At 54.2% G+C, this 57,218-nt stretch carries 57 protein-coding genes, 1 pseudogene and 1 riboswitch (2 of these 59 running past the window's edge); of the genes and pseudogenes, 14 read left to right on the top strand and 44 right to left on the bottom strand.

Going from position 1 to position 57,218, the window contains the following annotated elements:
• On the bottom strand, positions 1-235 hold the 5' end (the start) of the coding sequence (locus DYE26_RS05290) for a LacI family DNA-binding transcriptional regulator (protein ID WP_227872745.1). It extends 1,781 nt beyond the left edge of the window; the window shows 235 of its 2,016 coding nt (coding positions 1-235); it begins with the start codon at positions 233-235; its stop codon lies beyond the left edge, outside the window.
• A 213-nt stretch (positions 236-448) separates the two neighbouring features.
• Here DYE26_RS05290 and DYE26_RS05285 point away from each other — a divergent pair, with 213 nt between their 5' ends.
• From DYE26_RS05285 to DYE26_RS05280, 3 genes are read left to right on the top strand one after another with little or no spacing between them, the layout of a single operon-like run.
• Entirely contained in the window at positions 449-1,594 is a 1,146-nt protein-coding gene (locus DYE26_RS05285; RefSeq protein ID WP_164815243.1) for a DUF4179 domain-containing protein, read from the top strand.
• Between the two features lie 18 nt (positions 1,595-1,612).
• Positions 1,613-1,756, top strand: a complete 144-nt coding sequence (locus DYE26_RS33300; RefSeq protein ID WP_155619414.1) for a hypothetical protein — start codon at positions 1,613-1,615, stop codon at positions 1,754-1,756.
• A complete protein-coding gene (locus DYE26_RS05280) occupies positions 1,713-2,585 on the top strand; it encodes a DUF5643 domain-containing protein (RefSeq protein ID WP_127463434.1) in 873 nt (290 codons plus the stop codon). The genes DYE26_RS33300 and DYE26_RS05280 overlap by 44 nt, the downstream gene beginning before the upstream one ends.
• Before the next feature lie 418 nt (positions 2,586-3,003).
• Here DYE26_RS05280 and DYE26_RS05275 read toward each other — a convergent pair whose 3' ends face one another.
• The 4 genes from DYE26_RS05275 to DYE26_RS33295 all read right to left on the bottom strand — a co-directional run bounded on the left by DYE26_RS05275 (position 3,004) and on the right by DYE26_RS33295 (position 8,357).
• Positions 3,004-5,202, bottom strand: coding sequence for a DEAD/DEAH box helicase (locus DYE26_RS05275; RefSeq protein ID WP_036622806.1), 2,199 nt, complete (start codon positions 5,200-5,202; stop codon positions 3,004-3,006).
• On the bottom strand, positions 5,199-6,518 hold the full coding sequence (locus DYE26_RS05270; protein ID WP_036622804.1) for an ATP-binding protein: 1,320 nt from the start codon (positions 6,516-6,518) through the stop codon (positions 5,199-5,201). The genes DYE26_RS05275 and DYE26_RS05270 overlap by 4 nt, the downstream gene beginning before the upstream one ends.
• Positions 6,515-8,053 carry a TerB N-terminal domain-containing protein gene (locus DYE26_RS05265; RefSeq protein WP_036622802.1) on the bottom strand — a complete coding sequence of 513 codons (1,539 nt, stop codon included), beginning with the start codon at positions 8,051-8,053 and terminating at the stop codon, positions 6,515-6,517. Before DYE26_RS05265 ends, DYE26_RS05270 begins: the two co-directional genes overlap by 4 nt.
• 133 nt (positions 8,054-8,186) lie before the next feature.
• A complete protein-coding gene (locus DYE26_RS33295; protein ID WP_155619415.1) occupies positions 8,187-8,357 on the bottom strand; it encodes a hypothetical protein in 171 nt (56 codons plus the stop codon).
• Between the two features lie 190 nt (positions 8,358-8,547).
• On the opposite strand from DYE26_RS33295, the gene DYE26_RS05260 reads away from it, so the two are divergent.
• Positions 8,548-9,738 carry a M14 family metallopeptidase gene (locus DYE26_RS05260; RefSeq protein WP_036622800.1) on the top strand — a complete coding sequence of 397 codons (1,191 nt, stop codon included), beginning with the start codon at positions 8,548-8,550 and terminating at the stop codon, positions 9,736-9,738.
• 136 nt (positions 9,739-9,874) lie between these two features.
• Here DYE26_RS05260 and DYE26_RS05255 read toward each other — a convergent pair whose 3' ends face one another.
• The 6 genes from DYE26_RS05255 to bioB all read right to left on the bottom strand — a co-directional run bounded on the left by DYE26_RS05255 (position 9,875) and on the right by bioB (position 16,511).
• Positions 9,875-10,792, bottom strand: a complete 918-nt coding sequence (locus DYE26_RS05255; RefSeq protein ID WP_036622798.1) for an NAD(P)/FAD-dependent oxidoreductase — start codon at positions 10,790-10,792, stop codon at positions 9,875-9,877.
• A gap of 167 nt (positions 10,793-10,959) precedes the next feature.
• Entirely contained in the window at positions 10,960-12,897 is a 1,938-nt protein-coding gene (locus DYE26_RS05250; protein ID WP_036622796.1) for an FtsX-like permease family protein, read from the bottom strand.
• A complete protein-coding gene (locus DYE26_RS05245) occupies positions 12,894-13,649 on the bottom strand; it encodes an ABC transporter ATP-binding protein (RefSeq protein WP_036622794.1) in 756 nt (251 codons plus the stop codon). Before DYE26_RS05245 ends, DYE26_RS05250 begins: the two co-directional genes overlap by 4 nt.
• A 99-nt stretch (positions 13,650-13,748) precedes the next feature.
• Positions 13,749-14,753, bottom strand: a complete 1,005-nt coding sequence (locus tag DYE26_RS05240; RefSeq protein WP_036622792.1) for a sensor histidine kinase — start codon at positions 14,751-14,753, stop codon at positions 13,749-13,751.
• The gene (locus DYE26_RS05235; RefSeq protein ID WP_036622790.1) at positions 14,750-15,442 is read right to left on the bottom strand and encodes a response regulator transcription factor; all 693 of its coding nucleotides are present in this window, start codon (positions 15,440-15,442) and stop codon (positions 14,750-14,752) included. The genes DYE26_RS05240 and DYE26_RS05235 overlap by 4 nt, the downstream gene beginning before the upstream one ends.
• Positions 15,443-15,521: 79 nt before the next feature.
• Positions 15,522-16,511, bottom strand: a complete 990-nt coding sequence (gene bioB, locus DYE26_RS05230; protein ID WP_036622788.1) for a biotin synthase BioB — start codon at positions 16,509-16,511, stop codon at positions 15,522-15,524.
• 302 nt (positions 16,512-16,813) lie between these two features.
• Between bioB and DYE26_RS05225 the strand changes: the two genes are divergently transcribed.
• From DYE26_RS05225 to DYE26_RS05215, 3 genes are all read left to right on the top strand, one after another.
• Positions 16,814-17,719 carry a TetR/AcrR family transcriptional regulator gene (locus DYE26_RS05225; RefSeq protein ID WP_051985424.1) on the top strand — a complete coding sequence of 302 codons (906 nt, stop codon included), beginning with the start codon at positions 16,814-16,816 and terminating at the stop codon, positions 17,717-17,719.
• The gene (locus tag DYE26_RS05220; RefSeq protein ID WP_036622786.1) at positions 17,706-18,566 is read left to right on the top strand and encodes a YitT family protein; all 861 of its coding nucleotides are present in this window, start codon (positions 17,706-17,708) and stop codon (positions 18,564-18,566) included. Before DYE26_RS05225 ends, DYE26_RS05220 begins: the two co-directional genes overlap by 14 nt.
• Positions 18,567-18,710: 144 nt before the next feature.
• Positions 18,711-19,613: an aldo/keto reductase gene (locus DYE26_RS05215; RefSeq protein ID WP_036622784.1), complete on the top strand. Its 903-nt coding sequence runs from the start codon at positions 18,711-18,713 to the stop codon at positions 19,611-19,613.
• Between the two features lie 527 nt (positions 19,614-20,140).
• Here DYE26_RS05215 and DYE26_RS05210 read toward each other — a convergent pair.
• Both DYE26_RS05210 and DYE26_RS05205 read right to left on the bottom strand, forming a co-directional pair.
• On the bottom strand, positions 20,141-21,103 hold the full coding sequence (locus tag DYE26_RS05210; RefSeq protein ID WP_036622782.1) for a hypothetical protein: 963 nt from the start codon (positions 21,101-21,103) through the stop codon (positions 20,141-20,143).
• A complete protein-coding gene (locus DYE26_RS05205) occupies positions 21,067-21,690 on the bottom strand; it encodes an RNA polymerase sigma factor (protein ID WP_227872744.1) in 624 nt (207 codons plus the stop codon). Before DYE26_RS05205 ends, DYE26_RS05210 begins: the two co-directional genes overlap by 37 nt.
• 127 nt (positions 21,691-21,817) lie before the next feature.
• Here DYE26_RS05205 and DYE26_RS05200 point away from each other — a divergent pair, with 127 nt between their 5' ends.
• The gene (locus tag DYE26_RS05200) at positions 21,818-22,324 is read left to right on the top strand and encodes a DUF3231 family protein (protein WP_036622780.1); all 507 of its coding nucleotides are present in this window, start codon (positions 21,818-21,820) and stop codon (positions 22,322-22,324) included.
• Between the two features lie 74 nt (positions 22,325-22,398).
• Here the strand turns inward: DYE26_RS05200 and DYE26_RS05195 are convergent, their stop codons facing one another.
• Positions 22,399-23,094, bottom strand: coding sequence for a 2-phosphosulfolactate phosphatase (locus DYE26_RS05195; protein WP_036628105.1), 696 nt, complete (start codon positions 23,092-23,094; stop codon positions 22,399-22,401).
• 154 nt (positions 23,095-23,248) lie between these two features.
• Between DYE26_RS05195 and DYE26_RS05190 the strand changes: the two genes are divergently transcribed.
• Positions 23,249-24,553: an MFS transporter gene (locus DYE26_RS05190; RefSeq protein ID WP_036622778.1), complete on the top strand. Its 1,305-nt coding sequence runs from the start codon at positions 23,249-23,251 to the stop codon at positions 24,551-24,553.
• A gap of 109 nt (positions 24,554-24,662) precedes the next feature.
• Entirely contained in the window at positions 24,663-25,526 is an 864-nt protein-coding gene (gene comA, locus DYE26_RS05185) for a phosphosulfolactate synthase (protein ID WP_036622776.1), read from the top strand.
• A gap of 77 nt (positions 25,527-25,603) precedes the next feature.
• On the opposite strand, the gene DYE26_RS05180 is transcribed toward comA, so the two are convergent.
• The 12 genes from DYE26_RS05180 to DYE26_RS05125 all read right to left on the bottom strand — a co-directional run bounded on the left by DYE26_RS05180 (position 25,604) and on the right by DYE26_RS05125 (position 38,324).
• On the bottom strand, positions 25,604-26,782 hold the full coding sequence (locus DYE26_RS05180) for a nitrate/nitrite transporter (RefSeq protein ID WP_036628104.1): 1,179 nt from the start codon (positions 26,780-26,782) through the stop codon (positions 25,604-25,606).
• Positions 26,783-26,968: 186 nt separating this feature from the next.
• Positions 26,969-27,616, bottom strand: coding sequence for a response regulator transcription factor (locus tag DYE26_RS05175; protein WP_036622774.1), 648 nt, complete (start codon positions 27,614-27,616; stop codon positions 26,969-26,971).
• Between the two features lie 47 nt (positions 27,617-27,663).
• A complete protein-coding gene (locus DYE26_RS05170) occupies positions 27,664-28,689 on the bottom strand; it encodes a sensor histidine kinase (protein ID WP_051985864.1) in 1,026 nt (341 codons plus the stop codon).
• A 41-nt stretch (positions 28,690-28,730) separates the two neighbouring features.
• On the bottom strand, positions 28,731-29,192 hold the full coding sequence (locus tag DYE26_RS05165; RefSeq protein ID WP_036622770.1) for a GAF domain-containing protein: 462 nt from the start codon (positions 29,190-29,192) through the stop codon (positions 28,731-28,733).
• 36 nt (positions 29,193-29,228) lie between these two features.
• Positions 29,229-29,915 (bottom strand): respiratory nitrate reductase subunit gamma, encoded by a 687-nt coding sequence (gene narI, locus DYE26_RS05160; protein ID WP_036622768.1) that lies wholly within the window; start codon positions 29,913-29,915, stop codon positions 29,229-29,231.
• Positions 29,902-30,477: a nitrate reductase molybdenum cofactor assembly chaperone gene (gene narJ / locus DYE26_RS05155; RefSeq protein ID WP_036622766.1), complete on the bottom strand. Its 576-nt coding sequence runs from the start codon at positions 30,475-30,477 to the stop codon at positions 29,902-29,904. Before narJ ends, narI begins: the two co-directional genes overlap by 14 nt.
• The gene (gene narH, locus DYE26_RS05150) at positions 30,470-32,014 is read right to left on the bottom strand and encodes a nitrate reductase subunit beta (protein ID WP_036622764.1); all 1,545 of its coding nucleotides are present in this window, start codon (positions 32,012-32,014) and stop codon (positions 30,470-30,472) included. The genes narJ and narH overlap by 8 nt, the downstream gene beginning before the upstream one ends.
• Complete coding sequence (locus DYE26_RS05145) at positions 32,004-35,687, bottom strand: nitrate reductase subunit alpha (protein WP_036622762.1); 3,684 nt, start codon at positions 35,685-35,687, stop codon at positions 32,004-32,006. The genes narH and DYE26_RS05145 overlap by 11 nt, the downstream gene beginning before the upstream one ends.
• Positions 35,688-36,223: 536 nt before the next feature.
• Positions 36,224-36,625: an NUDIX hydrolase gene (locus DYE26_RS05140; protein ID WP_036622760.1), complete on the bottom strand. Its 402-nt coding sequence runs from the start codon at positions 36,623-36,625 to the stop codon at positions 36,224-36,226.
• 42 nt (positions 36,626-36,667) lie between these two features.
• Positions 36,668-37,159, bottom strand: a complete 492-nt coding sequence (locus DYE26_RS05135; RefSeq protein ID WP_036622758.1) for a DMT family transporter — start codon at positions 37,157-37,159, stop codon at positions 36,668-36,670.
• Positions 37,160-37,172: 13 nt separating this feature from the next.
• Entirely contained in the window at positions 37,173-37,871 is a 699-nt protein-coding gene (locus DYE26_RS05130) for a Crp/Fnr family transcriptional regulator (RefSeq protein ID WP_036622756.1), read from the bottom strand.
• A 27-nt stretch (positions 37,872-37,898) separates the two neighbouring features.
• Complete coding sequence (locus DYE26_RS05125; RefSeq protein WP_036622754.1) at positions 37,899-38,324, bottom strand: DMT family transporter; 426 nt, start codon at positions 38,322-38,324, stop codon at positions 37,899-37,901.
• 174 nt (positions 38,325-38,498) lie between these two features.
• Between DYE26_RS05125 and DYE26_RS05120 the strand changes: the two genes are divergently transcribed.
• Positions 38,499-39,059, top strand: a complete 561-nt coding sequence (locus DYE26_RS05120; RefSeq protein WP_036622752.1) for a GNAT family N-acetyltransferase — start codon at positions 38,499-38,501, stop codon at positions 39,057-39,059.
• 28 nt (positions 39,060-39,087) lie between these two features.
• On the opposite strand, the gene DYE26_RS05115 is transcribed toward DYE26_RS05120, so the two are convergent.
• On the bottom strand, positions 39,088-39,621 hold the full coding sequence (locus tag DYE26_RS05115; protein WP_036622750.1) for a GNAT family N-acetyltransferase: 534 nt from the start codon (positions 39,619-39,621) through the stop codon (positions 39,088-39,090).
• A gap of 68 nt (positions 39,622-39,689) precedes the next feature.
• The gene (locus DYE26_RS05110) at positions 39,690-40,115 is read right to left on the bottom strand and encodes a MarR family winged helix-turn-helix transcriptional regulator (RefSeq protein WP_036622748.1); all 426 of its coding nucleotides are present in this window, start codon (positions 40,113-40,115) and stop codon (positions 39,690-39,692) included.
• A gap of 158 nt (positions 40,116-40,273) precedes the next feature.
• Between DYE26_RS05110 and DYE26_RS05105 the strand changes: the two genes are divergently transcribed.
• Together DYE26_RS05105 and DYE26_RS05100 are read left to right on the top strand one after the other, a co-directional pair.
• The gene (locus DYE26_RS05105; RefSeq protein ID WP_082207764.1) at positions 40,274-41,752 is read left to right on the top strand and encodes an MFS transporter; all 1,479 of its coding nucleotides are present in this window, start codon (positions 40,274-40,276) and stop codon (positions 41,750-41,752) included.
• A 223-nt stretch (positions 41,753-41,975) separates the two neighbouring features.
• Positions 41,976-42,398, top strand: coding sequence for a hypothetical protein (locus tag DYE26_RS05100; RefSeq protein WP_051985421.1), 423 nt, complete (start codon positions 41,976-41,978; stop codon positions 42,396-42,398).
• A gap of 83 nt (positions 42,399-42,481) precedes the next feature.
• Here the strand turns inward: DYE26_RS05100 and DYE26_RS05095 are convergent, their stop codons facing one another.
• The 12 genes and pseudogenes from DYE26_RS05095 to DYE26_RS05045 form a co-directional block, all read right to left on the bottom strand.
• Positions 42,482-42,769, bottom strand: a complete 288-nt coding sequence (locus DYE26_RS05095) for a hypothetical protein (RefSeq protein ID WP_036622746.1) — start codon at positions 42,767-42,769, stop codon at positions 42,482-42,484.
• A gap of 55 nt (positions 42,770-42,824) precedes the next feature.
• A complete protein-coding gene (locus tag DYE26_RS05090; protein ID WP_036622743.1) occupies positions 42,825-43,514 on the bottom strand; it encodes a nucleotidyltransferase family protein in 690 nt (229 codons plus the stop codon).
• Entirely contained in the window at positions 43,507-44,748 is a 1,242-nt protein-coding gene (locus DYE26_RS05085; RefSeq protein WP_036622741.1) for an XdhC family protein, read from the bottom strand. Before DYE26_RS05085 ends, DYE26_RS05090 begins: the two co-directional genes overlap by 8 nt.
• A gap of 587 nt (positions 44,749-45,335) precedes the next feature.
• Positions 45,336-46,121 (bottom strand): LamB/YcsF family protein, encoded by a 786-nt coding sequence (locus DYE26_RS05080; RefSeq protein ID WP_036622739.1) that lies wholly within the window; start codon positions 46,119-46,121, stop codon positions 45,336-45,338.
• A 43-nt stretch (positions 46,122-46,164) separates the two neighbouring features.
• Entirely contained in the window at positions 46,165-47,175 is a 1,011-nt protein-coding gene (locus DYE26_RS05075; RefSeq protein WP_036622737.1) for a 5-oxoprolinase subunit C family protein, read from the bottom strand.
• Positions 47,172-47,936 carry a 5-oxoprolinase subunit PxpB gene (pxpB, locus tag DYE26_RS05070; protein ID WP_227872779.1) on the bottom strand — a complete coding sequence of 255 codons (765 nt, stop codon included), beginning with the start codon at positions 47,934-47,936 and terminating at the stop codon, positions 47,172-47,174. Before pxpB ends, DYE26_RS05075 begins: the two co-directional genes overlap by 4 nt.
• A 477-nt stretch (positions 47,937-48,413) precedes the next feature.
• Complete coding sequence (locus tag DYE26_RS05065) at positions 48,414-49,133, bottom strand: YebC/PmpR family DNA-binding transcriptional regulator (protein WP_036622735.1); 720 nt, start codon at positions 49,131-49,133, stop codon at positions 48,414-48,416.
• A gap of 153 nt (positions 49,134-49,286) precedes the next feature.
• Entirely contained in the window at positions 49,287-49,514 is a 228-nt protein-coding gene (locus DYE26_RS05060; RefSeq protein ID WP_082207763.1) for a hypothetical protein, read from the bottom strand.
• 154 nt (positions 49,515-49,668) lie between these two features.
• Positions 49,669-51,225 (bottom strand): ABC-F family ATP-binding cassette domain-containing protein, encoded by a 1,557-nt coding sequence (locus DYE26_RS05055; protein WP_036622733.1) that lies wholly within the window; start codon positions 51,223-51,225, stop codon positions 49,669-49,671.
• Between the two features lie 147 nt (positions 51,226-51,372).
• Positions 51,373-52,353 (bottom strand): aldo/keto reductase, encoded by a 981-nt coding sequence (locus DYE26_RS33820; protein WP_036628095.1) that lies wholly within the window; start codon positions 52,351-52,353, stop codon positions 51,373-51,375.
• Between the two features lie 168 nt (positions 52,354-52,521).
• Positions 52,522-53,013 (bottom strand): annotated as a pseudogene (locus tag DYE26_RS34035) (AraC family ligand binding domain-containing protein); the annotation flags it as partial.
• Between the two features lie 125 nt (positions 53,014-53,138).
• Complete coding sequence (locus DYE26_RS05045; protein ID WP_036622731.1) at positions 53,139-53,702, bottom strand: spore coat protein; 564 nt, start codon at positions 53,700-53,702, stop codon at positions 53,139-53,141.
• A 176-nt stretch (positions 53,703-53,878) separates the two neighbouring features.
• Here DYE26_RS05045 and DYE26_RS05040 point away from each other — a divergent pair, with 176 nt between their 5' ends.
• On the top strand, positions 53,879-54,364 hold the full coding sequence (locus tag DYE26_RS05040) for a spore coat protein (protein ID WP_036622729.1): 486 nt from the start codon (positions 53,879-53,881) through the stop codon (positions 54,362-54,364).
• A 44-nt stretch (positions 54,365-54,408) separates the two neighbouring features.
• Here the strand turns inward: DYE26_RS05040 and DYE26_RS33285 are convergent, their stop codons facing one another.
• From DYE26_RS33285 to DYE26_RS05025, 4 genes are all read right to left on the bottom strand, one after another.
• A complete protein-coding gene (locus DYE26_RS33285; protein WP_155619422.1) occupies positions 54,409-54,579 on the bottom strand; it encodes a hypothetical protein in 171 nt (56 codons plus the stop codon).
• A 118-nt stretch (positions 54,580-54,697) separates the two neighbouring features.
• Complete coding sequence (locus DYE26_RS05035) at positions 54,698-55,588, bottom strand: phytanoyl-CoA dioxygenase family protein (protein ID WP_036622727.1); 891 nt, start codon at positions 55,586-55,588, stop codon at positions 54,698-54,700.
• Between the two features lie 141 nt (positions 55,589-55,729).
• Positions 55,730-55,872: riboswitch (cyclic di-AMP (ydaO/yuaA leader) on the bottom strand.
• 77 nt (positions 55,873-55,949) lie between these two features.
• Positions 55,950-56,216, bottom strand: a complete 267-nt coding sequence (locus tag DYE26_RS05030) for a hypothetical protein (RefSeq protein ID WP_036622724.1) — start codon at positions 56,214-56,216, stop codon at positions 55,950-55,952.
• Between the two features lie 798 nt (positions 56,217-57,014).
• Positions 57,015-57,218: the end of an acetate--CoA ligase gene (locus DYE26_RS05025; protein WP_051985863.1), read on the bottom strand. Its footprint extends 1,356 nt past the window's final position; the window shows 204 of its 1,560 coding nt (coding positions 1,357-1,560); its start codon lies off the right edge, out of view; it ends in the stop codon at positions 57,015-57,017.

The raw sequence follows: 57,218 nt of genomic DNA, 5'->3' as shown, positions 1-57,218 counted from the left end.
AAAGCGTTCCCGACAAACCCGGCAAAAGCAAGGCGATTTCCGATTTTTTGCCGATTCTGAACTGATTGCCGGCAACCGCTATTTTTTTGTCGTAGCCCAGCTTCTTGATGACGTCTTCCACTTTTTCCGCCAGCTCGGGACTGACGTATCTCGTTTTATTAATGACATGGGAAACCGTGGCTATCGACACCCCGGCTTCTTTGGCTATTTCTTTTATCGTTGCCAATGTACACACCCCATCGCAAAATTTACGTAAATTAATAAAAAAATTGTAGCATTATCTATTTTTCCAGTCAATCGAATCGGGAAAAGCGATTTTTTACAACCATTTTTGCTTTTTAAAATGAATTTACGCATAATTCAGTAGGAAGATTGCCAAGGATGTTTTCTGACAACCATAAATTTTTGTATGTTACCTTTCGGACAGTTGGCCGGTCTAATAAACGAAATGAAAGAGAAAAGAGGTGAAACGATTTGGAATTTAGTGAGGAATGCATACTGCTGGCAAAAGCCGGAAAGCACGCGTTTAAGATTGGACAATACCTATCAAATGATCATGGACCAAGATTTGAATCATTCAATAGATAATAAAGGAGCATTTACAAAAATGAAAATGGTCAAAAAACTTGGACTTACCGCGGCAGCAACTTTTGTATTGGGAGGAGCCGTAATCGGCTCGGGTTTTGTTTCTCCGGCAATGGCGGCCGCTTTGGAAAATTTGCCGCTGATCGGCAGTGTATTTAAGACCGCAGAAGGAGCCCTGGGGGCCGCAGTCGATAAAGGCATGGTAACCTTCCCTAATGTAAGTGTGACTCACGATGGCATCACCCTGAAAGTGGTGGAAGCCTATTATGATGGGAATCGTTTGAGTGTGGGTATGGTCCGAGAAGGAGCGGAACTGGACGGTGTCATGATGCCTTGGCGCGACCTGGAGCAAAGTGAGAAAGTCAAGGGTTATATTGATTGGCGATCCAGTTTATTGGATGTCACCGTTAACGGTAAACTCGTGAAGGGGTTATATGGCGATAGCGGGGAAATTCCCGGGCAACAGGACACCTTCACTTATAACATAAGAAAAGGCTTGGAAGAAGCGGCGCTTCCGGATCGGTTTGAATTGTCGTTAGCGGTAAAAGTTACCCAAGTAGAAGAACCTTTCGTGCTTAAAATCCCAATCACAAAGGTTCAACCGATCCTCTCCGTCAATCCGGAAAAAACAATGAGCAAAGGCGATTTCAGTTACACGGTTAAACGGGTCAATCTGACTGCCGGTTCCACCAGAGTGGTCATTGACAGCAACGGTACAGTACCGGTAACCGAGAATCAGACAGGCGAGTATGCGGCCAGCAAAATGTATTACGATATTGTGGATGAACAAGGAAATCCAATTCAACAGTCGTGGGTTCCGTCCCCTTCTGAAGCGCCAAAAAATCACTATCATGAGGACGAACTGTATAGCGCGTTCAGTACGGCACCCAAATCCATTACGATCAAACCGTATACCTATACGGTCAAAAAATCGGATTGGACTGCGGTTGACGAACAAACAAAAACGTACCATAAAGATTTGGAAATGACGATCCCGCTCAATCCGTAAATCAGGAGGAATACAATCATGATCAGCAAAATTTTCAACAAGAAAATCGCCCTGAGCCTGCTTATCGCTTCGTTTTTAACCGCAAGCGGGCCAGCCCTATCCGGGGTGGCTGCGGCTGATGCGGCCAAAACAAGAGTCTGCTGCTGCCCAAAGTCTTTTTGAATGGGCTAAGAGAGATTCGGGTTTGCAGAAAGCGGCCAAGCAAGGGATAACAAAGGTGCCAAATCAAAAAGTGACGAAAGATGGCGTCACCTTGAAGTTGACGGACTATCTTTTTGATGGAGCAAGAGTTTCCTTTGCTTTGCAAAGGGAAGGCGATGATTTTGAAACAACGCTGGACGATATAACAAATGCCGAGAAAAAAGGGGTTCTTCTATACGTTGATATTTATATCGACGGCAAAAAGATGGATCTACAGTCGTATGGAAGATCGGAGTTGCAAGACAACAGTTTGTTGATCTCCTTCAACGACCTGTCCGTTAAGGGCCCGCGAACCCTGTATCTGCCCAAGCAGTTCGAGCTTACGGTCAAAGCTCATACTTCAGGCGTGAAGGATCCTTTTACCTTTAAATTACCCGTTAAAAAACAAGCGCCACAAAACACGGTTTTAAGCAAAGCGGTGGTTAAGAAAGCGGGAAATTTCAGCTATACCGTAAAACGGGTAGAATTAACCCCTTATTCAAGCCGGTTAGAGCTGGCTGCACAAGGCGCTCATAAGCAAGTAAAGGATTTAAAAAATTTAGGATTTGATCTCGCGGATAGTAAAGGGAATACCTTATCTCCTATCCTGCAAGCTAATGACGGCGTCGTCAAAAAGCAGCGCTACTTCGACATGACATATACATCCTTTGCGGCTGTTCCAAGTTCTATTGTCGTAAAACCGTATACCTTTAAAACGGACAGCAAAGGAAAATTGGTTCAAAACAGCGACGGGTCGCCTATTAAAGTATATCTGGAAGATTTGGAACTTAACCTTCCCCTGAATAAATAACCTTCACACTAAAGCTAAAAATGGGCCGTCCTCCTTATTGGGGGAACGGCCCATTTGCTTTTGGCACTAGCGTTGCATTAACTTTTGCTCAAAATTCCCCCTAAAAGCTGACCGAAATCTAACGCTTGTAGCAGCGGCTATTTTCCGAAAAAAGACCTTTTCGAAATTCTAACGGTTGCCAGCGCCGTTATTAGCCTGAATCCAAGCAAAAATTACCGGTGTTCGGCGAAATAAGCTCCATGGCAACCGTTACAGTTTGAAATCAACGTTTTTCGAACAAATAGCGCTTGTGGCATCCGTTAGAAAATTTGTGTGGCTAGAAAATGCAGCTTGTCAGATCAGATTTGATGCAACGCTAGTGCTAATTTGGTCAATCTTCTTTCCAATCAGAACATCCTTTTCAGGCGCAGGAACCCCGCTATACTTCCTCTTCCGGCATATCGGCGAGCCCTGTCCGCAGTCCCTGCAAATCAAGACCGTCGGCGGCAAACGCCTGGCGGATGAGCTCCGGAGCGACAAATTCGTCGTATTTCCCCAGGTAAGGCGCTTCCTCCGGCGCCAGCAGGTCCTCTTCACGACAGTCCCGGCAAGCTCTTGCGATTTCCCCGATTAACGTTTGCGCATCGCTTTTGCCCGAAACGATCATGTAATAGGGCTCCATCGGGACCACGGACCGTAAAGCGAGACGTTCGGACAAATGGTGCTTGAGCAGCCGTTCCAAGGTGCGAAACGCCTTGCTGCCCACCCATGGCAGCACGAACAAGGAGTCTCCGCCGGCCGGCAGGACGGCTTGCCGGGCCAGCCCGGTCTCCCTCGCCAGCCGCCGCGCCCGCTCCAAGCGGTTCACCGCTTGCGGGGACAAATACGGATAAATGGCCGAGCCGGCGAGCACTTCGCGCATCTTTTTCACGACCTGCGTGTGAATGTCACCGCCTGCCCCAAGCCATAACGTATCCACTTTGCCGATCGCCGGTTTTACGTAAACCGCCTTATGCTTCGCGTCCACCTCCGTCACCTTCCACAGCTTCCCGGCCAGGGTAAAGCAATATCCGGGCGGCGGAACGGTCGTAATCGAGCCAATCTCCTCGGAGCCGTTATACACCGCATGTTCTTCGTCATCCTGAAAGACGGCGTAAAAGCGGAAGTTGTTTACGATCTTCTCCCCGGTCAGGCCGATGATCAGCGACTTTTCTTCCGTCCACTGCAGATGATCGGTTTGCAGGAGATAATTCAGGAACATTTTATACTGCTCCGGGCTCACCTGGCGAAACGACGGAAGCGTCAGCACCGCTTGCGCCAGCTCGCCCGGATCCGCTTCCCCCATGCTTTTCAACATGCTCATCGTTTGATGGTACATCGTGCCGATCGGCAGCTTGCGGATCTCCAGCGGCTCGATCCACTTGTCGCCGACGTACAGCTCGATCACCGCGATCGCGCGCAGCAGCGTCCACGGCATGCGCGCCGGCAGCGGGGCATCCTCGTCCTCTTCCTCATGGACGACGAACAGCATCTCCGACGCCGCATCACCGCGCCGGCCGGACCGTCCCAGCCGCTGCACGAAGCTGGACGAGCTGTACGGAGCGCCAAGCTGCACGACCCGCTCAAGCTCCCCGAGGTCGATCCCCAGCTCCAGCGTCAGCGTCGCCGCGGACACCGCCGGTCCCGGGCCGTTTTTCAGCGCACTCTCCGCCTCTTCCCGCAGCATCGCCGAAATGCTCCCGTGGTGAACGTAAAACACGTCCGGCTCATGGCGTTTCGCCGCGACCCGGCGCATTTCCAGCGTCGTGAGCTCGGCGTCGGACCGGCTGTTGGTGAAAATCAGCGCCTTCTTCAAATGCGTGCTGTCGTAAATGTACTCGTAATATGCCTTGCGGGCGTTCTGCAGCTGCTCGGCCTGCTGTTCGTCACGGGCGTCGGGAAACGAAAAATGCTCAACCCGCAGCCGCAGCTTGCGCCCTCCCGCCGAGGATACGACCTCGACCTGCTCGCTGCTTCCCGCTCCTAACCATGCCTTGGCCGATTCGTAATCGCTCAGCGTCGCCGACAGCCCGATCCGCCTCGGCTTGGCGCCGGCCATCCGTTCGATCCGGGCGATTTGGCTCAGCACCTGGATGCCCCGGTCCACCCCCATAAAGGCGTGCACCTCGTCGATGATGATGTAACGCAAGTCTTTAAACAACGCGGGAATCGCGTTGGGGCGGTTCATCAGCAGCCCCTCAAGCGATTCGGGCGTAATTTGCAGTATCCCGGAAGGATTCCGGACCAGCTTCGTTTTTTCGGCTTGCGGCACGTCGCCGTGCCAATGCCAAACCGGAATGCGCGATTCGCGCAGCAGATCCTTGAGCCTGGCGAACTGATCGTTGATCAGCGCCTTCAGCGGGCCGATGTACAAAATGCCGACAGAGCTGGCCGGCCTGTTGTGCAGCTCGGTCAGTGCGGGAAACAACGCGGCTTCGGTTTTCCCCGACGCGGTGCCCGAAGCGATCAGCAAATGGCGGCTTGTCCCAAAGCAGATGCGGCAGGCCTCCACTTGCACGGCCCTTAGCGTCTCCCATTTCCGCTTATAAATAAACTCCTGGATAAACGGGGCCAGCTGATAAAAAGGATTGTCGCTCATAGTTCAAACTCCGCCAGAAAGCCGTCGACCTCGTCCGGATCCGCTTCGGCCGGCTTCACTTGATGCTCGCCGACAAGCCGCTCGAAGGATGCCTCCGGATTTTGCCGCAGCGTATGCAGCAAATCCATAAAATCGCGGATCACTTCGCGCGGGGTGAGCAGCTCATCGGCGCCCAGGCGGCCGACGGCGGCCTCCATAAAATACACGATCTCCTGCTGCGCGACCGACGGCGCATAGCCAAAATGCTGGGCATGGATGTTTACCAGCTTTTGCAGGAGGAGCAGGATTTCTTCGGGCGACAGCATCTCCAGCCTCAGGATCGGCCCGGAATAATTCACGAAGCCTTTCCCGGCGTAACGTCCTTCCATCAGCCGGGAGCGCAGCGCTTCATAGCTGAACAAGCCCCTGCGCTCATCTTCGACAAATTGCGGGGTCCCTCCGACAAAAATGCCCAGATGCTCCGCCTTGCCCTGCATCGTATCGTTAAACATCGTCAGCAGCTTTTCGTAATTGCTTTGCCGGGACACGCTGTTTGAAATCTTGTACAAATTGACGGCTTCATCGATAAACAGCAGCAGGCCGCGATATCCGATCCGCGCCGCGAACTCCGACCACAGCTTGACGTAATCGTACCAATTTTCATCATCGATGATGACGCCAACTTGCAGTTCCTTTTTCGCTTCCGTTTTCGTCGGGTACTCGCCCCTTAGCCAGCGGAGCGCCGCCTGCTTCCGGTCGTCGTCGGCCAGCTTGTACCCGTTCCAGTAAGCGGCCAGCACTTTGGCGAAATCAAACCCGTGCACGAGGTTCTGCATTTCCGCCGTAACCGCAAAAATCCGCTGCTCCACCGCATCGTTTAGAGCCGGATCGCTTGGCTTAAGGCCCGTTTCCCGCAGCGCCTCCTGCTGCAAGGCGGCGAACCATTTTTGCAGCATCGCTTCCAGCGCTCCGCCGTCCGGGCGCGTTTTGGTGGACAGATGGGTCATCAGCTCGCGGTAAGTGGCCAAGCCCTGCCCTTTCGTCCCGACCAGTCTCCGCTCCGGCGACAAATCCGCGTCGGCCACGACGAAATCCCGGTCCATCGCGTAGTTGCGGATCGTCTGCAGCAAAAAGCTTTTCCCGCTGCCGTAACGTCCGGTAATAAATCTAAACGCCGCTCCGCCCTCGGCGATGTTGTCGAGGTCTTTGAGAATGGCGTCAACTTCCGCCCGGCGCCCCACCGCGACATGCTCCAGCCCCACCCGCGGCACCACGCCGGCCGTGAGCGAATTGACCAGCGCCGTGGTGAGCCGCTTGGGGATTTTCACTTCATTCACGAGAATTCTCCTTTCAAATGCGCAAAAAAGTCCATATATTCGGGGACAATCCGCCCTTCGTCAACAACCAGGTCCCCGATCGTTTCCATCGCCAGCTGGTTGATTTCATCCAGGATCAGCTCGGGCATGGTGCCATAAGCTTCGGCCACAGCGGCAAGCGCGCTATCGGGCGCAGGGCTTTTGAGGGCAAGCAAAGCTTCGAGCTGCGCCGAATCAAGCTGTTCGGCGAATGAAGTCCAATCCTCGTCCAGCTGCGGCAGGTCCCAATACGCCAAGCTCTCTCCATCTTCCTTGCCGACTTCTTGTTCAGGCACGGCATTGTGCTCCGAGTCCAAAGCTGCTTCCGAATCCAAATCCGCTTCCGGGCCCGATTCCGCGGCCAAACCCGAACTCGCCTCCGCCGCCGTTTCGCCCCCTTCCTCATAGCCGATCGCCAGCCTGCTCCGCACATAATCCGAATCCCGCTTAAGCGCCGCCAGCTTCTCCGCGTCGATTTCGATCCGCGGCTTTGCGGCCGTCTGCGCAGCGAACTCTTTTTCCAGAAAGCGGTCGATCAGGCGCGCCGTCTCCGGCTCCATAACGACGCCCCTCAAGCGTCCTCTAAATCCTCTTAATTCCCTTAATCGGTTTTCGGCATAGCGGATCGTTTGCGTGATACATTTTCGCAGCGGACGATGGCTGCTGAACGGGACCGTACCAAGGGCTATCGTTCTCCCGTAAAGCGAATCGTCGTAGACCGCGCTGCGGAACAGATACCGCTCGGTCGTCCGCTCGCGGCCGGGATGGAATTTGTCGATCAGCCGGATCCCCTGCGTTTTGCACAAAAAAGCGTCCAGCATCCCGACAATCCGCGGGACCCACATCTCCAGATCCGCTTTGCCGGGCCCCTGATAAAATTTGCTGCGCCGCAAATCGTAGTCGCTTAACGCAAGCAAGAGGTCCAGCGGGATTTGGGACGGCTGCTTCTTAAACAGCCGCAGCAGTTCCATATCCAACAAATCCTCCGGATACGAACCTCCGCCGCGCGTGATGATTTCCAGCAGCGGAACATCCAGCGCGTGCACAAACGCAAAATCGGCGAGCCAATCTTTCAAATAGGCATTTAGCTGCGGATACCGTCCGCCATACGCAGTCCAAATCCGGTGGAGCTCCTTGTACCCTTCCGGCGGATCCGACCAACCAACGCCGTTGATCAGTTCATAAACGTATACAAATATGTAGGACAAATCCGTATCGGGGTAACGCCCGGCGCGCACTTCGGAACGCCAGTAAAAATACCATCTCTGCTGCGACTCCATCATATGTTCGTAGGTCGGCCAATAGCTCATAAACGGCGCGAAAGGCGCCGGCTCGCCCCGTTCGTTCACCCGCTTCCGCGCCTCCTCGGCGAAATGGCGCTCACGGTTGTAAAACGGAATGGACGCCGCGGACGCTTGACTCAGGTCCGTATCTTTTTTAGGCGGTATATCAAGTCCCGGCTCTTCTTCGCACAAATCGATTTCCGCAAATTCAATGGAACGCAAACGATTTTCCATGGCAAACTCTCCATCCTCATGGACAAGCGTCAAATTTCCATTTTAGTATATCATAACTGGGGAACGTTTGTTCACATCCGCTTATAATTGAAAATAAAAAACAGCGACCGGACTAGTCGCTGTTCTTGCAAAATTACTCCGGGGCCTGGTCGTTTCCGATCCGCTTCAGACTTTCTTCCTCGGAAGGAAGGGCCGTTACGTCGAGCTGCTCCGGCATAAAGCCGGTTCGCAGATGCGGGCTCGTATCCTCGTAAACAGTTTGCGGGTCCCCGTCTTTTTCGATCGATATCCGCTCATTAGGCATAGTGACTCCTCCTTTTTGAATAGATTCCCCGGTTTCCGTGAATTCCATGCTCGGGCGGATTATTTAGGGCAAGGACCCCTCCCCCACCACCAAACTATAGGCCGATCCTTCCCGTTATCATGCAAACTGACATGGAGCCCATTTCTCCCCCATATGCTGATAGGGAAGGTACGTCTAGGAGGGATGGCTTTTGAGAATACAAGTTCGCGCCGGGGATACGCTGTGGTATTACAGCCAGCTGTTTAACCTGCCGCTGCAGTTGATCGTGGATTCCAACGCCGGAGTGGACGCCGCGAATCTTGCTGTGGGCCAGGAAGTGAATATTCCGGGGTTTCTGGTCAGCGAATATCAAATCAAACCCGGCGACTCACTATGGAAGCTGGCCAGAGACCGGGGGATTTCGCTGGATATACTGATTCTGCTGAACCCGTCGGTCAATCCGAACCGGTTGGAGATCGGGCAGAGAGTGCAGCTGCCGCTGCGAGTCACCTGGTTTGTGGTGGACGTCAGAAAACCGTACGATTACGCCGCGCTTCGCTCCGATCTGAACCGGCTTATGGATCTGTATCCGTTTCTCGGATACCGCAATATCGGCAATTCCGTGATGGGCAAACCGCTGCCCGAGCTGCGCGTCGGCCAAGGCAACAAACGCGTTCACGCCAACGGGGCCTTCCATGCCAACGAATGGATCACGACGCCTGTCCTGATCAAGTTTCTGAATCATTATTCGCTCGCATTAACCAACAATACCGGGATCAGGGGGCTGCAAATGTGGCCTTACTATGAGGCGGCGACCTTGTCCGTCGTCCCCATGGTTAATCCCGACGGCGTGGATTTGGTCATAAACGGCTTGCCGGAGCAGGAGCCATACCGCAGCAATGTGCTGTCCTACAACAACGGAAGCGCCGATTTCCAGGGGTGGAAAGCGAACATACGCGGCGTGGACCTCAACGACCAGTTCCCCGCGCTGTGGGAACGCGAAGTCGCCAGAAATCCGCAGGAGCGCGGACCGCGGGATTATGGGGGAACCGCCCCGCTCACCGAGCCGGAAGCGATCGCGATGGCTAATCTAACGAGAGCAAGCGATTTTGCCCGCGTAATGGCTTTTCATACCCAGGGTGAAGTCATTTATTGGGGGTTTGAAAATCTAGAACCGCCCTATGCCGAAACGATCGTAAACGAGTTTGCCCGCGTCAGCGGATACGAACCGGTGCGGTATGTCGAAAGCTATGCCGGCTACAAAGACTGGTTCATCCAGGACTGGAGAAGGCCGGGGTTTACGGTGGAGCTTGGCAGCGGGGTCAATCCCCTGCCCCTCGCGCAATTTGACGAAATTTACGAGGAAAGTCTGGGAATCCTGTTGGCCAGCTTGTATATGTGAGCCGTCGGATGCAGGCGCTTTGGGGCGGGAACGCTTGATTTCGGCGAAATGGTCCAAGCCAATTAAGGTTATTTCGCTCCGTTAGCCCGCCCCACGTACTTCAGATCGTTTTGTTCAACACTATAACTTCGTCAAGTTACTCTTCCTTACGGCTCCAGGCTTCTTCCTGGAGCTCGTTATTGATGGCGATGCCCGCAAAAGCTCCCGCCGCGGCGGCTGCAATCACCTGATACTTGACGGAGGCCGCATCGCCGGCGCCGTAGACCCCAGGCACGTTCGTTTTGCCGAGATCGTCGACGACCATAGCCCCGCCTTCCGTCATATCGCAGCCCACCGTTTGGGGCAAGCCGGAACCCGGCACCAGCTTCGGCGCAAAAAAGATCCCAGTGCAAGGAACGGCCGTGCCATTCTCCAGGACGACTTGCCGTACCATGCCTCCCTCAGAGTCAATACGTTCGATCGGCAAATCGAAGACGGGAACCTGGCGGCGCTCAAGCTCCTCGCGGTGCCCCTCCGTCCATTCCCCTTGACCATGGGTGCACATCGCAAATTGCGCGGTCCAGCCCGAGATCACTTTGGCCATATGCAACGTATGTTCCCTGGGAACGATCACGGCGAGCGGCCTGTCCCGCATTTCCCAGCCGTCGCAATAAGGGCACACAAACGCGCTTTTCCCGTATACGTCGGCAAGGCCCGGGATGTCCAGCGGCGCATCCTTCATTCCTGCGGCAATAAGCAGCTTTTTCGTATGGAGCGTCTCCCCCCGTGCAGTAGTAATTTGAAAATGTCCATCCTCCCCCGACAATTTCACCGCGGTATCCTCCACAAAGCAAACGGTAGGATAGGTTTGGATCTGTTCTTTGGCGATGCGCCGGAATTCCGCCGGTTTGATGCCGTCGCGGGTCAAGAACCCGTGTGACTCGCCCGTTACCCGGTTGCGCGGACGGCCTTCGTCAATCACCACTACGCTTTTTCTCGCTCTGCCCAAAACCAAAGCCGCGTTTAAACCGGCCGGTCCGCCTCCGATAATGCCTACATCAAGCAAGGTTGTCATGATGAGTTTCCTCCTAAAAATTAAATCGATATTGTAGATTATATATATCCATAATATCCATGAATGAAACAATCGTCAACTACGACAATAGATCCCCAAGCAAGTTAAAAGCATCCACGAATCTGAAAGTACAAAAAAACCGGCCCTTGCCGGACCGGAGTTTATGGTTACAGCGCTTCCTTAATCACCCGCTTATAAAACATAACGGACAGAAGTCCAAAGACGGAATACAATCCCGTATACAGCAGCATGACCAGGATCATCGGCATCCACAGTTCGGTTCCGAAGAAGAACCAGCCGGATTTGACGGCAAAATAACTGTGCGACAAGCCGACGGCCAGCGGAATGCCGAAATTGAACAGCTGCTTGATTTGAATGCCGCGGAGCAAATTGCCTTGCGTGAACCCGATTTTTCGCAGGATCGTATAATTCGGCCGCTCCTCCTCCCCTTCGCCCATTTGCTTGAAATACAAAATGCAGCCCGAAGTGATCAGGAAGGTCAATCCCAGAAAGGCGACGATGAACATGATCAGCCCCATGTTGCCCTTTTGATTCGTAATGAGCTCAGGCTGCGACATATTGCCGGAACGACTTTCTAAGCCCATGCCTTTATACAGTTCGTCGGCCTGATCCATTTGTTCGCGGTTAACGATATCGATGCCGTAATATACGGAGGTTCCCTTTTGGATATCCGGGTTCACGTCCTTCGCCACTCGTTCAAACACCGCTTGATCCACAACGGCCGTAGGCACCCCGCCCGAAAAAGGAATGGAGACGACCGCCATTTTATCCATTCCGATCAGCGATAATTTGATCTCGTCCGTTTGTCCCTTAAGCGTCAGTTCTCCTGTCGGCCGGATCGCCATAAACTGCGTCATCGCATCGTTTAACCCCATAAACAACGCCTCCCCCGGGGCGACGTCCACGCCGTCCACCGACTTCTCGCTGACGAGCGGAAGCGTCATGATTCCGTTGCCGCCGTCCTGCGTGCTGACGCCGATAACTTGGGCGACGTCGGCGTCCACCATAAGAACGGCGCGTTTGGTTTCCCTGTACTCGATGTTCGCCTGCCGAAGCGCCTGCTCAAACGCCGCGACATCCGCGGGCTCCATCATCGAAAAGTGGTTCGGCACGCTTTGCTCGGCCGATTTTTCCGCGGAATAATACGAGATATAACTGAGCGACAGAAGTCCGATCGCCAGCGCCGATACGGTTGTGATGATCGTCAGCAGCAAGGCGTTGGATTTCATCCGGAACATAATCGAAGAAAGCGACAGTACCTCGTTCAGCGACAAATAACCGCCCTTCGCTTTCCGCACCAGGTTAAAAATAGCGCTGACCGAACCTTTATAAAACAAATACGTCCCCAGGATGACGGAACCCAAGATCAGCACCATCGCCATAAAAAGTTCGTTCGTAGTGGTGAAAGCGCCGCTGAACAACCGGGTCGAAACTTTATATCCGAACAGAATGAGCCCGATGCCGAGCCCCCCTGCAATCACTTCGGAGGCCCGCATTTTCCGGTATGTATCCTCCGTGGAGGACGCGACCCGGAAAAGAGACAGGATGCTCTGACGCTTGATGAACAAATAATTCATGAGCATGATCAGCAAATAAACGGCCGCGAAGACGATCACGGTTTGCAGCAGCGCCTGCGGCGAAAAGCTGAGCTTGGCCTGCTCGTCCACGCCGATAATTCTGAACAAGATCATAAGGAGCAGCCTGGAGCAGGAAAAACCAAAGAAGATACCGACCAGCATGGAACCGAAATACAGGATCAGGTTCTCGCTGCTCAAAATCCGGAAGATTTTCCCCTTCGTTAACCCGATTAATTGAAACAATCCGATTTCCCGGCTGCGGCGCTTGATGAAAATCGTGTTGGCGTACAGCAGAAATATCGCCACGATGACAACGAGCAGAACCGACGCGGCGGCCAATCCCGCCGCCCCCTTCACGGAACCCTTGATTTCATCAAGCGCCGGATCGTATTGCAGGGTCACAAACGCGAAATACAAAGCGACGCTGAAAATAAGCGCAAAGACGTACAGGTAATAGTTTTTGATATTTTTCTTTAAACTGCGGTAAATCAATTGGGTTAAGCTCATCCCTGGACACCGCCCAATACGCCTTGCGCTTTGATGATGTCGTTAAAAAACGCCTGCCTGGATTCTTCTCCCTTGACCAGTTGCGAGTAAATCTGACCGTCCTTGATAAAGACGACCCGGCTGCAGTAGCTGGCCGCCACCGGATCGTGGGTGACCATAATGATCGTAGCTTCGATTTTCCGGTTGAGTTCGCTGAGCTTGCCCAGCAAATCGGAGGCCGACTTCGAATCGAGCGCACCGGTCGGCTCATCGGCAAAAATGATGCTTGGATCATGGATAAACGCCCGTGCCGCGCTTGTCCGCTGCTTTTGTCCCCCGGAGATTTCGTTGGGGTATTTGTCCTTTAACTCGTAAATGCCCAGCTCAGAGGCGATCGTCCGGAATTTATGATCCGCGTCTTTCCGGGACACTTTTTTGATCGACAAAGGCAGCAGCACATTTTCTTTGACCGTCAGCGTATCCAGCAAATTGTATTCCTGAAAAATAAACCCCAAATGAGACTTTCGGAACTCGGCCAGCTCCTTTTCCTTCATGCCGGTAAATTCCTTGCCTTCGATTTTGATGCTGCCGAGGCTGACCTTGTCGATGGACGAGAGCACGTTCAGCAAAGTCGTTTTGCCGGAGCCGGACGCCCCCATAATGCTGACGAATTCGCCTTTTTCCACGCTGAGGTCGATCCCCTTCAGCACCTCCTGTTTATTGAATTTGTTGCCATAGCTTTTATGAATTTTGCTGGCTTCCAATATCGCCACTTTCCATCACTCCTTTGGTTCTGCCTCTATCTTAACCAATCGCCTCCCGCCCTGTCCTGCGGTTGACCGAACAAAACACAAAGGCATGTGACAATGTTGTCACATGCCCAGCGTGCTTACAAAATCGTTGCTTTGCGGAAAATACAGCGTAAAAACGCTCCCCTCGCCCGGGCTCGATTCGACTTCAATGCGTATGGACAGCGAATCCGCGACCTTTTTCGCCAAATATAGTCCCATTCCCGTAGCCGCATTGTCCTGATGCGCCGCCGTTGATGTAAAGCCCTTCTCGAAGATGCGCGGCATATCCTTCGGATCGATCCCCCGGCCGAAATCCCGAATACGCAGCCAGGTCCGGCCTTCCAGCGCCCCGCTTTCAACGATGATATCGGAAGCCTGGCTGTATTTTACGGCATTGCTCAACAGCTGCCGAAGGATGAAGCCGAGCCACTTGCCGTCCGTCAGCACTTCTTTGGCCGTTAGCGACACATCAAAACCGATGCCTTTTTGCAGGCACCAGGCTTGCAAATCCTTAATCTCTTTGTGCACGATCGGCTCCAGCGCCGTCCGCTCAATATACCGGTCATTTTCGATAAAAGCGATCCGCTTCTGATGCAGCTGGCGATCCAGCAGCAGATGAATGCGCAGCCACTCGTACCTCAGCTGCGACTTCAGCGTTCTTTCCTCCAGCCGATCGATCATAAGCTGCATGGCGGTGAGCGGCGTTTTGACTTCATGAATCCAGGACATCAGCTCGTCCTTTTCCTCTTCCAGCCAGGCCAGATGCGCCGAAGCTTCCTTCCGGTACTTGTCCGTCTGTTCGCAGAGCATGTCCATCGCAATCGTTTCAAACGGGCTGTCGGGACGGGCGATCGCGGACAGGTCGTACGTATCGTCCCAGGCCGCAAGGGTCTGGTAAAACCTCGTTTCTTTCGAGTAGCGCATAAAGAGAAAAACGGCAAACACAAGCAGCGACAAAAAGACGATATAAAGGATCGGCAGAAATGGAATCTCGCTGTCGATGAAGGCGACAAACAGCAGCTGCAGCTGCAAACCGGCAATCAGCAAAATCCAACTTAGCCGTTCTCGCAGAAATTTCCGGATCATTGGGGCGCCGCCTCTTCCGTGGCTATATACCCTTGTCCCACCTTGGTTTCGATATAAGCGCCCAGCCCGATTTCTTCCAGCTTCTTGCGCAGCCGGTTCACGTTGACCGTCAAGGTGTTGTCGCTGACGAAATGCTCGTTGTCCCACAAGCTCCGGATCAGCTCTTCCCGGCTGACGATCCGGTTTTTGCGTTCAATCAGCATTTTTAAAATCAGCATTTCGTTTTTCGTCAGTTCGATTGTCCCCTGCCCGTTCCGGATCGTATTCCGCACGTACTCCACCGCGGCCCCGCGCCATGTCCGCAGTTCCACCCGGTCCGTATTGTAGTCGTACACGCGCCGCAGCGTCGCCTGGATTTTGGCGATCAGCACCTCGAAATGAAACGGCTTCTGAATAAAATCGTCCGCCCCCAGCTGCATGGACATCACCATATCGGTCGGATGATCGCGCGAGGACAGAAAAATGATCGGTACGTTGGAATGAGCCCGGATCATCCGGCACCAATGGAACCCGTCATATTTCGGCAACTGAATGTCGATGACGACCAGATCGGGACAAATCGCCGTAAACTCCCGCAGCACGTCTCCGAAGTCCCTGACCCCGTGCACCCCGTAGGACCATTGCTCCAGCCGTTCTTTGATTTCCTGAAAAAGAGACCGGTCGTCTTCGATCAGCATAATGTTAAACAAGCTTATCACCACGTTTGTTGGTTTCGTTTTCCATATTCAGTTTAATGGAAAACGGGCAGCCGCGCCATCCTCCAAAGCGCTAAATCGCAGTGAGTTCAATCTCAAAGCCCAGATCCTCAATCATTCGGTGATCCTGGGTAACGTCCTGCCCTTCGGTCGTCAAGTAGTCGCCGACGAACAGCGAATTGGCCGCGTACAGGGACAATGGCTGAAGCGAGCGGAGGCTCGTTTCGCGGCCCCCGGCCACGCGGATTTCTTTGGACGGACAAATGAAGCGGAACAGGGCCAGCGTTTTCAACGCCTTAAGAGCCGGCGTCCGCCCGGCGCGCTCGAGCGGCGTTCCCGGGATGGCGTTCAGAAAATTGACCGGAATCGAATCGGCATCCAGTTCGCGCAGCGCAAACGCCATCTCCACGATTTCCCGGTCCGTCTCCCCCATCCCGACGATTACGCCGGAGCAAGGCGACAAACCGCTAGCTTTGGCGGTTTCCACCGTTTCAACGCGCTGGTCATAGGTGTGCGTGCTCGTGATGGAAGGATAATTCGCCTTGCTTGTATTCAAATTATGGTTATAGCGGTGAACCCCCGCTTCCGACAAACGCCGGGCCTGATCCGCTTTCAGCAGGCCGAGGCAAGCGCATACTTTGAGCGGCATCGTCTCCCGGATTTCTTTCACTGCCTCCGCGACCTGCTCCAGCTCCTTGTCCGTCGGCCCTCTGCCGGACGCCACGATGCAGTAGGTTCCGGCTTTGCGCCGCATCGCTTCGCGCGCGCCGGCGAGCAGGCTCTCTTTATCCAGCAACGTGTATTTGTCCACCGGGGCCGCCGAGACGAGCGATTGCGAGCAGTAGCCGCAGTCCTCCGGGCAAAGCCCGCTTTTGGCGTTAATGATCATGTTCAACTTCACTTTTTTGCCGAAATAATGTTTTCGGATTTGAAAAGCCGCTTCCATCAGAGGGAGCAGCCCATCATCCTCCGCCTGAAGCACATTCAGCCCCTCTTCCATCGTGAGGCAATTTCCTTGGAGCGCCTTTGCAACGTAAATATCCCACGGCCCAACCGTTTTCATCAAGTGATCCCGTCCCTTCAAAATTGAGTATTACCGCCTAATTGTCAACCTAAAATTACTACACTGGTTAACAATATGTCCAGTAAATTTTAACAAAGGAACGCGGTTGCGCAAAGAATCCTCTACGCCCTCAAAACTATACGGTATGTCTATTTTAATTCAATATCAAAAACGGCATGTCAATTTTTATTGATAATCACGACTTTAAATTGTACATGAAGTTCATTTTAAATTTTAGAGGTTTGGTTAACCCCATTAATGATGATATAATAAATACATTAAAACATCTAAGGAGCGTTTCCATGAGGGACCGCAAGCATTTAATAATGGACACGGCGCTTGAACTGTTCAAGGAGCATGGAATTCCCCATACTTCCATTCAGATGATTCTCGAAACCTCGCAAGTCGCAAAGGGCACATTTTACAAATATTTTAACTCGAAAAGCGATGTGATCGTGGCGATACTCGAGCAAAGCCATCAGGATGACATGGTGATCCGCAGGGAGCTGGAAGCCTGCGAATACCCTTCCGAGCTGGCGCTGCTGGCCGACCAATTGGCCGTCCCGATGTCTTTGCCGGAGAAAAGGCCCATCCTCGAAATGTTATGGTCGGAGTATCATAGCGGAGAGCTTGAAATATCGGCGCTGATCGGCAAACAAATAAAATGGCTGTCCTCCAGACTGGTTGATATATACGGGGCCGAGATCAAGCCGTATTCCTTTGACGCAGCCATGCTGTATTTCGGAATGGTCCAGCAAGTTTCGCTAACGTGGGAAAGCTTGTTTCGGACAAGTCCCGATTGGCATGAAGTCATTCCCAAACTGCTGCGTTACATCGAGGCGATCATCAAAGTCATGCTGGATTCCCGGGAAAACATCTTTGCGATGGACCCGCTCCTTCAACTTGACCAAAAAGGAAGCGGGGTGCATATAGAAAAAGGTTTTGTCCTGGAACTAATCGATGCATTAAAACAAAAGGCTGCGGCGGGAAATACGCCCGTCAGCTCCATCGAACTGATCGACGGGCTGCACGGCTTGATCGCGCAGAAAGTCATCAATTGCACATTAATCCTGATTGCGCTTAAAGCGTTGAAAGAAGCTTTTGAACGTACGGGGCTGGAATTGGAAGCCCGGCGGCTTTTTTTTATCGCAAAAATTTATTTGGAACAATCCCAACAACGTAAGGAGCAAACTTATGAAAAAAAATAAAACACTTGAATGGATTCGCAGGGTGATCATGATCATCATCGGGGCAGTGATTACCGGATACGGCCTGGAAGCCGTGCTGATCCCCAACGATGTCATTGACGGCGGCGTTACCGGCTTAAGCATCATGGGCTCCGACCTGTTCGGCATTTCCCTCGGCATTCTGCTGTTTGTTTTAAATATTCCGTTCGTGTACCTCGGTTACAAGCAGGTCGGAAAAACGTTCGCGATTATGAGCAGTATCGGCATCGTGGCCTTGTCGGTTTCCACCGTGCTGATGCATCACATCAAACCGATATTGGGACCTAAAGATCCTTTGCTTGTCGTCTTGGCTGGGGGGCTGCTGATCGGCGTCGGAATCGGGATCGTGCTCCGCAGCGGAGGCGCCATGGATGGATCGGAAGTGCTCGCCGTACTGCTCTCCCGCAAAATCCCGTTCTCCGTCGGCGACATTATCCTGGTCATCAACGCGTTTATTTTTACGGGCGCGGGCTTTATTTACGGCCTGGAAAACGCCCTCTACTCGGCATTAACCTATTACATCGCCAAAAATGTCATCGATATCATTCAAGTTGGTTTGGAGAAATCAAAGTCCGTCAAGGTGATCAGCAGCAAATCGGAAGAGCTCGGGGAAGCGATTCAATCCCGTCTCGGCCGAAGCGTTACCTTCACCCCGGGCCGGGGCGGGTACTCGAAGGAGGAAACCCAAATCCTGAACTGCGTCATTAACCGCATGGAAGAAACCAAGCTACTCTCCATCATCAAGGACATCGATCACAGCGCGTTTGTCGTCGTATCCGACGTATCCGAAGTGCGCGGAGGCAACTTCAAAAAACGCGATATCCACTAGCCTACGTTGCTTGATGTTTGACCAACGATCTTTCGGACCGTTGGTTTTCTTTTTTCCGCCGCATATTTGCGCCGAAAAAGGTTTGAAATGATATGATAGACGAAGATTATATTTTACATATGCAGATATAAGGAGATGGATCATATGAAAATGAATCGCTTAGGCGCATCCGATTTGCTCGTCGGCGAAATCGGACTGGGTTGCATGACTTTGGGGACGGACGAAGCGAAAGCCGTCTCGCTGATCCATGAGGCGCTGGATCTTGGCGTCAACTTCCTGGACACCGCCGATTTATACGATAGCGGGCGCAACGAAGAGATCGTCGGCAAGGCGATTCGGGGACGGCGGGATCGGGTCGTGGTGGCCACAAAAGCAGGCAACCGGAGAATTCCCGGTCAGGACGGCTGGGTGTGGGACCCTTCCAAAACCTATATCCTCTCGGCCGTCAAAGAAAGCTTGCGCAGGCTCGGCACGGATTATATCGATTTGTATCAGCTTCACGGAGGAACCATGGAAGACCCGATCGATGAGACGATCGAAGCGTTCGAGCAGTTAAAGCGCGAAGGCGTCATTCGGGAGTATGGCATTTCCTCGATTCGCCCCAACGTGATCCGGGAATACGCCGCCCGCTCTTCCATCGTCAGCGTCATGAATCAATACAGCATCGTAGACCGGCGGGCTGAAGAAACCGTGCTTCCTTTGCTCCAGGAAAAAGGAATCAGCGCCATTGCCCGCGGCCCGCTGGCCAGCGGCGCGCTCGCCGCCGGAAGAGAGCCCAACAAAGGCATTCTCGATTATGAGTTGGAGGAGCTGATCTCGCTGCGCCGACAGCTCCGGGAGCTGGAGACTGAGGGGCGCAGCCTGACGCAGCTGGCCATCCGGTATTCCCTTGCCCACCCGGCGGTGGCCGTTGCAATTCCCGGGGCCAGCTCCAGGGAGCAGCTGCTCCAAAATATCGCAGCCGCCAACGTTCCGGCTTTGTCCGCCGAGGAAGTCCAGCTGATCCGCCAGGCGAGCAAAGCGAACGTGTATGCGCAACACCGGTAACGGCTGGCGTTGCACGGGACATAACGCGCGCCGAGAAAGGCGCGCGTTATCGTGCCGCAAAACGGGTTAAATGGTTAAAGTTAATCCTCATGCAAGGCACGGTGATAGGTTGAGTTGAGTTAAATTTGGTTAGGTTGGACGAGTTGAGTTGAGTTAGTTAGTTAGGCTGGGGTGGGTTGAGTTGAGTTGAGTTGGAGACGGGAGCAGCCTTTTTTTCTGCCCGGGAAACTCCAGCCAAAAAATAAGCACATAAAATGTCGTTATTTCAGCGATACCGGTCAATTTGAGAGAAATAGCGGTAATTTATGTCGCTATTTTCTTGAACTATATGGGGTTTACCCGTGTGCTGGGCCATTTATAGGAAAATAAGAACAATAAATGGCGCTAATGAGCGGGAACATGCCTGGCCCCGGATAATAAGTACATAAAGTGCCGCTATTTCGAGGGGCGACGGTTCGTCTCCGTTCCAAGCAGCCGGTTTTATCAAATCGACCCTCGTACCCACCAACTCCCCCATTTGAATTTTTTCAAAGCCCGCCCCGAAATAATTCCCCGGCCAACTTCACGAGCTGTTCCTTGGTTAGCGCGTGCCCGCCGAAAGTGGATAAGAGATAGTAAGCATCCTGCTGTTCGTTGTACCACGTAAGGTAATGATAGCTTCTATTCTCTTTTTTCACATCGTTATAAACAAGGTTCCTGCCTTCCACCGAAATCAGCCCTGCCTTGTCTTCCTGCTCCTGGGTAAGCTTTCCGCCGCGAAGCATAACGGCGCTGATTTCAATATGAGCGGTATCCAGCGTATATTTCCCATGCACAGCACCAGGCTCCGTCCACGGAATTACTTTTGCGGCAAAGCGGGTCCCGCTTGAGGTTTCGACTTTAGCTTTCAGTTCCTTCAGTGTTTGCGCAAATACCTCAGAGTTCTTTATTTCCGCATCGATAGGAATATGCGCACTTACCCCTCCGTATTCAAAAGGATATCCCGCTACCGTTTCGGGCAGCAGCGGAGCCCCCGTTCTTTTCATTTCCGCCAAAAAAGCAGCGTAGTCGGTGATCCGGCGCTCCTTGTAAGCGAACTGCAGCTGTTCCTTGGCGCCAGGGTCATCTGCGGCCTTGTCGCTTTTCACATAATAAGCGATCAATTCGCCCGGTTTGGCAAGTTTCAGCGCTTTATGCTCAAATTTGTCATAGGAACCCTGCTCCCTTGTTAGATCCGGCGCGGCATATTGTACTTTAATCTCTCCCGCCGCATTGCGGATTTGAATCCATTCGGAAGCGGCATAAGCCGTTAGGGAGATAAACAGCAGCATTAACGCGGCCGTTAAGGCGCCGGTGCGGCTAAACCAGCGGCTGCGGTTGTTCGGCGCTTTCCCTGCGGACTCGCGAATGCGGCGCATCACCCGCTCCGTGACCTCAATTTCCGGCAAATTTTTCGCGGGCACTGCCTCTTGAATTATATTTTCGTACTCATCACCGACTCCGTATTGCATTCCATCTCCTCCTTATGCTCTATGCAGGCCTTCATTTTGTTCATCGTCTTCTTCATCCGCTTGTTCAAGGCATTGGGGCTAACCTGCAGGATCTCGCTCATCTCCTGATAGCTAAGCTGTTCAAAAACCCGCAGCACCAGCATATTCCGCTCTTCCAGCGACAACTTCATAAGCGCCGCTTGCAAGGTTTCACTGTACAAGCTCTCCTCCATTTTCTGTTCCGGGCTCCCGGCGGCGGTCTCCGGTTTGAAAATACGCATGATCCGGCTCTGCAGCCGGCGTCTGCGCAATAGATTCAGACAATGGTTGCAAGCGATTCTGTATAACCAAGACGAGAAGCTGGCCGCAGGCTTGTACCGCCCTATGGACTGATACGCCTTGAACAAAACATCCTGTACGGCATCCTCGGCGTCTTGCCGGTTGCCGAGCAGACGGCAGCAGTAGCGAAAAATCGGCTGCTGAAACGCCTGAACGATCAGCGCAAACTCTTCCCGTTCTCCTTGCTGAATCCGCTGGACAATGTCTTCAATTTGCCCGGGATCCCGCAAGCTTTCCGGCGGTTTAGGTTCCTGTAACGTTTTGCTCACCTCCATGGCTTTCTATGTTTATAACACATGAAGCAAACCAAAAGTGCCTTCGATCAAAAAAAGATTTTGCGGCAATTGGGCATAATAGCCCTGTTTAACCAAAAAATAAATTTAAGGAGACTGCACAATGGGCGTGTTGGATGGAAATCCGAAAAATGAACCGATGCATTACGGAGAAATATTTACGATTTGGGAAAGCTCCATGGGAGCGAAGATGATACTGTCGTGTTATCAAGCGTTTACTTATCATGCCGGCGATAAGGAGCTGAAAGAATTGCTTGGCGATTTGATCGATCAAGCCAAGCTGGAAATCAAAGAGTTCGACAAGCTGTTAAGCGAAGCAGGGATTACACCGCCTCCCATGCTGCCGGAACGCCCGGAAGCCAAGCTGGAGGATATCCCGGCCGGGGCCCGGTTTGCCGATCCGGAAATCGGCGCAAAGCTCGCCATGGACAATGCGGCGGGTCTCGCGGGATGCAGTTCCGCGATGGGCATGTCCATCCGTGAGGATATCGCCGCCTTATTTGCCAAATACCATGTGGCCAAAACCGGATTCGGCCTGCGAATTCTTCGCTTAAACAAAGAAAAGGGCTGGCTTGTCCCTCCCCCATTGCTCGTCAAAAAGCCGGAATAACAAACGGAGGCAAAAAGCGAAAGAGAATAACGATGGAACCAGACCTCCCGAAAAATCGTTATTCTCCTTCTTATTCAAACTATCACTTTTTCCACGAAAGGAATGCGGTTTAAGCGGTTCACCGCCATCACGAAATCCGAGCGCAGCTCCGCGCTGCAAAATTCCATGTCTTCAGGCAAAAAATCCGGCTTGCCGGGATCGTAAAATTTTTGGGCCGCTTCCGAGCCAAGTATCCTTAGCCTGGTTTCCTCCGCCGAAGGAGCGAAGGTGCCGCGAAGAATGCCGGAAATGTACTCCGCGCAGGCCAGGTCATCGTCCCCCGTGGGATGTGAGGCGATGATGTTGATCGTGATGGAGGGGTGGGACTTAAGCCATCTTGCTTTGATATACTCCGCTGTCGTCCGGGCGTTCGAAAACCCCGTTACCAAAACATGCTCGGCGTTTAGAGCGTTTAACGTCGCCTTCACGCCATTGGTCGTTTTCTGGACCAAAAACTTCCCCCGAAGATCCGCCCGCCGTATTCGCGCCGGGGAGTTGTCAAGATCAAAGCCGTTGATGAGCAGCCCTTTTTCCTCTCCCGCCAGAAGACATCCCTCGTTCTCCTTTTTCAAACAAAAAGCTTCCTCCGGCGTTGCCGCGAGAAAGATGCCTTTAATGCCATGAATGAACGCCTGATGAGCAACCGTAAATGCCCGTATGACGTCAATCACCACGTTGATATCCGAAGCTGCGGGCATCTTGCCGCCCCCCTGCATAATCTCGATATTCAACATGTTCCTCCCTTCTTCCCGAGCATTATCAGCTTATGCCCAACCCGGCTTAAATGGTGCAACGGACCCTAAATGAATACCTTCCATGAGAATAACAAATAATGAACTTGTTAATTATGTGTTTACATTTTGCCGATCTGAGGAGCTAATACACATGGAAAAGACCAAATCACGCAAGCTGAATATTTCGTTTGAAAGCGATATACGCCTTGCTCCAGGCCGCAAATCAAAAGAGGCCGAGGAAGCCGAGGAGAAATCCGGCAGTGAGTCCAAAGGGCGCATTTGGGAATTTATCGCCATCGCCACCATACCGATCGTGCAGGTGTTCGGCAACTCCATGCTGGTGCCCGTGCTTCCCGAAATGCAGCGGCAGCTCGGGATCAGCAAATTTCAAAGCAGCTTGGTCATCTCGATTTTTTCTTTGGCCGCCGCCCTGTTCATTCCGGTGATCGGCTATTTGTCCGACCAGTTTGGGCGGAAAATGATCATCGTCCCCGCTTTGATCGTTTACGGCGGAGCGGGCGTACTCGCCGGCTTCGGAGCGATTTGGGACTCCTACGGGGTAATTATTGCCGCCCGAGCGATCCAGGGCATGGCGGCCGCCGGGACCGCGCCCATCGCGATGGCCCTGGTTGGCGATCTCTACAAGGGCGGTACGGAAAGTAAAGCGCTGGGGCTGATTGAGGCCTCCAACGGCACGGGAAAAGTGCTTAGTCCGATCATCGGCTCCCTGCTCGTTTTGATCGTCTGGTACGCTTCGTTTTTCGCGTTTCCCGCGTTTTGTCTCATATCCTTGCTTGCTGTCTTGTTTTTGATTAAAGAACCCAAACACGAGCAGAAGCAGGAGCTGGGGAAATACATTCACAAAATCGGGGAAGTTTTCAGCAAAAAAGGCAGCTGGCTGATCACCTGTTTTTTTGCCGGGTCGTTGGGACTGTTCATTTTGTTCGGCGTGCTGTTTTATTTGTCCAATATTTTGGAGGATCCGCCCTATAACATCGACGGGGTCGTCAAAGGCTTGATTTTGGCCATTCCTCTGCTTGGGATGGTCATTACATCCTATACGACCGGGAGCCTGATCAAGAAAAAAGGCACGTTGATGCGCTGGCTTATGAACATCGGGCTGCTGTTGATGACGCTGGCGCTTGGGGCCACGATTTTTTTCTTCAAAAACATGTATGTGTTTATCGGACTGCTTACGGTCAGCAGCATCGGTACCGGACTGCTCCTGCCCTGTTTAAATACGATCATTACCGGGGCGGTGCAAAAAAGCGAACGGGGCATGATCACATCCCTGTACAACAGCCTGCGGTTTCTAGGTGTCGCTTTCGGTCCGCCCTTATTCGGTTGGATGATGGACAAGTCGGATTATCTGGTGTTTATTTCCGTCTCGGTCCTGTCTTTGATTACGCTGGGGCTGGTCTTTTTCCTGATCCGGCCGCCTCGTAAAGTCAGCTAAGCCAGCGATTCGTTTTTACCAAAAGATGGGCACCTGCCGGGGGGCAAACGCATATGATGCCTAAGACATTGGATCAAAAGCTAAGTTTAAAGAAATGAGGAGATTCCAGATGAATAGTACGTTGCGTGCAGTTTGGCCCCCCGAGCTAAGAGACCCGAGCGGACTGCGCCGTCAAGCCCCTAGCGAGGGCAACCGTCAACCCTTGGAGGCGTTAAGCCGCGGCCTCACAATGATCATCGACAAAGGCTTGGGCAGAAATGCGTTTGCCGATTTTATCGAACTGGGTTCCCCCTATGTCGATTGCGTCAAGTTTGGCTTTGGCACATCCCCGCTGTACAGCACGGAGCTGCTGCTGTACAAGATCAATTTGGCCAAACGGCACGGCCTGATGGTGATGCCCGGCGGTACGCTGCTGGAAACGGCCGTTCAGCAAGATGCCGTTCCGGCTTTCTTTGACGCGGTCTGCAGCCTCGGCTTCAACGGGATTGAGGTGTCCGACGGAACGATCGAGCTTCCGCGCAAAAAACGCACCGAGCTGATTCAGGAAGGCAAAAAACACGGTCTTAAGGTCGTTACGGAATTCGGCAAAAAGCTGTCCGGGTCGCTTATCGATGCCACACATCTGGCGGAGACTCAAGAAGCCGATCTGGAGGCCGGCGCCGAGCTGATGACCGTAGAGGCCCGCGAGTCGGGATGCGGCGTCGGCATTTTCGATGAAAAGGGCGATTGCCGCATGGAGATTGTCGACAATATCCTCGAATTTGTCCCCGATTCCCGCAGGCTGATGTGGGAAGCGCCGCTGAAGCATCAACAAGTGCTGCTGCTGCGGAAATTCGGTTCGGACGTACACCTGGGGAATATCCCTCCGGCGGATATTTTATCGCTTGAAACGATGCGCCGGGGACTGCGTCAGGACACCTTTGAATTCGGCGTTAAGCGGACGGAGGCAAAGGAATGTTTCTACGTGATCTGAACCGCCGCTAAACATAATACAGCCTTGGCCCGATGATTAACTACCGGCCAAGGCTGTTTTCATGAAAACGGCTAGCTTTAATTGCTGATATTGGACGTCTTCGCCGGCAAGCTCGCCTTGTCATGGTAGAGCATCCAAAGAACGAGGATCACGCTGGCCAGCGCCACCTGCGACAGCAGCATAAATCCGATCGAATACTGCCCGGTCACCGAATGGATATAAGATAACAGCAGCGGCGGGAAAAATCCGCCGAGTCCGCCCATCATCGAAACGATCCCGTTGACGATTCCGGCCTGCTTGTTGAAATACTGCGGCACCAGCTTAAAGATCACCCCGTTCCCGATTCCCGCGGCGATCGCGATAACGAGGCAACCGACGGTATATAAGGTGAACGTCGGCGAGAAGGCCAACACGATCGCGGCCACGGTAAAGGCCGTAAAGACCCCGACCAGCAGATACAGCGCGTTGAAGCGGTCCGCCAGCCAACCGCCAACCGGGCGCATGAACGTAGCGAGCGCGATGAAGCCGGCCGTCCGCATCCCCGCGTCAACCTTGCTAAGGTCGAAATTCGTGACGAGGAAATTCGGCAAATACACGGTAAAAGCGACAAACGAGCCAAAGGTAATGAAATAGAGCAGCGAAAACAGCCACAGCTTTTCGTTTTTGTAGACGCCTTTGATCTGTTCCAGCATCGACGTTTTCACTTTGACTTCCTTGCGGTCGCCAAGGAGAAAATTCAATGCCGCAAACACCAACAGCAAAACCAGATACAGCTTCACGGTCATCGACCAGCCGATTTGCGTAGCGACGACGGGCGCCGAAAAAGAGGTGACGGCCGTTCCCAGATTCCCCAATCCGTATACGCCGTTCACCAAGCCATGGCGCTCTTTGGGGTAATATTTCGGCAGCGACGTAACGCCGACGGAAAATACGGCCCCGCCGATCCCGAGGAACAACCCGCCGATGATCAGATCGACGTATGACTTCGCTTCGCTGATGTAGTACACCGGAAACAGCAACAAGACGAAGCTGATCAAAAAGACGAGCCGGGCCCCAAAGATGTTGGTGTAATAACCGATAGGTATACGAAGCACAGAACCAAGCACGACCGGAATCGCCGTGATGATCGCCACCTTGTCGGGCGGGATGTTGATGTCTTCGCCCATAAACGACACGAGCGAAGAGATGATCACCCACACGGCAAAACCAACGATAAGATTTAATGTTTGCAGCGGTAATTGAACTTTTCTTATCAAATAGATCACCTTTCCCAAATTACTGAATGAACTGCGATCGGATTCCCCAATCCGTATTGTAGAGGAGATCACCGCCCGGCTAAAATAGGGAAATCCCTCGCTTGCGTTCCGGAACTCCCTAACCGGGCCGTTTGGACACAAAAAAGCCCATAATCATCAAACGACGATTATGGGCAAGCGCTTGGATTAAAAGTCCAGCAGCTTCTTTTTGAGCGCGTATTCCACCAGCTCCGGCCTTGTTTTTAAATTCAGCTTCTCCATCAGCTTCGCTTTATGCGCCTCGACGGTTTTTACGGAAATATGCAGCATCTCGGCGATTTCCTTATTGCCGTAGCCCTTGGCCACCAGCGGCAAAATCTCGATCTCGCGGGTGGATAAAATCCGGTAGGGACTGCTCTCGTCCGCCTCCTGGTTTTGGTTGATGAACTCGCGGACAAGCGAGGTGGCCAGCTTCGGGTGGATGTAAACGCCGCCTTGATGCACCATGCGGATCGCCGAGACCAGCTGTTCGTCCGGAGCGTTTTTCAGCACATAACCTTTGGCTCCGTTTTTCAGCACATGGAACAGATATTCCTCATCGTCATACATGGTCAGGATAATGATTTTCGTATCGGGAAAATCCTCGTTGATCTTCGCGGTGGCGATCAGTCCGCTTTCGCCGGGAGGCATGCTGAGATCCATCAGCAGAATGTCCGGCCGATGCTTCGCCACCATTTTGTAGGCTTCGATCCCGTCGGCGGCCGTCGCGACGACCTCCATGTCTTCCTGAAAATTGATGATCATCGCAAAGCCGCTGCGGACGACGGCATGGTCATCGGCAATGACAACCTTCATGATCCGCTCCTCCCTTCCAACTCCGTTCTATTATGCAGACTACCCCGTCAGGGGCTGACCGTTCCGTCCGGTCCGACCGGAACCTTGAGCAGCACCGTCGTCCCCTTCCCCGGCTCCGAGGTGATAACAATCTCCCCGTTTACCAGTTCGGCCCGTTCTTTCATCCCGTACAAGCCGAGGCCGGTTCCCTTCGGGTCTCTGGCATTGACGTCAAAGCCGTTTCCCCGGTCCTCGACGACCAGCTCCAGCTTGCGGTCCGCGATGTACAGCCGCACGGTGATTTCGTCGACATCGGCGTACTTTAAGGCGTTGAGCAGCGATTCCTGGCAGACCCGGTAAACGACCGTTTCGACCTCGTTATTGAACCGCAGTCCGCCCAGCTCCGCGTTAAAACGGACGACCACCCCGTAGTTTTTCTCGACCCATTTGAAATGGGAGCGGAAGGCCGCCTCCAGGCCAAGGTCGTCCAGCGACGCCGGACGAAGCTCCACGGACAGATTGCGGATCTGCTCCAGCAGCCGGGTCAAGGAGGCTTCGGTCTGCCGGATTTTTTGCAGCGCATCCTCCTGCACGTTCAAATATTTCAGCACGCGCAGATCGACAAGCGAACTGACGAGCTCTTGCGCCACGCTGTCGTGCAGCTCGCGCGAAATCCGTTTGCGCTCGTCTTCCTGGGCCTTGATGATGCTTTTGGTCATCGTGTTGCGGTTCAAGGTCTGTTGAGTCAGCAGATGATTCGTCAGATCGCGCAGCATCAAAACGCGGATGCCGGCCTGTTCATCGACCGTGTGGAAAGCGGCGGAATACGGAACGAGACCCCGGTCCTTCGTTTCCAGATAAAGCTGGAAGGAGCTGAAATCTTTAAGCGGATTGGACAAATAACAATCCAAACAGGTCATCGGCTCCTCTTCGCTGGTGTAGCCCCGGCAGGCAAAGCAAAAGGCGTTGTTTCCGTCCGGTTTCCCCCGGCGGAACATCCGCGGGTCAAGCAATTGCTCCGCCGTCGGATTCATGGCGATAACTTCGTTGTCGCGGTCGAAGAAAATGATCGCTTCCGCGCTGTGTCCATACATTTTCAGCAAAAGCTCGGGCGAAATCTGCAGCGAAGGCTGGCTCACGGGATGGTCAACTCCTTTACGGCAAAATCTCCGAACCGGCCGTGAAGCGCCCCGTATAAGGCTTGCAGCGTGTCTTGGGGCATCGTTTGCCCCCCGCGGCAGCCGATCAGCAGCACACCTTCCACGCGGTCCGCCAAATATAAGGGAATGGCCGCAAGGCCGGTCAGCTTCTCCGACATGACGATCGGATAATTGATTAATTCCTTTTGGTTGAGCTGCTCCCGGACGCTGGTCACCAGGATCGGGATGCCGGTTTTGAACACGATGCCGGCAATCCCTTTTCCGGATTGGAGAACGATGCGCTTATAGCGGTCATTTAAATTGCCGGAAGCGAATTGCCACGTGATCACGTAATCGTTGACCGCCGTCTGCGCGAACGCGAGGGCGGCGAAATCGTAACCCGCTTGCTCCCTAAGCTGATCTATTTTGAACTGGTAATCGCTGGACAATGGCTTCATACGCTAAGCTCCTAATTTCAAATCCTTCTGCCGGCGTTAATGCTGGCGGTGCTTCCTATAAAGGATATAGCTTCTCCGGGCATAATTCAAGGGTACACTCCAAACATGAACGAGCCGGGTAAACGGCCACAGCGCAAAAATCAAAAATCCCCCTATAATATGAATTTTAAACGAAAGCGGCACTTCCGCCATATAGGCGGCCTCCGGGCGAAACACCAGCAGGTTGCGGAACCACACCGATATCGTCTCCCGGTAATCGAATTCCGGCTGCACATTGTTTGTAACCAGCGTGGAGAACAGGCCCATAAAAACAATGGACAATAGCAGCAAATTGACCACGATATCCGAAACCGAGCTTAAGCGGCGGATCGTTTTTTTCGTCAGGCGGCGCGCCGTCAAGATCAGCATCCCGGCAAACGTGACGACGCCGAAAAATCCCCCGCCGTACATCGCGCCGATATGGTACAAATGCTCGCTGACGCCCATGGCGTTCATCCACGACTTCGGAATCCCCAGCCCGGCGACATGCCCGAGAATGACCGGAATGACGCCGATATGGAACAGAAGGCTGCCGATCATCAGCTGTTTTTTCTCGATAAATTCGCTGGATTTGGCCGTCCAGTTAAATTGGTCGTAGCGGTAGCGGAAAATATGGCCGACGATAAAAACGGCGACGCACAGATAAGGAAATATAACCCAGGCAAACTGATCAACCAAGCTCACTAGCGTTCACCTCCTGCCGAAGACACAGCTTAAACGTTTCCCTTAACCCCTTGATGAGATAAAAATAAGGACTGTCCTGCTTCTCGAGCGACTTCATCAGTTTGTACGTGCCGTCTTCAAGCACGGTGAGCAGCGTTTGCATGGCGGTTTCGGCCTGCTCCTGATTCAGCCATTGGGCGGCATAGAGAAACTCGCACATCACCGGCAGGTAATCCGGCAGCTCCCGGCCTTCCATTTCCAGACCGTACAGCTCGTAAACGCCCTTAAGCGCCGTCAGCATTTGCCCGCGTTCCCGCGAATCTTCATATTTGAAGTAGGTCATATAAAGCGTCGACGATTTCTCGAAATCGAACGTCTGCACATACTGTTCTTCGATGTCGTCCATGCTGAGCAGGAGCATCCGTTCCCGGTATGCCGCGATCGGTTCACGGACCGCAGGAGGGCAGTTTAGCTCCTCCGCTTCGCGCAGCTCGCGAAAAGCCGCTTTGTCGGGGTAGGCCAATTGACCGGCAAAAAAGCCGAACATCTCTTTATACTCATGCAGCTTGACAAGATCAATCACGCCAGATCCCCCCGTAAAAGTTCTGTTCGTATAAATCCTGGCCGCTCTTGCCTTTTTCCTGCGCAGTGAAGGCCGGGCCGCAGCCGCCGCAGTCCATTCCGAACCCTTCCGAGCCCTGGGCGCGGTACGGGTCCATGTAGCCTTCCTTATGCGAAGTCGGAATCACGAAGCGGTCTTCGTATTTGGCGATCGCCAGCAGGCGGTACATTTCCTCGATTTGCCGGGCTGACATGCCTACCCGGTCCAGGCGGCTTTCGTCAAACGGTTTCCCGGAAAAGTGCGCCCGCTGATACGAACGCATCATCGCCATGCGCTGCAGCGCGACTTTTACCGCCCCGGTGTCTCCGGCGGTCAACATATTGGCCAAATATTGGATCGGCGTTCTCATCTCTTCGATCGCCGGGAAGATCAGGTCCGGATTTTGAATCGAATCCCGGCCTTCGAAATAGCTCATGATCGGGCTCAGCGGCGGCACGTACCAAACCATCGGCAGCGTGCGGTATTCCGGGTGCAGCGGGAACGCCAGCTTATATTCGATCGCCAGTTTGTATACCGGCGAATTTTGCGCGGCTTCGAGCCATTCCTCGCTAAGCCCGTCCTTGCGCGCCTGCTCGATGATTGCGGGATCGTTCGGATCGAGGAACAGGTCCAGCTGCGCCTGGTACAAGTCCTGCTCATTCGGCATGGAAGCCGCTTCCTGCACGCGGTCCGCGTCGTACAGCAGCACGCCGAGGTAGCGGATCCGGCCGGTGCACGTTTCCGAGCAAACGGTCGGCAGCCCCGCCTCGATGCGCGGGAAGCAGAAGGTGCATTTTTCCGCCTTGTTCGTTTTCCAGTTGAAGTACACCTTCTTGTACGGGCAGCCCGTCATGCAGTAGCGCCAGCCGCGGCAGGCCTCCTGGTCGACGAGCACGATGCCGTCCTCATCGCGCTTGTAGATCGCGCCCGAAGGGCAGGACGCCACGCAGCTTGGGTTGAGGCAATGCTCACAGAGCCGCGGCAGGTACATCATAAACGACTGCTCGAAGCTGAATTTGATCTCCTCTTCGATTTTTTCGATGTTGGGATCTTTGGGCCCGGTGATATGTCCGCCGGCCAGATCGTCTTCCCAGTTGGGCCCCCAGTCGATGTCCATCGGCTCGCCGGAGACCGCCGATTTCGGGCGCGCCGTAGGCTGGTGCTTTTTCTCGCCCGAATTCGTCAGCTTCTCATAGTCGTAGGTCCACGGCTCGTAATAATCTTTCATTTCCGGCATGTCCGGGTTGTAGAAAATTTTCCCGAGGGCGATCTTGGACAGCTTGCTGCCGGATTTCAGCTCCAGCTTGCCGTTCTTCAGCGTCCAGCCCCCTTTGTACTGCTCCTGGTCCTCCCAACGCTTTGGATAGCCGATGCCCGGCTTCGTCTCCACGTTGTTGAACCAGACGTATTCCGCGCCTTCGCGGTTCGTCCAGGTGCTTTTGCATGTGACGCTGCACGTATGGCAGCCGATACACTTATCGAGATTCATCACCATGGCAATTTGCGCTTTAATCTTCAAGCCAATCGACCTCCTTCAGTTTGCGCACGGCCACGTACACGTCCCGCTGGTTGCCGATCGGACCGTAGTAGTTAAAGCCATAGCTCAGCTGGGCGTAACCGCCGACCAATTGCGTCGGCTTCAAATGGATGCGCGTCGGCGCGTTGTGGCTGCCGCCCCGCTCCTTGGTAATCGCGGAGCCCGGCACGTTGATGTGTTTGTCCTGGGCATGATACATAAACATCGTGCCTTTCGGCATTTTGTGGCTGACGACCGCTCTCGCCGTCACGACGCCGTTGCGGTTGAACACTTCCAGCCAATCGTTGTCGGCGATGTTGTGCTGCTCGGCGTCCTCGCGGCTGATCCACACGGTTGGGCCGCCGCGGAACAAGGTCAGCATGTGCAGGTTGTCTTGGTACGTGCTGTGGATGTTCCATTTGCCGTGCGGCGTCAAATACCGCAGCACCAGCGCGTTTTCGCCTCCGGCGACCTGCTTGTCGCGGGGGCCGAACACCATCGGCGGCAGCGTCGGCTTATAAACCGGCAAGGCTTCGCCGAACTGGAGGAAGATTTCGTGATCCAGGTAAAAATGCTGCCGCCCGGTCAACGTGCGGAACGGAACAAGCCGTTCGATATTGGTCGTAAACGGCGAATACCGGCGGCCCGATTTGTTCGAGCCGGTGAACACCGGCGTCGGAATAACCTCGCGCGGCTGGGCCGTAATGTTCGCGAACGTGATCTTTTCGGCGGCGCGGTCGGCAGAAATATCCTTAAGCTCCACACCGTGTTCCTGCTCGGCGGATTCCCAAGCCCGCTGCGAAACTTTCCCGTTCGTCGCCGAAGACAGATGCAGCACGGCGTTGGCCGCGTGTCTGGCCGTATGCAGCTTCGGCCGCCCGTTTTTGATCGTGTCGTCGAAATAAGCGCCATTGATGGACTTAAGTTCTTCGTACTCTTCCTTCACCGGGAACGATACCCCGTGGGCGCCGACTTTGCCGGTCTCGAGATTAGGCCCGAGCGTAACGTATTTGTCGTAAATTTTCGTGTAATCCCGCTCAACCACGGTAAAGCCGGGCATCGTTTTGCCCAGGACCGGCTCGATCTCGCCGCGTTTCCAATCCTTCACCTCGCCGTACGGCTGGGAGATTTCGCCGATGGAATCATGGCCGAGCGGTGAGCTTACGATGTCCTTGTAGACGCCCGGCAGATGCTCTTTCGCCATGTCCGACAGGACGCCGGCCAGCGTGCGGTAAATATCCCAGTCGGAGCGCGATTCCCACAGCGGATCGATCGCCGGGTTAAACGGATGCACGAACGGGTGCATGTCGGTCGAGGAGATGTCGACCTTCTCGTACCAGGTCGCCGCCGGCAGCACGATATCGGCGTACATCGGCGTCGCGGTCATGCGGAAATCCAAAGACACAAGCAGGTCGAGCTTTCCTTCGACCTCATTGCGCCAGACGATTTCCTGCGGCTTTTCCTCTTCGTTCGGCGTGGACAGCAGCCCGTTATGCGTGCCGAGCAGATGTTTCATGAAGAACTCCTGCCCTTTGGCCGAGCTGGAGATCAGGTTCGAGCGCCAAACGAACATCGTACGCGGGAAGTTCTCCGGCGCGTCCGGGTCCTCGATCGCAAACTTCGTTTCGCCCTTCACGACCTGTTCGTACGCGTACTTGATAATGTCGGCGTTTTCGGTCTTTCCGGCTGCCGCCGCTTCCGCGGCAAAAGCCAGGCTGCTTTTGTTGAACTGCGGGTAAGACGGCAGCCAGCCCAGGCGCGCGGCCAGCACGTTGTAATCCGCCGGATGGCTGTATTTCGTTTGGCCGCCCGTCGGCGATTTGAGTGAATCCGTGCTCATTTCCTCGTATTTCCACTGATCGGTGGCGAAATAGAAAAACGAGGTGGCGTTTTGCAGCCTTGGCGGGGCCTGCCAGTCGCGGGCGAACGCGATCGTCGACCAGCCCTCGATCGGCCGGCATTTTTCCTGGCCGACATAGTGGGCCCAGCCGCCGCCGTTTACGCCCTGCGAGGCCGTCAGCACAACCAGGTTCAGGATCGAGCGGTAAATCGTATCGCTGTTGAACCAGTGGTTGATGCCCGCGCCCATGATGATCATCGAGCGCCCGCCGGTATCGAGCGCGTTTTGGGCGAATTCCCGGGCGATTTGCACGACGAGCGAAGCTTTGACGCCGGTGATCTTCTCCTGCCAGGCCGGCGTGTAATGCGAGCTGGCGTCGTCATAGCCGGCCGCCGTATGCGCGTTCGAGCCGCCGGGACGCTTCACGCCGTATTGGCTGAGCATCAGGTCATACACGGTGGCCGCCAGCCGGGTCGAACCGTCGGCGAGCGTAATCCGCTTCGCCGGAATCGTCCGGGCAAACGTGCCGTTGCCGCTCTGGTCGAAATACGGGAAGACGATTTCCGTCCACTCGGCTTCATGGCCTTCGACCGAAAGCGCCGGCTTGATGGCCGTTCCGTCTTCGCGTTCGAGCTTGAGGTTCCATTTCACGTCTTTTTCCCAGCGCTGCCCCATCGTCCCGTTGGGGACGATCAGCTCGTTTTCCGCTTCGTCGATAATAACGGGCTTCCATTCGGCGTGCTCCGAACGTTCGCCGAGATCGCTGGCTCTCAGGAACCGTCCGGCCTTGTATTTGCCTTCATGCGAATCGAGCAAAATCAGGAACGGCATGTCCGTATACTGCTTGGCATAGTTCAGGAACATCGGCTCCTGGCGCCGCACGTAGAACTCGTCCAAAATGACATGCGTCATCGCCTGCGCGACGGCCGCGTCGGTTCCCGGATGCGGGGCCAGCCAGTTGTCGGCGAACTTGACGTTTTCCGCGTGGTCCGGGGCTACGGACACCACTTTGGTCCCTTTATACCGCACCTCGGTCATAAAGTGGGCGTCCGGCGTGCGCGTCAGCGGCACGTTGGAGCCCCACATGATGAGGTAGCCGGCATTGTACCAGTCGGACGATTCCGGCACGTCGGTCTGCTCGCCCCAGATTTGCGGCGAAGCCGGCGGCAAATCGGCGTACCAGTCGTAGAAGCTGAGCATTTCCCCGCCCAGCAGGGAGATAAAGCGCGCGCCCGATGCGTAGCTGATCATCGACATGGCCGGGATCGGCGTAAAGCCGGCGATCCGGTCGGGCCCGTATTTTTTTATGGTATAGATGAGCTGCGCGCCGATAAGACGGGTAGCTTCCTCCCACGTCACGCGCACATGGCCGCCTTTGCCGCGGGCTTGCTTATACGATTTGGCGGCTTCCGGATTTTCCACGATGCTGGCCCATGCCTCCACCGGGTTGTCGCCTTGCTTTGCCAGCGCCTCTTTCCACAGCCGCAGCAGGCGCCCGCGCATATACGGATATTTCACCCGCAGCGGGCTGTATTCGTACCAGGAAAACGATGCGCCCCGCGGACAACCGCGCGGCTCAAATTCCGGCATGTCCGGCCCGCAGGACGGATAATCGATCTGCTGGTTTTCCCAGGTGATGATGCCGTTTTTCACAAAAACCTTCCAACTGCAGGAGCCGGTACAGTTGACCCCGTGCGTCGTGCGCACCACTTTGTCGTGCGACCAGCGGCCGCGGTACATGTTCTCCCATTCCCGGCTTTTTTCTTCAACGATCGACCAGTTTCCCGAATAGCCTTCCTTCGGTTTGAAAAAAGTTAGTCCTGATCTTTTTTTCATAGGAAGCGTTCACTCCTTCATCCACGAATGAATGCATTTGATCGGGGAATCCAATGATATTCATTCTGTCTGTTTCCATTATGGAACGGCGCGCCTCCATCTTCCCATCAGGGAAATCCCTGATGATGGCGGTGAAAACCCTATTAAAAAAACCGCTGAGCGGGTCAGCGGTTTTCATTGCAGGATGGCTACCGGGTGATAACGGCGGTTGTGTGGCGGTTCGGCGGTCCGTTGTATGGTGTTGCGATGTGCGGTGATACGGCGGTGCGCTTATTTCCCCCATTCCCCATTTCAGCACGGAAATAAGCACAATTTTTGTCTTTATTTGCTGCTGAATGTGCTCCTGAATATGCTTCTAAATATACTTCTAAATATACTTCTAAATATACTTCTAAATATACTTCTAAATATACTTCTGAATATGCTTCTTAATACGCTTCGAAACGACAGACAGACGACTCCCAACTCTCAAACTCCTTACCACCCAATCTCCCTGCCTCCCTATTCCCCTACCCCTAATCTCGCTAGGTCCTCCATCAAGCCAGCAAGTTCTTCTCATGCAGCTCGTCAAAAATGATCCGGCTGATCAGCGACGTCCGGTCCCGGTCGGCATAGCCGAGCCAGGCCAGTTCTCCGATTTCGGAGGCGGGCGCAAGGTCACCCGCGCAGTCGGCCGTATAACACGTCATCTTGACGAGCACCCCTTCCGGCTTGCCGTCGGCTTGAGCCTCGAACGCACCGTAATAGGCGATCGTTTCCGGCTTGATGCGTACGGACAACTCCTCGCCGATTTCGCGCTGCAGCGTTTCGGCGTCGGTTTCGCCGGGCTCCCGCTTCCCTCCGGGAAAATAAAAAAGCTCCTTCCCCTTGGAGCGGACGCTCAAAATTTGCCCATCCCGGATACAAATCCAAGCGATTTTATCGATATGCTCCGGCATATTCTTTTCCTCCTCGTTCTCTAAATATAGTTCTTCAGTTCTTCAGTTCAACGCTTCCCTCTTCGCCTTCTTGGCGGTGGCCGCCGCCTCGGACCGGCGCCGTTCACCCAGTTTATACACGAAGATCCCTCCGACGATGACCAATACGCCAATCAGCTGTTTCGGCGTAAACGGAACCTTCTGCAGCCCGAGCCAGCCCATGGAATCGAACAACAAAGCAAATCCCAGCTCGGAGGTCATAACGATCGCCACGGCGTAGGTCGGCCCCAAACGTTTAACTCCCTGCACCATGCAGGTGACGACGCCCACGCCGATCAAGCCGCTGAAATAAAACCAAGCCTGCATATCGCGCAGCGCGAACATATTTTTCCCTTCGAGCAACAATCCGATCACAAAAGAAGCGGCAAACCCGAGACCCAGCACGAGCGTGGTGGTCGTCCAGGTACCCGTATGCTCATTGACTTTGTTGTTAAAAATATTTTGTATACCGACCAGAGAACCCGCGATCAGCGCCAATAAGATCCCTAAAACCATCGTTTCCTCCCGATTATTCGTAAATATTCCGGTGCGTCTGCTTCTGCAGGCCTTCCCTGTCCTTGACCAAAATGCCCTTCCGGCTCCGTTCGATCAGCCCGCGGGCGGCGAACTTTTGCAGCACCCGGTTCAGATGCCGGTAGCTGGTGCCGATCAGATTGGCCGCATCCGTCAGGTCCGCGGTGCTAAGCTCCCTCCTATAACCCGCGCCGGATTCGTCAAACGATACGGACAGCAAATAACTGGCAAGCCTGACCTCCACCGGATACAGCAGATTAAAGCTCAGCGAGCTAGACTTCATATAAAATTTGTTAGTGATGATGTCCAGCAAAAAACGCAGCAGCGGAGAATGATCGCCGCAGTATTTCCGCAGCCAGCGGTACTCCACTGCGATCATGTGCACCGGGGATACCGCCTCGACCGTGTTGATGATATCGCTGCCCCGGATATATTCCACGTCCCCGATCACTTCAAGCGGCGTCTTGAAGGAAATCACGAGCGTCCGCCCTTCCTCCGACGTGTTGTATATTTTGATTTTCCCATTCACCAAAACATACATCACCCCGGAGGGCTCCCCTTGGGCGCAAATCAACTCGCCTTGGTCGAAAGTAAGCAGCGTCAAGTGCGGGATGAGCGGCTCCGTAAATACGTTATCCAATTGATGCGTCTGCATATAGGCTTTAAGCTGCCCGCGATCTTCGATTTCTTTCAAGTTCCGATCCTCCCAAGCTCGGCCGGCCTACAATTTAAGAATCGCGACGCCGGCAATCATCAGCGCGATGCCGACAAACTGCGGCAGCCGCATTTTTTTCTTTTCGATGCCAAACCATCCGGTGCTGTCGATCAGGAAAGTCATGCACAGCTGGGCGATCAGCACGGCCGCGATCGAAAGCGTGACCCCGACATGCTGAATCGCCGTGACATTGGAGAAAATAATGATCGCCGCGAGCGCTCCGCCGCCGAGATATAACGGCTGCACGCGCCCCAGCTGCTTCAGATTGCCGTCCCGGATAAACAGCCAGATGAGCCAGGCCGCGATAAAGCCGGTGAACTGCGTTAACGCGGCCGCAGGCCAGGTGCCGATGCTCGAGCTGATCCGCGAATTCGCCACCCCTTGGAGTGTAATAAAGGCCCCCGCCAAAAACGCAAATAACAAGCCTTTCATGGTGTTCTCCCCTCTTCATAGTCTGTTCATATTAAAAGATAACACGGGACCTTTTGGAAAGGACATATGTCCTGAAGTTTGGAATCGGTGAAAATTTGCCGCAGCCACGCCGCTGTATTACTATTTAAAGACACGCTGCTTAACATTCATTCATCGCTTGAGGAGGCGCCTTCATTGCAGCTAAAATTCGAAACAATAACGTATTGGGACGAAACCTGGTGGGAACGGCTCGGCCCGATTTACCGGGAAGCCTTCCCGCACGGATCCAAACCGGAAAAAGTGCTGCGAAGCATGTTAAACAAGGGGATCGCCTGCATGCACGCAGGGACTCTGGACGGCGAAGCGGCTGCCATGGCGGTTGCCGGGTTTAGCGGCCCTGTGGAAAATAGACGGCTGATCCTGGATTATATGGCCATCCGCCGCGATTTGCGCGGAAAAGGGCTGGGCGCGGGCTTTTTCAAGCAAATCCGCGATTGGGCGGCCAGCGAAAGCCAAGTTAAGGCAATCATCATTGAAGCCGAGGCCGATGATACGGAGGAAAACCGCAGCCGCCTGAAATTTTGGGAGCGGTGCGGTTTTATCGCCACGTCTTATTTACACCAGTATATTTGGGTCCCCGAGCCCTACCGCGCCCTTTACCTTCCGCTGTCCGCCGGTTTTGCCGTCACGGATGACGGGCAATCCCTTTTTCGCGATATCACTTCGTTTCATCACAAATCGTTCCGCGGACATTAAGCCGTTGCTTTTTTTGCATTTTTTTCTTTTAGCCCTGCTCTTGGTCCGGATCGGAAAACACCTTTTCAAACACCGGAAAAACCGCAACCCGGCGCGGAAAATTCACTTCCCCACGCTGGTCGTATCCCAAACCGCGATACAGCTTAAGCGCGGACGCGTTTTTCGCGTAGGTATCCAGGCGGATGCTCCGGTAACCGTTTTGCTGCGCAAATCGTTCCGCATAAGCGATCAGAGTGCGGGCGATCCCCCGCCCCTGCGCCGCCGGATCGACGGCCAGCCGGTGCATGATCAAATTCGGCCCCTCCGGCTGCCTCCAAACGATGGACTCATATTCCTCGTCCTGACGTTCGTCCAGCACGACGATGCCAACCACAACACCGCCGCTTTCTGCCGCAAACAGCGTCCCTCGCCGCAAATCCTCCGTGATAACCTCGCGGTTCGGGTAGGTCTCGTCCCATTGATCGCTCCCGCTGTCCCTCATAACTTGAATGCAGCGGGCCATCAGCCCCATAATTTCGTCCAATTGTTCCAATTGTCCTATACGAATCAATACGTCCGCCATAATCGCCCGCCTTTCGTTCCTATAAATAATATGGATTGAACCTAGGGAAAATAGATCCGACGGCAGCTTTAATCCGCCTGATAGCTGTCGTAGATCTTTTGCAGCAAACTCGATAGCTGTTCCTTTTCCGCCTCCGTCAAGCAGCTTGTAAACCGGCGGTTATGTTCCTCAAAAATCCGCCGCAGCGTCGGCTCGAAGTCTTTGGCCTTTTGGGTCGGATACAACCGGTAGGAGCGGCGGTCGTGATCGTCGATCCGGCGGTAAACATAGCCCGCCTCCTCCAGCTGCTTTACGCAGCGGGCCGTGGTCGCTTTGTCGAACTTGGCTTCGCTTGTCAGCTGATCCTGATTGATCCCGGGGTTCGCCAAAATGGCCTTCAGGTAAGTGTGGTGCCCCCCGCCGCCGATGTCGTAAGGCTTCAGCAAGGCGGCTAGCTGCTTTTGGTTCATGCGCTGGATGTATGAGATCAACTTGCCGACGAAAAACTTCTCCATCCCTATTCACCTCTTTGCGAGCGGTCTGTTTTACGAAAATTTTACTAAAATTCTGTTGCAAGCGCAACTAAATCGGAGTAAACTGGAACCAGCAAAAAAAGTTGCGTGTGCAACAAATGCAATCTTTGGGTTTACCGAACAAGAGAGGTGTAGTTTGTATGAAAACGGAAAGTATGGGCGCTCCGGTATCCTATCAGGAGGATCCGCAAATCCAAAAGCGGCGCTGGCTTATTCTCGTCGTGCTGAATCTGTTTACGTTTATGTCGACGCTCGACGGCAGCATCGTTAACATCGCCCTCCCCGTTATTTCTAAGCAGCTTGATCTGCAGGTTGCCGAGGCCGAATGGGTGGTCACCGCCTACTTAATGATGATCTGCGCGGCGATTCTTTTTTTCGGCAAGCTGGGGGACATCGTCGGAAAAATCAAAGTTTTCAAGTGGGGCATGATTATCTTTACCGTGGGTTCGCTGCTTTGCGGGTTCAGCTCTTCATTGACGATGCTGGTCGGCTCGCGGTTGATCCAAGCGTTGGGGGCGTCGATGACGATGGCCAACAACCAGGGCATTATCACGGATATTTTTCCGGCTACGGAACGGGGGCGGGCGTTGGGGCTGATCGGCACGTTCGTATCTTTGGGCAGCATCGCCGGACCAAGCTTGGGCGGCGTCATCGTGTCCGCGCTCGGTTGGGAATATATTTTCTGGGTCAACATTCCGGTAGGGCTCATCGCCATCGTGATCGGCTGGAGAACGCTGCCTGCGGACCGCACCAAGCTGGGGGTAAAAATCGACAAAGCCGGCAGCCTGCTGTTCCCTTTATTTATTCTCGCCTTGTTCTCCGGCTTGCTGCTGGGACAGCAGATCGGCTACCGCGACCCGCGTATTATCGCCGCCCTGATCATTGCGGCCGTGGTGTTTATCGTTTTTCTCTGGATCGAAACGCGCAAGACCGAACCGATGCTGCAGCTGTCGCTGTTTAAAAATCCGCTGTTCAGCCTAAGCATCCTGTGCGGATTTCTCGTTTTTGTCGCCAATTTTTGTTTTAATATTATCGCACCTTTTTATACACAGAGCATTTTGAACCTTTCCCCATCGCATGCCGGGCTGCTGATGATGTTGTTCCCGATCGTGATGGTGATCGTCGCTCCGCTCAGCGGCGCGCTGTCGGACAAAATCGGTTCCGAGCTGCTCACCTTCGCCGGCCTGATCGTGATGGTCATCGCCCAGGTTGGCCTCGCCGGTCTTCACGGGAGCAGCCCTATTTTCCTGGTCGGCGTATGGATCGGGATGCTCGGTCTTGGAAGCGGCTTGTTCCAATCGCCCAACAATTCGCTGGTGATGTCCAAGGTGCCGAGAACGCAGCTGGGGATCGCCGGCAGCATCAACTCGCTTGTGCGCAACGTCGGCATGGTGGTCGGGATTACCGTCGCCACCACGACCTTGTTTGGCGTCATGAGCAGCCTCGCCGGCCAGCGGGTTACGGGACTGGTGCCGGGGCGCCCCGATCTGTTCCTCTCCGGCATGCACGTCGTCTTTATGACCTCGGCGACCATCTGCCTGGTGGCCGCGGTGCTGACGGGCTGGCGTCTATGGTCGGCCAAACGCGCCGTTCGCGGCGAACAGCTGCGTTCGCAGTAGGCCTTCGCTAACAACTTTCCATGATGATAAACGGCTTCCTATCGGCAAGCAGCCGGAGGCGGCCTTTTTTTTGCGGGCTAAAGCGGCTAAAAACTTGCGGGAATGATCCACGCCTACCTGCTTGGCTTACCAAATTGAGTCAACTGAACCGCTACCTTTATCCAAACGAGCGTCGTTTAGCAACATAAAATAAAAGCAGAAAACCAAAGGAGATGATAGTCCTATGGCAAGAACATTACTGGATTACAATGCATCGGTAGTTTCGCCCGCAACCAATGTCGGTCCGGCGATCCCGATCCCTATTTCACCGGCCGGTGTCCAAATCGCCGCCGTCTCGGTGTTCATTGATCCGGCAAACCCCGCTTCATTTAACAACCGGGTGGAACTGAAAGCCACGGTCGGCGTCGAGGCGTTAGCCGATACCCCGAATATTTTGGTGCGGATTTGGAGGGCGGGTACGGAAATATTTTACGGGCTCGTGGAATTGGAAGATCTCTTTAACGATTGGGGCCTGATCACCGTGAATATGGTAGAGCAAGCTCCGCTCGGTACGCAAAACTACCAGTTAATCGTGGAAAATCAAGACAACAATGCCGCGGCAAGAGTTGTAGGTCCGATCGTTTTTACAGCTACGGCCATCGGGTAATCGCTTCTCGTGCCAACAAAAACAGAAGATCGCCCCATTCAGGCCAGAAAGGCGCTGGAAGCGGCGATCTTCTGTTTTTGTGTTTACGTCCATTCCACCCGGGTCAAAAGCTGGTGTTTCAGCAGCGCCAAAATAAAGTCCGTGTAAAAATCCTTGCGAACAACCACCTTGTATTGCTGCTCCCGACCTTCATTCATGTAGAACAAAACATCCGTGTAGACGTCGTTTTCCTCGAACTGCTTCTGCACGTCCCGCATTTTTGCCAGCACAGGCTCCTTCTGCAGGAAGGTAATCTCAAACTCCACATCGGCATCGCCCGCCGTTTCGCGGATCTCGAGACGCTCGGGATCAAACCGGTATGTGAGCTCCATCTTACATCACTCCTAACATGGATTGACCTAAGAATAACGTCTCTCTCCCGGCAAATCAAGTTTTGGAAAAAGCATTCCGCACATAACTTCGATAGTCCTCCGGCGTGTCGATATCACCCGGCGCCGGACCGGGGACAGCGGAATATACAATGCGATCGTTAAATTTGCGCAGAAGGTCTTTGGCGCCCACGTCGCCGTTCAGCGCGGTCAGTTCGGCAAACAGCGGGGCGGCAAACAGCACCGGATGGGCCGGACGATCCTCATAACGGGCCTGAACGATCCATGCTCTGGTTTCCCGGAACGTACCGGTCACCCGGCGGATCGAATCGGGCTTTATTTCCGGCTGATCGCCAAGCAGCACCAGGATGGCCTGCATTGAATGGCGCGCCGACAGCTGCCGCACGCCGGCGGCCAGCGATGCGCCGAGCCCCCGTGCTGAAGCATCCGTTTCAAGCCATTCGGTAACCTCCGCCAAATCCGGTCGAACATCGGCCGCTCCCGCTGTCATCATGCCCCCGGCTCCCGCCCGCAGCACCGGCCGGACCTCCAGGTGCTTCCGCTTGACCGGGCCGTTTGCGGCGGCGATAACCGCCACCCGGCAGCTGCCGGAAGACAACGCCTGATATACCGTTTGCTTAAGCACATTGCCTTGGGGCGCCGGAAGCAGCAGCTTGGGCCGGCCCATCCGCGCCGACGCCCCGCCGGCGAGAATCAACGCCCAGACGGCGTTTGCCCAGTCAGACATGGCAAGTAGTCTCCGAAGTTTGGCAGAGATCCCGCGGCGCAAGGCACGCTTCGGCAACCTGCGCGGCCGAGGATGCCGCGCGCAGCCCTTTACGGTTGCGTAGAAATCCCCCGGGCTTGCCGTTTCGGCAGGCCAACATTTCCGCAAGGATGCTCATGGCGATCTCCTGTGGCGTAGCCGCCCCGATATCCAGGCCAACGGGGGAATACAGCTTATCCAAGAGGCTGCGGTCTATGCCGCTGCGCTGCGCTTCACCCTGCTCCGTCTCCTGCTCCGTTCCCTGCTCCCCGGCTTCGCCAAGGCTTCCGTCTGCTTCATCTGCCTTATGCGGATGTTCCCGCCCGGGCCCCATATGCTCCAATATTCTTTCCAGCCGGTATCTCGAGCCGACGAGCCCCAGATAAGCCACCTCCGGCGTAAGCATCTTTCGCACCGCTTCGCGGTCCAAGTCGAGATTGTGCGACATGACCACCACGAATTTGCCTTTGACGTCCACTTGGTCAAAGGCAAGGCGCGGAATGATCAGCAGTTCGTCCGCCTCCGGGAACCGGCTTTTGCCCGCTTTTTCCGTCGCATGGTAGGCGACGGTGACGCGCCACTGCAGCATTTTCGCCATGCTGCAGAGCACGCGGGCATCGTCGCCGGCGCCGACGATGACCAGTTCCGGGCGCGGTGCGATGCGTTCGACCAGCAGCTCCAGCCGGGAGCTGCCGCGTACGTCTCGCACCAGCCCGGCCGTCCGGCCGCCGTCAAGCCGGCCGGCGTACGCCCCGCTGGGGCTAACCCCGCGCGTGCCCGGCGGAACGGCGACGGGATCGGAGGAAACGATCACCGTCACCGCCTCGTAGGGCTCCCGCGTTTCCGCACGCCCCAGCAGGTCGGATAAAATCCGGTCCGCCGCCTCGGGAGCGCGCACCGGATCAAACGGCTCCAGCCAAACGGTGATCGCACCGTTGCAGCCGAGCCCAAGCCCCCAAACGCCGTCGCCTTTGACCCGGAAGTCGTAGAACAGCTTTAGCGGCTCGCCGGAACGCAGCACCTCCGCGGCGTGCCCGCGCAAATCCTCCTCGATGCAGCCGCCGCTGAGGATACCCGTCACTTCCCCATCCTCGTGGATAAGGCAGCGCGCCCCTTCGCGGCGGTAAGCGGAGCCGTCCACCTCGATCACCGCAGCCACGGCGCAGCGCCGTCCTTCCGTCCGGCAAGCGAGCAGCGAGCGGGTTATCTCCTCCATACTCAGGTCATCTCCATCCGTGTCAATTCGGCAGGTTCTATCGTTTCGGCCGCGTCGGCCGCGATTTTATCGCCGTTAAACAGTACGCGGTCTTTGGCCAAAATATGCCGGGGCCTTGAATGGCCGCCCGGATTTTTTCAATATGATAGCGTATAAAATTTCCGGCGGATTAAAGGACGAAGTGCGGGTGTAGAGGTGACAGGAGAAGCGGAACCTGAAGAAGCGGGGAAACGGGGAGCTAAGGGACTCCTAAGGCTCTATCCGCAAAAAAATGGAGGTTTGCCAAATGTAACGGACCGAGATGACGTTATTTCCCTCGAATCGGCCGGGTGAGCTCGTTTAGAAGCAAAAAGTCATTTGGGTCCGTTAGAGCAGTGTCCATAGGTTTAGACTACCACAGTTTAGAAGGTGCCGAAAACTCAGTGCTTTTGCGCATGAAAGAAGGGGAAGAGTCGGTTCTAACCTTGAAATAAGTTCCATAACAATCTGACTCTAACTGCGGGATTAAGCCCCAAACGCATCCCTCCCGCGCATCCAACGCATGGGATTGCACGGAACAAAGGACCTCGCCGTCGGCGAGGTTCTTCTCACCCCTGCTCGCTTCGTCCGAGCGTCACACCGATCGGCTGAACGACGATCCCCGCTTTCGTGAGAGAGCTGCGGATTTTGCCGGCAAATTCCACGGCATGCGCGCCGTCGCCATGAATGCATATCGTATCGGCCCGGATCGGCACGTCCACGTTCTGCCGGGACATTACTTTGCCTTCAGCCACCATGCGAATCACCTGGTTGACCGATTTTTGCTCATCGGTAATCAAAGCATCAGGCTGTCTGCGGGGCGTCAGTGAACCGTCGGACTGGTAAGTACGGTCGGAGAACACCTCGCTTGCAGTGCGCAGCCCCGCTTTTTGCCCGGCTTGAATCAATTCGCTTCCGGCCAGGCCGAACAAAATCAGCTCGGGATCGACTTTGTAAACCGCCTCGGCGATCGCTTCAGCCAGCCCGGCATTGCGGGCCGCCATATTGTATAGGGCCCCGTGCGGCTTCACATGCTGCAGCTTTGCGCCTTCCGCACGCACGAATCCCCACAAAGCGCCGATTTGGTACACGACCATGTCGCAAGCTTCCTGAGGGGAAATATTCATCTCCCGGCGGCCGAAGCCGGCAAGATCCGGCAGTCCCGGATGGGCGCCGAGCGCAGCTCCGCTTTCCAAGGCCAGCTTTACGGTTTGGTGCATCATCGACGGATCCCCGGCGTGAAAACCGCAGGCGATATTGGCGGAGGTCACATACTTCAGCACCTTGCTGTCACTGCCGATTTTATAAGCGCCAAAACTTTCTCCCATGTCGCAATTCAAGTCCACCACGCTCATGGTTCATTCGCCTCTCTTTCGATAGGTTGTTCAACGATTCGGTTTACTTCTGCTGCTGCAAAAGGTCGAGTCCCCGGCGCAAAGTAAGGACGGCTTTTTCGCGTTCGACGAGCTGCCGCTGCGCTTCTCTTAAGCTGATTATCTGGAAACTCACCTTCCCGCCCAAATTCACTTGGGCGAGCAGCGGCAAATCCGCGGAAGCCACCTGGGCGATTTTCGGATACCCTCCGGACGTCTGGCGGTCGGCCATCAGCACGATCGGATGGCCATCAGGCGGCACCTGTACCGTTCCCATCGTAACGGCCGAGGAGACCATCTCCTCGTTTTTCTCCAGCTTGAGCTCGGGCCCCTTGAAACGGTATCCCATCCGGTCGGACTGCGGCAACACCTCAAACGGTTCGCTTACGAATAACGTTTTGCTCTCTTCCCGGAACAAATCGTATTGCTCTCCCGCGATCACCCGGACCGTCGGATTCGGCTCGTAGGGAGGGATAAGATCGGCGGAAATCGACCAGCGGCTGACGGCGCCCGCGCTATTCTCCGCCTTCCGGGCCAGCAAGGCCAGCAAATTCAGGCTCCGCATGCACATGTTCCCGACCGGAAGCCTGTCGCCTTTGGCCAGCGCTCGCCCGCCATATCCCCCAATACCGGCCCGCAAATAGGTGGAGCGGCTGTTCATTTGCACCGGCACCTCCAATCCGCCGCCGACGGCCAAGTAAGCTCTGCAGCCTTGCTTCATGGGCCCGAAGGTGAGTACGGAACCTTTGGGGGCCAGAACGGTCCGCCAGCCCGGAAACGATACTCCGTTTAGCTTGGGCGACAAATCCCCGCCGCAAATCGAGATTAACGCCGTTTGCTCGAACAGGATCTCCGGGCCCATCATCGTAATCTCGAGCCCGGCTGCCCCCTCCTCATTGCCAACGAGCAGATTCGCGATGCGCAAGGCGAAGGCATCCATCGCTCCGCTGACGATGACGCCGTATTTTTGCGTGCCGTATCGGCCCAAATCCTGCACTGTCGTCAGCAGGCCGGGTTTATGGATCAAGAGGCTCACCTTGTAACCTCCTCCCAAGCGTCAAATTGCCCCCGGGATATCGGATAAAAGCGTACCGTATCGCCCGCCCCCAGCAAGGTTGGCGGCATTTGCCCCGGCCGGAACAGCTCGATCGGCGTTCTGCCGATGAGCTGCCAGCCGCCCGGCGTTTCGAGCGGATACACGCCGGTCTGATCCCCCGCAATGCCGACCGTACCCGCCGGAATCGACAGTCTCGGCGTCTGTCTCCGCGGTGTCGCTATACGTTCCGACATGCCTCCCAAATAGGCAAATCCGGGAGCGAAGCCAAGCATATAAACCAGGTAATCGGCCGAAGTATGTATCTCAATGACTTCTTCGGGCGTTAGACCGTGATGCTCCGCCACTTCGGTTAAATCCGGGCCCAATTCTCCGCCATAGCAAACCGGAATTTGAATCACTCTCGACGGCGGAAGGCCGGTGCCCTCAAGCTTTCGCAGCTCATCTCGAACGAAAGCGGCAGCGAGCTCGAACGGATAAACGACCTCCTCCTGTTCTCTAGTTCCGCCAAGCTCCGACAGCAGCCGCATGATGTCGTAATATAGAGTTACCGAAGTAAAGGCGGGAACGTACTCCACCATCCACCGGAACGGATTTTTTTCAAGATAATCGGCGAGTTGCCTGACTTTTTGATTCACCGCCGGATGAATCGCCTCTCCAAGCTTTACGACCAGAGCGGTATCTCCGAGCGGCACGATTTCGGTTTCCATTAAATGGCCGGCGCCCAAAGCCCCGTTGTTCATCATGTTCCTCCTAAAATCATATATCCGAATTGCGATATATCAATTCCGTTTTACGAAACTGCACCTGAAAAACCTCAGCGCAAAATATAAGGGCCAAAAAGGGCGTTATTCCGGCGTTCTCCCCTGTTCAAAGAGAAATAGAGGTAATTTATGTCCCTATTTGCTTGAATCGCTACCGAAATCCCCGCTTCTGGGCCATTCCTAGGAAAATAAGGACAAAAAATGGCGCTAATGGGGATGAACCTGCCTGGCTCCGGATAATAAGTATATAAAGTTCCGCTATTTTGAAGGCTGAAGGTTCGTCGACGGCGGGTCGCCGTTCCAGCAGCCGACTGTCAATTATTTTAGCGGAAAATGCAGCTCAAGAAAAGCAAACAGGCTGTCCAAGGTAATCCTCCTTGTCAGCCTGTTTCCATCCAAAGCACGCCACTTGAGACGCTCAACTCCCCGAGGTGTGCATCCTTCATCTTGTTTCGTTCAGTCTTCAAATTCGACATTATGATAGACTTGCTGGACATCTTCCAAATCTTCCAGCGCATCGATCAGCTTCTCGAATTGCGCTTCGGCCTCTTTCGGAAGCGTCACATAGTTTTGCGGCAGCATCGTCAGCTCGGCCACGGTAAACTCGGTGATCCCTGCGTTTTTGAACGCTTCCTGCACCGCGTGGAATTGATCCGGTTCGGCGTATACGATGACCGAATCATCCTCTTCTACGATATCGCGTACCTCGACATCGGCTTCCATCAGGATTTCGAACACTTCGTCGATCGTTTTTCCTTCCATGCCGATCACCGCGGTGGCGTCAAACATATAGGATACCGAACCGCTGACGCCCATATTCCCGCCGTTTTTGTTGAATGCGGAACGCACCTCCGGCGCCGTCCGGTTCACGTTGTTGGTCAACGTATCGACAATGACCATCGACCCGTTTGGTCCAAAGCCTTCGTAACGGAGCTCCTGATAGGTTTCCTCCGAGCTGCCTTTCGCTTTATCCAGAGCGCGGTCGATGATCGCTTTAGGCACATTGTAGGTTTTGGCCCGTTCCAGAACGACTTTCAAGGCGCGGTTCGATTCCGGATCCGGTTCGCCCTTCTTGGCGGCTACATAAATTTCAACCCCGAATTTTGCGTAAATCCGGCTTGTGTTGGCGTCTTTCGAAGCTTTTTTCTCCTTAATATTGTTCCATTTGCGGCCCATACTGTTCCCACTTTCTATGTTTAGTACCTATCTATTATAACCGATTTTTTTCAAGCTGTGGACTATTCTTGCAATCGCTGTTTTTGACTGGGGAACTCCATAAAAAACAACCCTACCTTAATACGCAGTAGGGCTGTTTAAGAAGGGAGAGCATTACCGCTTTCTTCTTTTCCGCCGCGGAGCCGTGGAACAAACCGCCGCCTTGGGCGCCTCACTAACGACATTGTATTTGACCAGATGCTCGTAAACGGGAACGCAATGACGTCGAGTCACTATGTTTATCGGATGGATGACTTGGACAAGCTGGGGGTCGTAGATATCTTGGACGATGACCTGCGTCGGCGCAACGATCGTTACGGGCGGGCAGCAATGGCAGCTCATTTATAGATTCACCTCACTATAGGTTTTTAGCTTCATTACGGTATATGAGGCTGCCCGCTTGTATGACTGTTCTTTCGCCCTTATTACAATAAAAACAGCCCGCCCTCTGTAAAAGAGCAAGCCGTTTCTACTGAATGCCGTTAGTGTCTTCCGCTTACAGCATCTTCGTCGTCCACGCTTCGCAGTTCCACGTTTCCGTCACAACGTCGCGGTAAAACTCCGGTTCGTGGGAAATGAGCAAAATGCTCCCCTTATACGCAATAAGCGCCCGCTTCAATTCATCCTTCGCGTCCACGTCCAAGTGGTTCGTCGGTTCGTCGAGCACCAGCAAATTCGTCTCGCGGTTAATCAGCTTGCACAGGCGGACTTTGGCTTTCTCCCCCCCGCTCAGCACGGCGATTTTGCTCTCGATATGCTTCGTCGTAAGGCCGCATTTGGCCAACGCGGCGCGCACCTCAAACTGCGTAAACGACGGGAACTCGTCCCAAATTTCCTCAATGCACGTGTTGTAGTTCGCTTCTTTCATCTCCTGCTCAAAATAACCGATTTCCAGGAGATCGCCGAGGTGCACGGACCCGGATAGCGCCGGAATCTGCCCGAGAATGCTGCGCAGCAGCGTCGTTTTCCCGATCCCGTTGGCCCCGACCAGGGCGATTTTCTGCCCGCGTTCCATGCGCAGGTTCAGCGGCTTCGAGAGCGGCGAATCATAGCCGATCACCAAATCCGCCGTTTCGAAGATCAGCTTCCCGGACGTTCTCGCATCCTTGAAATTAAACTGCGGCTTCGGCTTTTCCCTGGCCAGTTCGATGATCTCCATCTTGTCCAGCTTCTTTTGCCTGGACATCGCCATGTTCCGGGTCGCGACGCTCGCCTTGTTGCGGGCGACGAAATCCTTCAGGTCGGCGATTTCCTGCTGCTGGCGCTTATAGGCGGCCTCCAGCTGCTGTTTTTTAGCCTCATATACCTGCTGGAAATGATGGTAATCGCCGGCATAACGGGTCAGCTCTTGATTCTCCATATGATAGATCAAGTTAATGACGCTGTTCAAAAACGGAATGTCGTGCGAAATCAAAATAAACGCATTTTCGTATTCCTGCAGGTAGCGTTTGAGCCATTCGATATGCTGCTCGTCCAGATAGTTCGTCGGTTCGTCCAGCAGCAGAATGTCCGGCTTCTCCAACAGCAGCTTGGCCAGCAGCACTTTCGTCCGTTGCCCGCCGCTCAAATCGTTTACGTCCTTATCCAGCCCGATATCGGTCAACCCGAGTCCCCGCGCGGTCTCTTCGACTTTCGCGTCGATCATGTAGAAGTCCTGGTTCGTCAGCGTATCCTGAATCGTGCCGACCTCCTCCAGCAGCCGCTCAAGCTCCTCCGGCGACACCTCGCCCATTTTCGCATACATGTCGTTCATTTCCTGCTCCAAGTCGAACAGATACTGAAACGCCCCGCGCAGCACGTCGCGGATCGTCATGCCCTTGCTCAGCACCGCATGCTGATCCAAATAGCCGACGCGCGTCCGGCGCGCCCACTCGATTTTGCCTTCATCGGGCTGGAGCTTGCCCGTAATGATGTTCATGAAGGTGGATTTGCCTTCGCCGTTGGCCCCGATCAGGCCGATATGCTCGCCTTTCAGCAGCCGGAAGGACACATCGTTAAAAATAGCCCGGTCGCCAAACCCGTGGCTTAGCTTTTCTACATTCAATATGCTCATGAAACTACACCTTTCTCGCAAAAAGATACACTCGTCATATTATAAAGGTTAACCGGAGGACAACTCAATACGGCGGAATAAATTATTGCCCGCAAAAAAAGCACCTCCCCCGGACTGATCTTCAGGAGCGGTGCTTTTCGTTACAATCTAATAACCTAAAATCTCGTCGATTTGGCCCAGCTCTTCAGCGCTGAACGAGGTGTTTCGCAGCGCAAGAACCGCGTCTTCGATCTGGCTGACCTTGCTCGCGCCGATGAGCGCCGAGGTCACCTTGCCGCCCCGCAGCACCCAGGAGAGCGCCATTTGCGACAGCTTTTGCCCCCTTGCTGCGGCCAAATCGTTAAGCCGCTTCACCTGGCCGATCCGCTCCGCGGTCAAATCCTCCGCACGCAGGAATACGCTGGGCCCGGCCGCCCGGGAATCCGGCGCGATCCCGCCTAAGTAGCGGTCGGTCAGGATGCCTTTTTCCAACGGCGAAAAAACGATCGAACCGATCCCCTCTTCCTGCAAAACATCCTGCAGCCCCTCCTCGATCCAGCGGTTCATCATCGAATAGCTGGGCTGATGAATCACGCATGGCGTGCCGAGCTCTTTGAGGATTTTCGCTGCCGCGCGAGTTTCTTCCGGCCGATAATTGGACAGCCCGACATAAAGCGCTTTCCCTTGACGCACGACGAGGTCGAGCGCGGACATCGTTTCCTCCAACGGTGTATCCGGATCAGGGCGATGGTGGTAAAAAATATCGACAAATTCGAGGCCCATCCGTTTGAGACTCTGATCCAGACTGGAGACGAGATATTTTTTGGAGCCCCATTCCCCGTAAGGTCCCGGCCACATGTAGTAGCCCGCTTTGGTGGAGATGATCAATTCGTCACGGTAAGGGCGGAAGTCTTCCCTGAGCACCCTGCCGAACGTTTCCTCCGCCGACCCCGGCGGCGGGCCGTAGTTGTTGGCCAGATCAAAATGCGTAATGCCGAGGTCAAACGCCCGGCGCAGCATCGCCCGCCCGTTTTCCAAAACATCGATGCCGCCGAAATTATGCCATAATCCGAGGGATATGGCGGGCAGCTTCAAGCCGCTTCTGCCGGCGCGGTTATTAAAGATGGCCGACAAATATTTGCGGTCCAGCCCAACGACCGCCGCCAGCTGGCCGACGGAAATCTCCTCGCCGTAATGGCTGTGCAGAAAATCAAGGCAGCGGTGGATGTAAGCGTCTTTCGCCTGCGCTTGAACCGCCGCTTGACCCGGCGCGGAAGCCGGAGCCAGCTCCACCATGACCGAGAAAAACTCGTTCAGCAAGACCCGCAAACGCAAATCGCGGGTGGCCGCCTGCTCCTCGGCCTCGTTCAAAAGCTCGTACAGCTTCGGCATCAAACGGGTATCCATGGGGAACACCGGCTGCTCCGCGGTCACACGGGTTCGCGCCAGAATTTCTCCCGCCTGATCGCCGCAAAAGGCGATCCAGGAATAAACCCAGGGCCTTGCGGCGTCTGCCTGGTAAAAGACGACCCGCTCAGGATAAGCGATAAACGCCTGGCCCGCCGTCAGCGTCAGCGTCTCGCCGTCCTCCACGCGAACGCTCCCCTTTCCCTCATGGACAAAGTGGATCTTATAAACGTCCCGTACGCCCGGGCCGAACGAATGCTGGGGAGCGCAGGCTTCCTTGCCCCAATAGCATAAATACAGCTCCGGTGAATCGCGGAACGGACGGTCCGGGTTGTAATGAAAAATCGCGGCCAATAACAGCACCTTCTTTGCACTTGGCAGTGGAATTGAATGCGCCCGCATCCGCTGACATTGTACCACAAAAACAATGTTTCCAATTGCCGATCCCATGAAAAAAGAGCGGGTGCGCCAGGTCATTGGTTTCCTTGGTAACCGCTCTTTTTCTTTCGCTATGCTCCGCCGAGTTGCTAATGAACCGCCGCCGGCTCCTGCACTTTCTGATAAAAAGCGCCGAGCGTATTCATCGTCGACATCGGAGCCGCTTCTAACGGATAATAGCCTTTTTTTACCATCCATTGCCATACGTCATAAGCGTGGTGCGAGCACATGCAGAAGGCATGCTCCAGGAAGCTGCGGATGTCGGGATGGCTCATCTCCATGGCCGCCCAAGCGTACTCCCTGCCCGCCCGTTTCAAAGTCAGCAAATAAGCGGTGGCGATTTCCCGGTCGTTGAACTGCTGAATCGAGGTTCTCGGCGTGACCGGAACAGGCGACGCAGACGCCTCGGTAAAGGATTGCAGGACCGGCTGCAAATCCGGGATGGCCAGTTTCCCGCTGGCCCCTTCCGCCTTGCTTAAATACTCCACCTTCATGTTGTAGTCCTGAAAATGAAGCGGAAGATGTTTTTGCAGGATCGCCTTCAGTTCAGGGTCCTGCGCTTGGTTTAAGAAACACGCCATGTTCGTAATCGAGTTAACGCAGCTTAACGTTAGTTCATTCAAATCCTGTGCCTCGTGTGCGGCCAATTCCATGAGAACGTATCCTCCTTCGCTGTTTTTCGGTTGCTTGGTAAATCACTTTTAGAATGCGCCCCATCGTTTTCTATTATTGCCGGAAGCCGGAGTAAAATCGTCCCAGACAAGGACAAATACCCATAAGGTTCCGCTGCGCATATAATGAATCAATTCTAACTATGGAGTGTGAGATCGTGAATAACGAATGGAAACAGGAGCATCTGGCCTGGCATGAAACACTGGAGCTGCATGAGCTAGTCGCCTTTCAATCCGCCAATTTGGCGGCGTTCAAAAAGAAACTGCCGATGGTGATGGACCCGGAGTTAAAAGCGCTTTATGCAGAAACGATCAAAACCTTGGAGCACAATATCCGCGAACTGCTTAAATTTTATCCGCTGGCGCCTGGTATGGCCCGCAACGTTTCGCCCGATATGACCGGATTTGACGCGGCCAGCCTGCTTGGCTTCGCCAAAGCCTCCGTACGCAATTACGCGGCCTCCATTACGGAGACGGCTACTCCTCAATTAAAGGAAACATTCCAAAAACAATTGCTTGGCGCCATCGCCCTTCATACCAAAATATTTAACTTCATGCACCGACACGGCTACTATCCGGCGTACAATTTGGAAGAACTGCTGGCCCACGACGTGCAAATGGCCAATCAAGCGCTAAACATGTAGCTTGCGAAAAAACCCCGGAATTCCGGGGTTTTTCTGGCGGTGCGTCATTTCTTTTGTTCCTTTTCTTCAGGTTCATCGTATTTATTGATATGCCCGGTAATGGCTTCGACCGCTTCATTCACATTCGTGGTGGCCGGCACGGCCTTAACCTCGTCTTCGGTCTTATCGACAAAATTTTGATGATCCGCGCGTACGGCTTCAATTTTATTGCTCACCTAAAGGTCACTCCTTTCCCGGAAGGTTGGGGTTTGAATTTACTATGCGATATTTTGCGCTTCTTTATGTATAAAGCCGTCCCAACGCAAAGCCATTTTGCCGGGACGGCTTTTTTTCTTAAAATTCCGTGCGGGCCGCCATGTATTCGGGTCTCGGCTTCTTCCCGAAATAAGGCTCCGCCAGTTTGTTTGCTACGCTGTTATAGACCATAAAAATATTGCTGCGCGGGTACGGCGTAATGTTGCTGTTGGAGCCGTGCATCAAATTGCAGTCGAACAGCAGTACGGAGCCTGCCTTGCCGACCGGCGTTTCAATGCCGCAGCGCTTCGCCAGCTCGGTTAAGCTCGCCTGATCGGGCGCGATGAATTCCTTGGAGCAATCATCAGGCGCCTGGCCGACGCACGACACGAAGATTTGATGGGAACCGGGCATGACCATAAGCGGTCCGTTAAACGGATAATTGTCTTCCAGTGCGATCAAGCAGCTGAGCGCCCGCATCCGGGGCATCCCGTCCTCCACATGCCAGGTCTCAAAGTCCGAATGCCAGTAGAACTCTTTGCCGGTAAATGCCGGCTTGTAATTGATCCGCGACTGATGGATGTAGCTTGGTCCCCCCAAAACATGCTCGACGATCGCGAGCAGTCTCGGATGCCGGGACAACTCCTGAAAAACCGGGTGGGTCCGATGAATCGCAAAGATCGAATGCACTTCTTCCCCGCCGGGCTGGCGGATAATTTCATCGGATGAAAGGTTCCGGGATGCTTCCCGCAAGCGCTGCGCCTTCTCCTGATAGCCCTTTAATTCCGCTCCGCCAAAAAAGTTCTCCAGGAACAGATAACCGTTTTTGGCGTAAAAATCCGAATGCTCTTTGCTGATTCCGCTTTCCGCGTTCCACTCGCCATATACGATGGGATCCTGCCGCGGAAGCCATCTCGGCTCAGCATAAACCCGGGAAGGGTAAGCATCCGTCTTTGGATCAAAAATTACGGACGTTTCCAATTGATTCATTCCTCCTCATCCCCTCATAAGAAATATTTGTCCAAACCAAAAAGGACCGCCGCTTGGAGAAGACAAAGCTTACCCAGCAGGGTCCTTAAAACGGACAAAGGCCCTTATAAAAGGGCCTAATAAAATCTCTTAATGTCGCAATATAGACCCATCCACTGCTGACGAGGTTAGCTGACGGGCTCGGGTAAGATGGTACCCTACAATCATTGCTGAATGATTCGCCCCAAAAAAATGGTTCCCCCGTTTCCCGGCTCCTTAAGCCGGAAACTAAGCGTGAGTCTATAGTAAAGGCAATTCGCGTTCATGTCAACCCATGTTCTGTAACATTTTCGATTTCGCCATATACTCGCTGCCGCATTCGTTACCGCAGCCGGCTTTCCGCTTCAGCCAAATCGGCCTGATCCTCCTGCAAATCTTCCTTGGCGCGTTCCAGCGGTTCCGGGTTCATGCGCCCATCCGCCTGGGAAATGGCGTTCTCCGCTTTGTGAATGGCGTTATAGGCATTTTCCACCGTTTCTTCGCTCGGATGGGACTGTGCTTGCGTTACGGCCCGGTGCGCTTTTTTGACGGACTGCTGGGCGGATGAGATCGGGTTTTGCGATTGCATGCTGGAATAAGGATTTGCCATGTTTTAGCCTCCTCCAAAAAGATGATAAGATGCAGGTCCTTACTAATTTGAGGAAAAGGCCCGGACAATATGCGTTCGAACTTTTGCCAATCCCACACTCCTGCCGCTTAGGCCGCAGCGGAAACCAACTTTAAAGCAGATAGAGCATGGATTTAACAGCGATGGAACCCGGAGCTGGAAAAAGGAAGAGGGGAAATCGGCACGAAATCACTGGCGTTGAATTAACTTTTGCTCAAGCTTTCCCGTGAAAGCTATCCGAAATCTAAACGGTTGTAGCAGCGGCTATTTGCCGAAAAAAGACCTTATCTAAATTCTAACGGTTGCGAGCGCCGTTATTTGCCTGAATCTAAGGCAAAAATTACCGGATTTCAGCGAAATAAGCACCATGGCAACCGTTACAATTTGAAATCAATGGTATTGGAACAAATAGCGCTTGTGGCAACCGTTAGAGCATTGGTGTGCTCAGAAAATGTATCTTGCCAGACTTAAATGCAACGCTAGCGGCACGAAATGCAAAAGGGCATGCGATTTTCGTCGAAAATCCCCGAAACAGGCGGTTCAACTGCAAATATGCAGTTCATTTCTTATGATAAGCTACCTTTTTATCCTATAGCTGCAAATGAGATGTATTTTTGCACTTCAACCGCCCAAAAGCAGAAATTTGCAGAAATTCAAATGGGGCTTTTGCATTTGATCTCATCGAGCCGTCCTTCTTACCATGTAACGAATTCATGAAGTCGTCGGTGATTTTCCCCAATTACATCAAGGCCTTCTTGCCCTAGTTCGGAGTCCTCTTTTTTAAATGGAGCTTTTCACCTTCAAGGCTGCGCGCTCCTCCCGCTCCCGCAGCTCTACTCTGCGGATTTTGCCCGTATTCGTTTTTGGCAGTTCAGCGACAAATTCGATCTTCCGCGGATATTTATACGGGGCCGTCACCGCTTTGACATGAGCCTGAAGCTGCTTGACCAGTTGCGGCGAACCCGCCGCCCCTTCTTTCAGCAC

The organism is Paenibacillus macerans, from assembly GCF_900454495.1.
In the GTDB taxonomy this organism is placed as follows: domain Bacteria; phylum Bacillota; class Bacilli; order Paenibacillales; family Paenibacillaceae; genus Fontibacillus; species Fontibacillus macerans.
Note: the sequence above shows the minus strand (reverse complement) of the source record. Positions and strands in the feature narration are given on the sequence as shown.

What these genes read in the sequence shown, in the direction of transcription:
- DYE26_RS05285 (WP_164815243.1), top strand. Translation starts at nt 449, where the DNA reads ATGAAAGAGAAAAGAGGTGAAACGATTTGGAATTTAGTGAGGAATGCA.
- DYE26_RS33300 (WP_155619414.1), top strand. Translation starts at nt 1,613, where the DNA reads ATGATCAGCAAAATTTTCAACAAGAAAATCGCCCTGAGCCTGCTTATC.
- DYE26_RS05280 (WP_127463434.1), top strand. Translation starts at nt 1,713, where the DNA reads ATGCGGCCAAAACAAGAGTCTGCTGCTGCCCAAAGTCTTTTTGAATGG.
- DYE26_RS05275 (WP_036622806.1), bottom strand. Translation starts at nt 5,202, where the DNA reads ATGAGCGACAATCCTTTTTATCAGCTGGCCCCGTTTATCCAGGAGTTT.
- DYE26_RS05265 (WP_036622802.1), bottom strand. Translation starts at nt 8,053, where the DNA reads ATGGAAAATCGTTTGCGTTCCATTGAATTTGCGGAAATCGATTTGTGC.
- DYE26_RS33295 (WP_155619415.1), bottom strand. Translation starts at nt 8,357, where the DNA reads ATGCCTAATGAGCGGATATCGATCGAAAAAGACGGGGACCCGCAAACT.
- DYE26_RS05255 (WP_036622798.1), bottom strand. Translation starts at nt 10,792, where the DNA reads ATGACAACCTTGCTTGATGTAGGCATTATCGGAGGCGGACCGGCCGGT.
- DYE26_RS05250 (WP_036622796.1), bottom strand. Translation starts at nt 12,897, where the DNA reads ATGAGCTTAACCCAATTGATTTACCGCAGTTTAAAGAAAAATATCAAA.
- DYE26_RS05240 (WP_036622792.1), bottom strand. Translation starts at nt 14,753, where the DNA reads ATGATCCGGAAATTTCTGCGAGAACGGCTAAGTTGGATTTTGCTGATT.
- bioB (WP_036622788.1), bottom strand. Translation starts at nt 16,511, where the DNA reads ATGAAAACGGTTGGGCCGTGGGATATTTACGTTGCAAAGGCGCTCCAA.
- DYE26_RS05225 (WP_051985424.1), top strand. Translation starts at nt 16,814, where the DNA reads ATGAGGGACCGCAAGCATTTAATAATGGACACGGCGCTTGAACTGTTC.
- DYE26_RS05220 (WP_036622786.1), top strand. Translation starts at nt 17,706, where the DNA reads ATGAAAAAAAATAAAACACTTGAATGGATTCGCAGGGTGATCATGATC.
- DYE26_RS05215 (WP_036622784.1), top strand. Translation starts at nt 18,711, where the DNA reads ATGAAAATGAATCGCTTAGGCGCATCCGATTTGCTCGTCGGCGAAATC.
- DYE26_RS05210 (WP_036622782.1), bottom strand. Translation starts at nt 21,103, where the DNA reads ATGCAATACGGAGTCGGTGATGAGTACGAAAATATAATTCAAGAGGCA.
- DYE26_RS05200 (WP_036622780.1), top strand. Translation starts at nt 21,818, where the DNA reads ATGGGCGTGTTGGATGGAAATCCGAAAAATGAACCGATGCATTACGGA.
- DYE26_RS05190 (WP_036622778.1), top strand. Translation starts at nt 23,249, where the DNA reads ATGGAAAAGACCAAATCACGCAAGCTGAATATTTCGTTTGAAAGCGAT.
- comA (WP_036622776.1), top strand. Translation starts at nt 24,663, where the DNA reads ATGAATAGTACGTTGCGTGCAGTTTGGCCCCCCGAGCTAAGAGACCCG.
- DYE26_RS05175 (WP_036622774.1), bottom strand. Translation starts at nt 27,616, where the DNA reads ATGAAGGTTGTCATTGCCGATGACCATGCCGTCGTCCGCAGCGGCTTT.
- DYE26_RS05170 (WP_051985864.1), bottom strand. Translation starts at nt 28,689, where the DNA reads ATGTATGGACACAGCGCGGAAGCGATCATTTTCTTCGACCGCGACAAC.
- DYE26_RS05165 (WP_036622770.1), bottom strand. Translation starts at nt 29,192, where the DNA reads ATGAAGCCATTGTCCAGCGATTACCAGTTCAAAATAGATCAGCTTAGG.
- DYE26_RS05145 (WP_036622762.1), bottom strand. Translation starts at nt 35,687, where the DNA reads ATGAAAAAAAGATCAGGACTAACTTTTTTCAAACCGAAGGAAGGCTAT.
- DYE26_RS05140 (WP_036622760.1), bottom strand. Translation starts at nt 36,625, where the DNA reads ATGCCGGAGCATATCGATAAAATCGCTTGGATTTGTATCCGGGATGGG.
- DYE26_RS05135 (WP_036622758.1), bottom strand. Translation starts at nt 37,159, where the DNA reads ATGGTTTTAGGGATCTTATTGGCGCTGATCGCGGGTTCTCTGGTCGGT.
- DYE26_RS05125 (WP_036622754.1), bottom strand. Translation starts at nt 38,324, where the DNA reads ATGAAAGGCTTGTTATTTGCGTTTTTGGCGGGGGCCTTTATTACACTC.
- DYE26_RS05115 (WP_036622750.1), bottom strand. Translation starts at nt 39,621, where the DNA reads ATGGCGGACGTATTGATTCGTATAGGACAATTGGAACAATTGGACGAA.
- DYE26_RS05110 (WP_036622748.1), bottom strand. Translation starts at nt 40,115, where the DNA reads ATGGAGAAGTTTTTCGTCGGCAAGTTGATCTCATACATCCAGCGCATG.
- DYE26_RS05105 (WP_082207764.1), top strand. Translation starts at nt 40,274, where the DNA reads ATGAAAACGGAAAGTATGGGCGCTCCGGTATCCTATCAGGAGGATCCG.
- DYE26_RS05100 (WP_051985421.1), top strand. Translation starts at nt 41,976, where the DNA reads ATGGCAAGAACATTACTGGATTACAATGCATCGGTAGTTTCGCCCGCA.
- DYE26_RS05095 (WP_036622746.1), bottom strand. Translation starts at nt 42,769, where the DNA reads ATGGAGCTCACATACCGGTTTGATCCCGAGCGTCTCGAGATCCGCGAA.
- DYE26_RS05090 (WP_036622743.1), bottom strand. Translation starts at nt 43,514, where the DNA reads ATGTCTGACTGGGCAAACGCCGTCTGGGCGTTGATTCTCGCCGGCGGG.
- DYE26_RS05085 (WP_036622741.1), bottom strand. Translation starts at nt 44,748, where the DNA reads ATGGAGGAGATAACCCGCTCGCTGCTCGCTTGCCGGACGGAAGGACGG.
- DYE26_RS05080 (WP_036622739.1), bottom strand. Translation starts at nt 46,121, where the DNA reads ATGAGCGTGGTGGACTTGAATTGCGACATGGGAGAAAGTTTTGGCGCT.
- pxpB (WP_227872779.1), bottom strand. Translation starts at nt 47,936, where the DNA reads ATGAACAACGGGGCTTTGGGCGCCGGCCATTTAATGGAAACCGAAATC.
- DYE26_RS05065 (WP_036622735.1), bottom strand. Translation starts at nt 49,133, where the DNA reads ATGGGCCGCAAATGGAACAATATTAAGGAGAAAAAAGCTTCGAAAGAC.
- DYE26_RS05060 (WP_082207763.1), bottom strand. Translation starts at nt 49,514, where the DNA reads ATGAGCTGCCATTGCTGCCCGCCCGTAACGATCGTTGCGCCGACGCAG.
- DYE26_RS05055 (WP_036622733.1), bottom strand. Translation starts at nt 51,225, where the DNA reads ATGAGCATATTGAATGTAGAAAAGCTAAGCCACGGGTTTGGCGACCGG.
- DYE26_RS05045 (WP_036622731.1), bottom strand. Translation starts at nt 53,702, where the DNA reads ATGGAATTGGCCGCACACGAGGCACAGGATTTGAATGAACTAACGTTA.
- DYE26_RS05035 (WP_036622727.1), bottom strand. Translation starts at nt 55,588, where the DNA reads ATGAATCAATTGGAAACGTCCGTAATTTTTGATCCAAAGACGGATGCT.
- DYE26_RS05030 (WP_036622724.1), bottom strand. Translation starts at nt 56,216, where the DNA reads ATGGCAAATCCTTATTCCAGCATGCAATCGCAAAACCCGATCTCATCC.